Genomic DNA, 56,904 nt, shown 5'->3' with positions numbered 1-56,904 from the left:
AAGTTCAAGGACCTCGCCCGCGATCCTCGGTTCTGCCTGCACACCGCTACCGTGGACACGATGGTCGGCGACGGCGACGCGAAACTGTTCGGCTCCGTCACCGACCTGCCGGACCGCGAAACGCACGCGCGGTTCGCGCAGAACCTGTTCGAGGAGAGCGGCTTCGACATCCGGGGCCAGGAGTTCGACCACTTCTATGTCGCCGACATCACGGGGGCGTCGTGCGTGGAGATCACCGACGAGCAGCTCGCCATCACGATCTGGAAACCGGGCGAGGGCGAGCGCGTCGTCCGGAAATAGCGCGACGGCCCTGTCACCCGGGCGGGTGACAGGGCCGTCGAAGTCGGCGTTACGCTCAGAGGTAGGAGCCGCACACCGGCCAAGCGCCGGGGCCCTGCGTGGCGAGCACGTTCTCGGCGACGCGGATCTGCTCCTCGCGGCTCGCGTGCTCCGGGGCGCCGGAGCCACCGTTGGCGGCCCAGGTGCTGTCGGTGAACTGCAGGCCACCGGAGAAGCCGTTACCGGTGTCGGTGGACCAGTTGCCGCCGCTCTCGCACTGAGCGACAGCGTCCCAGTTGTGGCTGGAGGCGGAAGCGGTGGCCGTGGCCAGACCGAACGGGACGGCAACGAGGGCGCCGAGGGCGACGGTGAGGCCGGCGACACGGGTGCTGAACTTGCGGGTCTGAGACATATGGTTTTCCTGACTGCGCCCGCCGGCTCGACCAGCGATAGGTCGAGTCCCTGTCCCCAGTTGATGTCGGGGGTTCTCGAACCGCGGGACAGGGTTGCCGGTGTTCGGCGGTTCGAGCTCGAGCCCGTCGCGTTCGATCGGGCCGTCACCGACGATAACGAACAAATCTCGGCAGATCACGTGGCAATAACGTCCGAGTTGACAGATCGCTCGGTCGCTCGAGTCGGCATACGCGCAGTTGAGGCCGGGGAAATCGGTAATCACGCCGATGTGTTTTTCAAACGAAAATGTGGTTCGGATCACTGAATAAATGTGGTAACGGTCTCGTCGGGCGGAACGATTTGCGAGGTTTGGGGCCGTTGCCGGACCATCTGAGCCCCTGATCGGTGCGCCCGAATTGCGAAGAAACGCCAGGTAGAGGCGCATATACGCCTCGGCAACCCTGTTGGAGAGCTCGAATTCTTTCGAATGGGAGTGGCGTCACATTTTTATATGTACGTGCATCAGAATGGGCGTTCGACATCATTTCGGGTGATCGTGATCGCCGTGAGATGAGCGCGCCCGACTCCTTGGATCGGGCCGGCTTTCGCGGGCTGAATCGGCGCGAATCTCATGGCGCGAGCGGTATTTCGCCGTAGTCGGCTATTCGCGTTGACGAGTGCCGTTGGGGGAGTGAGGGTTTCGGTGCGGACCGCAGTGCGGCAGAAGTCGGCTTCGGCGCGATGCCGGACCGTGATGTTCGGGCGAAAACAACCCGCGACCGCCCGCGTCGGCTGGGTGCGGTTATGTCGGCCGACGGCGCCGATGGGAAGCAGGCTCATGGGAACGGGCGTGGACGCGCCGACTTTTCCGGCGGGTATCGACGCGAGCCGCGGCCATTGGGCCGCAGAGACTCTCGTAGAACAGCCCGCGGCGACCACAGGCCGCTTCCGGCCGGAATCTTACCCCGAGGTCGCGGCGCAGATGCTCGCGAAGCAGCGGTCCTCGGCGATCTGAGGCCGACCTCAGCGGGGGTTCCGGGCGGAGTCTGTCGCGGCGCGGTCGGGGGGTGTCGCGCGGAGTTTGTCGCCGCGCACGCATTCGCGTAGCTGCTGCCCTCAGCGATGACCCCGATCCCGGCCGGGGTGTGGTGCGGAGTCCGTAGTGGCACAGACATCGAAGGGGCGGTCCTCTCGGTGATCAGGCCGGTCCCGGCTGGGGTGCCGCGTGGAGTCCGTCGCGGTGCGATATTTGCGCGGCTGCGGCCTCGGCGATTAGGCCGGTTCCAGCCGGGGTTGCCGTGTGGAGTCTGCCGCGGCGCGGACGCTCGCGAAGCAGCGGCCCTGGGCGATCTCGGGCACGTCCCGGCTGAATTTCGCGACGAGTCCGTTACGGCCCGGATCACGCGGCGAAGGCGCCTTCGCCGACCAGAGCCCGCCCAGGGTCTCGCATCGAGTTCGGCGACTCGGCCAACCAGGCGAGCGCCGTCAGGGTTGGTCCGCGCCCCACTTCACGACAGCGAGCTCTTCTGGATATCGCGGTAGCTCGGGATGCCCGCGGCGACCGGTCGTCCCGCGCGCACCGCGTCCGCCACGTCGACGGCCGCCGCCAGAGCTGCCCGGTAGAGCAGGGACCCGGTGCTGATCCGTCGCACGCCGAGCGCCGCCAGCTCGGCGACCGTGGGGCCGCCGACGGAGTAGAGGATGTTTACCGGCAGCGGCACGGACTCGACCACACGCCGGATCGCGTCCGGCTCGGCGAGCCCGGGGACGAAGAGACCGTCGGCGCCCGCCCGCGCGTACCGGTCGGCCCGCTCCAGCGTGGATTCGGGGTCGATGCCGAGCCAGTGCGTGTCGACCCGCGCGTTGACGAACACCGCGGGTGTGCGCTCCTTGATCGCGGCGATCAGCGTCGCCTGCTGTTCGGGGTCGGCCAGCGCAGCATCGGCCCGCCCGTCCTCGATGTTGACCCCCGCGATGCCGAGCGCGTCCAGCTCGGCCACGAACTCCGCCACCTCGCCCGGCTCGTCGCTGAAGCCGCCCTCGATGTCGACGGTCACCGGCACGGCGAGCCGCGAGAGCCGCCGCGCCAGCGCCAGGGTCTCCGCGCCGGTGACGCCGGTGCCGTCGGGCACCCCAGCGGCGGCCGCGACGCCGAGACTGGTGGTGCCGATCGCCGGGAATCCCTCGGCGGCCAGCACGGCCGCCGACGCGAAGTCCCACGCGTTCGGCAGCACCAGCGGGATCGAGCGATGGTGCAGATCGTGGAATGCCGTCGCCTTGTCCATAGCGCCGACGGTATCCCTCGAACGCCGCTCCGGCCGGAACTCGCTGGTCGCCATCGCCCCGGCCCGGCACACTGCCGCTGCCGGGTAGGTCGGCCATCTCGGAGACTTCCGCGTGGTTCGAATCCTTTCGCGGCCGCGAACGCTCTTATGGTTGTGACAATCGAACCGAGACGAAGAACCGCGCAGGCCTGTGCTGTCCAACCCGCGGCGCAATCGCCGGACTGCCTGGGAGGTGGGTGGAATGGAACGCGGATGGGCTGGTGAACAGCTCGTGGCCGCGGCCCAGCGCGGTGACCGGGAAGCGATCTCCGCGATCGTGTACGGGGCGCATCCGCACGTGCGGCGCTTCGCGCACCATCTGTGCGCGTCCTCCGATGACGCCGAAGAGGCCGCCCAAGAGGCACTCATCACCCTGTACCGCAAGATCGGGACGCTGCGCGCCACCACAGCCCTCGCGTCGTGGATGTTCCGCATCGTTCGCAACGAATGCCTGCGCCGCGCCCGGCACCTGCTCGACAGCAGGCCGGAGACCGCTGTCACCGCCGAAGACGCCGTCGCCTCCGCCGAGGACGAAGTCCTGCGCATGCTCGACGCCGACGAGCTCGCCAACGCCATCGCCGCCTTGCCCGATCTCCAGCGCCGTGTCCTGATCATGCGCGATGTGCTCGGCTATCCCGGGCGGACGACGGCCGACGCGCTCGGCCTGAGCGTCGCGGCGATGAAATCGCAGCTGCACCGCGCACGCGCCGCGATCCGGCACAGCCTCGTCCACCACCCATGACCTCGGCCGCCGCCGGACCCTCCGCGGCCGCCACTCGAGATCAACTCAGCCCCCTGAATCGAAGGAAAGTCCCGTCATGCTCACTCCCGGATCCCCCGCCCCGGAACTGGAACTCGAAGACACCGCCGGGCAGGCTTGGCGCCTGTCCGACCACCGTGGCGCGCACGGCGCACTGCTGTATTTCATGCGGTCCACGTCGTGCCCGATCTGCAACCGGCATGTTCGTGATCTGGTCGCGCGCCGGAACGAGTTCGACGCCGCCGGCATCCGTGTCCTCATCGCGATACCCGAGGACCGTGTCGCCGGGCTCGCGTGGAAGACCGAGCACAGCATCCCGTTCCCCGTCCTGGTCGGCTCGGCCGGAACTCCGCACGAGTCGGTCGGCCTGACTCGGAAGGTCTTCGGTTCGATGCAGCAGAGCGGCAGCGTCCTCGTCGACCGCGAAGGCATCGTCCGCCACGCCCACGGCGCCACTCTGCCCACCGGCAGCTACGACAAGAAGGGCATTCTCGCGGCCATCGACGCCATGCGCAGTCGCACCCACTCCTGATACTCGGCCGAATCAGCCGGCAGACCCTTCGTCTCGCCGTCGACGCCTGCGCTCCGCGCGGCGCGGCGGCGAGTGGCGTCACGCGCACAGTTCACGGAGGGGCCCTCTTGCCTCGGCGCACGACCGGCATACCGGGCTACTGCCAGGGTTGTACGACCGGGAGGCGGGGCACAACACACTGGCCGTCTCCAGCTCGGCATCGAGCGGCTGAAACGAGGCGTGTGCGCCACCTGGAGGGCATCGGTATCGTGGTTTCGTCCGGTCGCTAGCGCAGCTGCGTGCCGTCCAGCAGCCGCACCGGCCGCCATCCCCAGATCGACTCCCGGAACCATCCGCTCCGGCGTTCTCGATCCGATCTTCTTCCGATTTCCGGAATCGGATCGATATTTCGAGCCCCGCCGGGTAACGCCACTCCTGTGGGTGTCGTTCGTGCCGGCCGTCGCGGTGGCGAGGGAGTCGGTCCCGCTGCGCACGCCGTCGATCGAGAGCTCGCCACCGCGAGTTCGAACGCTTGTCGCACCCCGTCCATGAATGGGATTGCATAGTCGTGCATAATCATTTCATGGCTGATTCGGATGCGCCCCTGTTGCGGGTTGCTGTTGCCGGTGCGAGCGGGTACGCGGGCGGCGAGGTGCTGCGCCTGCTGCTCGGGCATCCACGCTACCGAGCCGGGCGCCTCGAGATCGGGGCGCTGACCGCGGGTTCGAACGCCGGAACCACCCTCGGCGAGCACCAGCCGCATCTGCTGCCGCTGGCCGACCGGGTGCTCGCCCCGACCACCGCCGAGGAGCTGGCGGGCCACGACGTGGTCTTCCTCGGTCTGCCGCACGGTCAGTCCGCCGCCATCGCGCAGGCGTTGCCCGAATCCACCGTGATCATCGACTGCGGCGCCGACTACCGCCTGCGCGACGCCGCCGCCTGGGAGAAGTACTACCGCAGCGCGCACGCGGGCAGCTGGCCCTACGGTCTGCCGGAACTGCCCGGCGGCCGGGACGCGCTGCGCGGCGCGACCAGGATCGCGGTGCCGGGCTGCTACCCGACGGTCGCCAGCCTGGCCCTCGCGCCTGCCGTGGCCGCCGGGATCATCGAGCCGCAGGTGACGGTCGTCGCGGTGAGCGGCACCTCCGGCGCGGGCCGCAAACTGGACGTCGGCCTGCTCGGCTCGGAGGTGATGGGTTCGGCCCGCGCCTACAACATCGCGGGCGCGCACCGGCACACCCCGGAGATCGCGCAGAACCTGAAGGCCGCCGGTGGCGTCGACGTCGCGGTGTCGTTCACCCCGGTGCTCGCCCCGATGCCGCGCGGCATCCTGGCCACCTGCACCGCGCCGACAGCGGTGGACGCCGCGCAGGCCCGCGCCGTCTACGAAAAGGCCTACGCCGACGAGCCTTTCGTGCATCTGCTCCCCGAAGGCGTGCTCCCGCAGACCGGTTCGGTGCTCGGCTCCAACGCCGTCACCCTGCAGGTCGCGGTGGACACCGACGCGGGACAGCTCGTGGTGATCGGCGCGATCGACAACCTGACCAAGGGCACCGCGGGCGCCGCGGTCCAGTCCATGAACCTGGCCGTCGGATTCGACGAGACCGAGGGCCTCACCACCGTAGGAGTGGCACCGTGACGACAACCGCTGGTACCTCGACGGAGAGCGCGAACGGCAAGCTCGTCCGCAGCCAGGGCGTGACCGCGCCGCTCGGCTTCCGCGCCGCGGGCATCGCCGCGGGCATCAAGGCGAGCGGCAAGCCCGATCTCGCGCTGGTCTTCAACGAAGGCCCGGAATACGCCGCGGCGGGCGTGTTCACCCGTAACCAGGTGAAGGCCGCGCCGGTGCTGTGGTCCCAGCAGGTGCTGAAGTCCGGCAGGCTGCGCGCCGTGATCCTCAATTCCGGCGGTGCGAACGCCTGCACCGGTCCCGGCGGCTTCCAGGACACCCACCAGACCGCCGAGAAGCTCGCCGAGGCGCTGAGCAACTGGGGCACCGAGACCGGCGCGGGCGAAATCGCCGTCTGTTCGACCGGTTTGATCGGCGACCGGCTGCCGATGGAGAAGCTGCTGCCCGGCGTCACCGAGATCGTGCACGAGATGGGCGGCGGCATGTCCGGCGGCGCCGACGCGGCCCACGCCATCATGACCACCGACACCGTGCCCAAGGAAGCCGCTTTCCACCACCGCGACAAGTGGAACGTGGGCGGCATGGCCAAGGGTGCGGGCATGCTCGCCCCCTCGCTGGCCACCATGCTCGTCGTGCTGACCACCGACGCCGCGGTGAGCGCCGAACAGCTCGACAAGGCGCTGCGCGCCGCCACCCGGCTCACCTTCGACCGGCTCGACGTGGACGGCTCCTGCTCGACCAACGACACGGTGCTGCTGCTGGCCAACGGTGCCAGCGAGGTCTCGCCGTCGCAGGAGGAACTCGACGCCGCAGTGCTCGCGGTCTGCGACGACCTGGCCGCCCAGCTGATGGCCGACGCCGAGGGCGTCACCAAGCGGGTGACGATCACCGTCACCGGCGCGGTCGACGAGGAGCAGGCGCTGATCGCCGCCCGCGCGATCGCCCGCGACAGCCTGGTCAAGACCGCCCTGTTCGGCTCCGACCCGAACTGGGGCCGGGTGCTCGCCGCGGTCGGCATCGCGCCGATCACCTTGGACCCGAACCGGATCTCGGTGTCGTTCAACGGGAATCCGGTCTGCGTCGACAGCGTCGGCGCGCCGGGCGCCCGCCAGGTCGACCTGTCCGGCGCGGACATCGACGTGCTCGTCGAGCTGAACGTCGGCGACGGCACGGCCATGGTCCGCACCACCGACCTGTCGCACGGTTACGTCGAAGAGAATTCGGCATACAGCTCATGACGAGTCCGGCGATTCACCAGTTCTCCGCACTGGACAAGGCGCATGTCCTGGCCGACGCGCTGCCCTGGTTGCAGAAGTTCCGCGACAAGATCGTCGTGGTGAAGTACGGCGGCAACGCCATGATCGACGACGACCTCAAGCGCGCGTTCGCCGCGGACATGGCGTTCCTGCGCACCGTCGGCGTGCACCCCGTCGTGGTGCACGGCGGCGGCCCGCAGATCAGCGCCATGCTGAAAAGGCTCGGGCTGCAAGGGGAATTCCGCGGCGGCTTCCGCGTCACCACGCCCGAGGTGATGGACGTGGTGCGGATGGTGCTGTTCGGTCAGGTCGGCCGCGAGCTGGTCGGGCTGATCAACGCGCACGGGCCCTACGCCGTCGGCATCTCCGGCGAGGACGCCGGACTGTTCACCGCGACCCGGCGCACCGTCGACGTGGACGGCGAGGCGACCGACATCGGCTTGGTCGGCGACGTCACCGAGGTCAACCCCGATGCGGTGCTCGACCTGATCGGCGCCGGACGCATCCCGGTGGTCTCCACCATCGCCCCGGACGCCGATGGCGTGGTGCACAACATCAACGCCGACACCGCGGCCGCCGCGCTCGCCGAGGGCATCGGCGCGGAGAAACTCGTCGTGCTGACCGACGTGGAGGGCCTGTACACCGACTGGCCCGACCGCTCCTCGCTGACCAGCCACATCGACGCCGTCGAGCTGGCCGCCTTGCTGCCGAGCCTGGATGCGGGCATGGTGCCAAAGATGGAAGCCTGCTTGCGCGCCGTGCTCGGCGGCGTCCCGACCGCGCACGTGATCGACGGACGGGTCCCGCACTCGGTCCTGCTCGAGCTGTTCACCGGAGAAGGAATCGGAACGATGGTGACGCCCGCCCCGGCCGGGACCGGCGCACCGAACGGAACGAAATCATGAGTACTGTCGACGAATTGCAGCAGCGGTGGTCCGCCGCGATGATGAACAACTACGGCACGCCGAAGGTCGCGCTGGTGCGCGGCGCTGGCGCCGTGGTCTACGACGCGGACGGCAAGCGCTACGTCGATTTCCTCGGCGGTATCGCGGTCAACAGCCTCGGCCATGCGCACCCGGCGATCCTCGCCGCGGTCACCGAGCAGCTGGGCACCCTCGGGCACGTCTCCAATCTGTATGTCAGCGAACCGGTCGTCGAACTGGCCGAGCGGCTGCTCGCCCACTTCGGCGACGGCGAGGGCAAGGCGTTCTTCTGCAACTCGGGCACCGAGGCCAACGAGGCGGCGTTCAAGATCGCCCGGTTGACCGGGCGGACCAAGATCGTCGCCTGCGAGGAGGCGTTCCACGGTCGCACCATGGGCGCGCTCGCGCTCACCGGCCAGCCGTCCAAGCGGGCGCCGTTCGAGCCCATGCCGCCCGGCGTGGTGCACGTGCCCTACGGCGACGCGGCCGCGCTGGAAGCGGCGGTCGACGACGAGACCGCCGCGGTGTTCCTCGAACCCATGATGGGGGAGAGCGGCGTGGTGGTCCCGCCGATCGACTACCTGGTCAAGGCGCGCGAGATCACCGCGCGGCACGGCGCGCTGCTGGTGCTCGACGAGGTGCAGACCGGCATCGGCCGCACCGGAAAGTTCTACGCGCACCAGTCCGTCGGCATCGTGCCCGACGTGATCACCCTGGCCAAGGGCCTCGGCGGCGGTCTGCCGATCGGCGCGGTGCTGGCCAACGGCCGGGCGGCCGAGCTGCTCACCCCCGGCCTGCACGGCACCACCTTCGGCGGCAACCCGGTGTGCGCGGCGGCGGCGCTCGCGGTGCTGCGCACCATCGACGAGACCGATCTGCTCGCCCACGTCGAGTCGGTCGGCAAGCGGCTCAGCGACGGCATCGAACTGCTCCAGCATCCGCTGATCGATCACGTGCGCGGCGCCGGTCTGCTGCTGGGAATCGTCCTGACCCAGGACGTTTCGGCACACGTCGAGGCCCGGGCGCGAGAAGCGGGGTACCTCGTGAACGCACCCAAGCCGAATATCATCCGGCTGGCACCGCCGCTGGTGCTCACCGAGACCCAGTCGGACAACTTCGTCGCCGATCTGCCGGGAATTCTAGACGGCGCGGCGGCGGACGCGAAGGAGGCCCGGTAATGAGCGAACGAAGTGAGCGAATCATGTGCCAGCGCGCCCCGCGCATGCCGGAGCCGAGCGGCAGCGAGGCGCAGGCATGAGCGAGTTGCGGCACTTCCTACGCGACGACGACGTCTCGCCCGCCGAACAGGCCGAAATCCTCACGCTGGCGGCGGAACTCAAGAAGAACCCGTTCGCGCACCGCCCGCTGGACGGTCCGCGCGGTGTCGGGGTGATCTTCGAGAAGAACTCCACCCGCACGCGCTTCTCCTTCGAGATGGGCATCGCCCAGCTCGGCGGGCACGCCGTGGTGGTCGACGGCCGCGACACCCAGCTCGGGCGCGAGGAGACCCTCGCCGACACCGGACGGGTGCTCTCCCGTTACGTCGACGCCATCGTCTGGCGCACCTTCGAGCAGGTCCGTTTGGACGAAATGGCCTCGGCGGCAACGGTTCCGGTGGTGAACGCGCTGTCCAACGAGTTCCATCCCTGCCAGGTGCTCGCCGACCTGCTCACCCTGCGGGAACGCAAGGGCGACCTGACCGGGCGCAACCTCACGTACTTCGGCGACGGCGCGAACAACATGGCGCACTCGCTGCTGCTCGGCGGCGTCACCGCCGGGTTGAACGTGACCATCGCCGCGCCGGTGGGCTTCGAGCCGCTGCCGTGGATTCTGGAGGACGCGCGCAAGCGGGCCGCCGAGACCGGGGCGACGATCACCGTCACCGGAGACCCGGTGGCCGCCGCGGCGGGCGCCGACGCGCTGGTCACCGACACCTGGACCTCGATGGGCCAGGAGAACGACGGACTCGACCGGGTCGGCCCGTTCCGCCCGTTCCGCCTCGACGACGCGCTGCTGGCCAACGCCGAGCCGGATGCCGTTGTGCTGCACTGCCTTCCGGCGCATCGCGGCGAGGAGATCACCGACGAGGTGCTCGACGGACCGCACAGCGTGGTCTGGGACGAGGCGGAGAACCGGCTGCACGCGCAGAAGGCGCTGCTCGTGTGGCTACTGGCCAGACGTCAGGGCGGTGCGGCGTGATCGGGCGACAAACCGCGCCGGTGCTGGAGGGGCGACGATGAGTGAACGCGCTGAGCGAACCGTGTGTCGGTGCTTCGCGCATGTCGGAGCCGAGCGTCGGCGAGGTGTAGGCATGAGCGAACGTAGTGAGCGAATCATGTGCCAGCGCGCTTCGCGCATGTCGGAGCCGAGCGCCGGCGAGGTGGAGGCATGAGCATCGACGCGACGGTGCCCGGCAAGGGGCCGGCGATCGCCCGCACCCGCGCCGGGCGGCAGTCACGCATCATCGAGCTGCTCTCCGCGCACTCGGTGCGCAGTCAGACCGAACTGGCCGCGCTGCTGGCCGCCGAAGGCATCGAGACCACCCAAGCAACCCTGTCGCGTGATCTCGACGAGCTGGGCGCGGTGAAACTGCGCGCGGCCGACGGCGGCGCGGGCGTCTACGTGGTGCCCGAGGACGGCAGTCCCGTCCGCGGTGTGACCGGCGGCACCGACCGACTCTCCAAACTCCTCGGTGACCTGCTCGTCTCCACCGACGCCAGCGGCAACATTGCCGTCCTGCGCACACCCCCGGGCGCCGCCCACTACCTCGCCAGCGCCTTGGACCGCGCGGCCCTGCCCTACGTCGTCGGCACCATCGCGGGCGACGACACCATCGCCGTCATCGCCCGTGAACCCTTGACCGGCGCCGAACTCGCCGCCCGCATCGAACAACTCGCCTGACGAGCGAGGTCGGGACTCGGGCGGCACAGCGCAGGAGCGTCAGGGATCGGCCACGAACCAGGTCGACTTCACCGTCGCCGACATCTTCGACATCACCGGACGGGGAGCCTGCTCGTCGTCGGCTGACTCGACTCCGGCGAAATCACCACCGGTGACGTGCTGTACAGATCCACCAGCGGAGCATCCATCCATGTTGTCGGAGTCGAGTTTCGCGGCGGCCGCAATCCCGATGGATTCATCCTCGTAGTGGACCGCCGCGACACCGCCCACATCAGCATCGGCCAGCACATCGTCATCGCCCGGGCCCCAAACCGGCGACGATCTCGTCGCCCGCATGAATTACTCGCCCTCCTGCCGAGCTGTAAGATTGCGTGACGAGACGAGGAAAGGTGCGGTGGTGGAACGTCGTGCGGTGGCCAAAGCAACGGTGACCAAGGAAGCGGTAAAGCGGTCAGCCGTGCGGTCGACCAAGGCGTCGGCACGTCTGGAACGGCGCACAGTGCCTGCCGGTTACATTCGCTCCGAACGGGTCGCGCAGTTCTTGGCCGAACGCCGACGGAAAGCTTGATGCCCCTCGCGCCGGACTACGGGGAGACACCGGTATCCGACGACGAAGCGAGCATGCTGCTCCCCAATATCCGCGAGCTGCTCGAAGAGCCGGTCAGCAAAGCCGCTCTGTACGACCTCGAACAGGCCGTCCAGGCAGAGGCGACCGAGGAACTCATGACCGCGGTGATCGACGGCAGCCTGGTTCTCGATAATCTGCTCACCGATCACTTCCTGCGGGATCTGCACCGCCGCCTTTACGGCGACATTTGGCAGTGGGCGGGCGTATTCCGCAGACGGGAGCTCAATATCGGGGTCGCTCCCGAACAGATCGCGGTCGAACTTCGAGGCTCGTTGGAAACAATCCACTACCGCTGGCAGCATGCCGACGATTGGACGCCGCGCCAACTCGGTATCGCGGCCCACGCCGAGGCCGTCCGGATTCACCCGTTCACCGACGGTAACGGCCGGACCACCCGCCTGCTCGCGGATCTTGTGTTCACCGCAGCCCAGGACGAAGGGAGTTTAGAGCTGTACGACTGGGAGCTGGATAAGCGTCGGTACATCGAGCTCCTGAGACAGTACGACCGACACCGCGACCCGCGTGAACTCGCCGCCTTCATCGCGGTTAGGCCGCTAGGGGAGTAGACGCTGCTCGGGCCTTGATCGTGGCGAAGAACAGGCCTCGATCATCGCTACCCCCAAGCCCGGCGATTACGGCGGCCACCGTTCGCGCTGATCCCGAGCCCCGCGGTCTGAGCGGTGCCACCGATTGGACCGCGCCGCCCTGCCCTACGTCGTTCGGCACCATCGCGGGCGACGACACTATCGCCGTCATCGCTCGCGAACCTTGACCGGCGCCGAACTCGCCACCCGCATCGAACAACTCGCCTGACGGTCCCGCAGGTTCTCGCCCGGCCGAGCTCGCCGCGGGCACGTAGCATCGGGGCGTCGCGAAAACCGTTGGACGCCTTGTTCGATGGCGTGATCTGGAGGGTGGGCGAATGGTCGAGAATTGGGTGCGTGAGGCGGAGCTGCTCGTCGAGGAGGTCCTCGATCGCGCCGCGGGAGAGGTGGATCGCAGCGGGGTGATTCCGGCGAGCCATTTCGACGCGCTCGCGGAACGCGGGTTCTATGGCTTCCCGCTCTCGGCGGGAATGACGCCCGGCACTCTGATCGACACCGCGGCAACCCTTATCGGCGGTTGTCTGGCAACGGGTTTCGTGTGGGCGCAACATCTCGGAGCGCTGCGGGCGGTCGCGTTCGCCGACAATGCCGCGCTGCGTGAGCGCTATCTGGCGCGGATGACCGCGGGGACGTACCGGTGCGGTGTGTCGTACGCGGGCGCTCGCTCGGCGCCGACACTGTTCGCCGAAGCCGTCGAGGGTGGCATGGCGATCAGCGGCACCGCGCCGTTCGTCACCGGGTGGGAGTACGTCGACGCGGTGGTCGTGTCGGTGCGGATTACCCGCAACGGCTCGGAATCCATTGCGACGGTGCTTGTTCCGACACAGGACCTGGGCGGTGTCGAGGTCGAGCGGATCCCGCTGATCGCCGCCGACGCCAGCGCCACCGTACGGATCACCTTCGATCGGGCGTTCGTGGCCGACGAACACATCATCGGGGTGAAATCGCTCGGCGAGTTCCGTTCCGGGCGTGGCAGCCTCACCGACTGGATCAACGGCGCACTCGCTCTCGGCGTGCTGTCGCGATGCGTGCGCGAGCTGAACGGACTCGGGATCGATGCCTACGACGCGCGATACGCCTCGTTGCGGGAGCGATTCGCCACCGTGATGGGCGATGCCGAGGCTACCTACGCCCTGCGCGCCGACATCGCGCAAACGGCGGTGCTCGCTGCGGCCGCTGGCGTCGTCGCGACGGGCAGCCGTGCCACGCTCGCCCACACCACCGCCGAGCGACTGATGCGGCAGGCGAGCTTCGCGCTCGTCTGCACCACTCGCGAGCCGATCAAGGACGCCCTTCTCGACCGCCTGCGCCCAGCCGAACTCGGCCGAGAACACGGTCGCGAGGCTGTCGGGCGAACATGACACGCTCGCGAGGAACGCCGTAGATCTCCTGGTGACCGGTCGCATGAGTCGCGGTGCCGCGGTCGTCGGCATACGGGTTCGTGGCGGGGTCGGTGGTGGTAGGTGTGGTGGTCGAGGTGGTCGGGCAGGTTGTCGCGTGCCGGTAGCGGTGCAGCCGGTGTCGACGATTCCGAGGCCACTGGGTGCCCATACCCCCGGGTAGCCTTGTCCACGGCGCGACAACCGATGACGGTTGCTGACCGGGGCAGGGGTATGCGCCAGGTATGACGAGGCGAAATCGGATAGGGAGCCTTGAAGAGGCCGGACGCCAATCAGCACATCCGGGACCACCACGAAAGCCGGGTCCGTAGTCGCGTCCGGTTCGAACTGCAATGATGTCCGGTATGAGCGCTCCCGACGAGCAACAGGTACTGCGTGTGACGGCCGAGGAGTTCGCCGAAGGGGCGACTGCCGAGCTCGGTGACATCGAGATCGTCGATGGGCGCGTGGTCCGGCTGATGGCGCAGAGTCCGGTGCACAGCCGCGTGGTCCGGCGGCTGGCCGGGATGTTGGAGGCAGCCCGGCGCGACGGCGGGCCGTGCATGGTGGTGGACTCCGATGTTGCCGCACGATTCGCCGACGCGGAATCCGCCACAGCGGATCGGCGGTTGAATATCCGCTACCCCGATATCTGGATCCGGGACTGCGAACCCTACGACATCAACACCGTGCGTGAGCACATCCTGCTGGTGGTCGAGGTGACCTCCGAATCGACCATTGACGCCGATATCAACGACAAGCGAATTCAATACGCGACCGCGGGCATTCCCCGGTACCTGATAGTCCGGCTGGACCAGAAGGAAGAACGCATCGAAGAGATCGAGGAGTACCGTCTCGACTGGTCCGGTCGCCGCTACGCTGCCCACACGGTCCACCGACGTGTATTGCTCCTCGACGACCCGGTCGAGGCGACCATTCCATTCGACGTACTGGAACAACCGTAGCGACCAGCCGCTCAACCTCTGGGTACGGAAATCGCAGATCCGTCCGTTGGCTGCGATCTTGCCCTCGCGAGTCCGGTTGCCGCTCGTCACTTGCCTTTTCACATTCGACATCGGGTCGGTGAAGTACGGGCGATCTGCTACTCGCCTCCGGCGCAGGCCGTGCGTGACCCGTCAGGGTACGGGCCCACTCGGCAAGGTCGGCAACTGCCAGGTGGGCCGTCAGCGTGTACGCGTTCACCCAAGTCGCGGGCGAACGGCCAGGTCCGCATGTCAGCACGTATATCGGGTCGGCCGTTGCGGATTCGGCGTCGTGAACTCCGCCGAACCGGTCGTCGCTCGGGCGGTAATCCTTCGTGTGGCCATCGTGCTGATCCTCTGCGGCGCGAGCCTGATCTGACGCCGGTAGTGGTTCGGACCCCGCCTTGCCGCGGAATCCGCGGAGGTGAGGTTCGGGCCGTCGGGCTTGGGGGTGGTCGGCTGATAGAGTCGGGTGTCGGAGTCGGCGGTCGAAGGGGAGGGCATGGCGCGCAGGATCGTGGGGAGCGTTCTGGCGGCGGTGGTCGTAGCTGTTGTCGCGGCTTGTGGTGGGACGACCGAGGGGTCGCCATCGACCAGTTCCAGCGCTGCGGAGGCGCCATTGTTCAACCCGTGCACCGGGATTCCCGATGATGTGCTGCGGTCGGCGGGGGTTGATCCGGCGACGGAGGAGAGCGGAATCGCAGGGGTGCATCAGCACGGGTGGGAGATCTGTAGCTGGACGGGAAAGAAGTATGCGATTACGGTGTATTCGACTTGGCGGACCGTGGCGGAGTTCGAGAAGAAGTCGGGCAATGTCGATTTCCGGGACGTTACGGTTGCGGGGCGCAAGGGGCGGCAGTTCAAGGTAGAGGGATTCTCCAAGGATCTGGACTGTAGTGTCCTCTTCCCCTCGTCGCGGGGTGGGGTTCTGCAACTGCAGATCCAAGGCAGAATTTCGGACGACGACCGAGAAGATCCGTGTACAGTTCTGTATCGGGTTGGGGAGTCGATCGTTCCGGTTTTTCCGAACTGACCGGGGGACAAGTCAATGGCTGAGGAAACTCAATCGCCGTGGCGGCGCTTTGCTGAGCAGGCTCGAGCTGGGGAGTTGTACCTCGATGACGAGGCAGCGGCACGCCAAGTGATAGGTGCCTGCAAGCAACGTCTCGATGACCTCGAGGCGCTCCGGCAGCTTGCCGGACGGTGTGAGAATGTTTCTGGTTTCGGAGATTTCGATATGGCGGATGTGCTGGCCGGGAAGTTCCGCAAGCAAGCGACGGATACTGACAATTCGCTCGATTCGATCATCGCGAAAGACATCGAAGTCGTAAAAGACATGCGCGACATCATGGCAATCTCCATCGCGCGTCTCAACGGCCAGGACTACACGAATTCAGCGGCGATCACCGCGATCATCGATTCCGTGGGGGAGTAATCGTGACGGGCATGTTCGGCGGCATGTTCAGTTGGAGCGCAGGGGATATGGGCTCGGCCATGCTGGAGAGCCTGACCGACTGGATCGCCGGGGAAGAGCGGGATCCGGGCATCAAGCCGGGCGACATTCAGGGGCGATTCAACCAGCAGCGTGACGATGTCCGCGGCAAAGCCGGCGATGTCGGTTTCGAGGGCGCGTTCCATCCGCGGGAAGTGCTGAGACAAGACGAGTTCGAGAAAGACGATGTCGCCACACTGCGCACCAAGGTCGACGCGATCGATCTGACAGCCGTCGGCAACCTGATCACCGCCTGGCAAGCAGTCGGCACTCGTGCTAGCGAATCGCTCGGCACCTTCACCGCCGCTATCACGCGACTGACCGAGGAGGGAGTGTGGCAAGGCGCGTCGGCCGATGCCGCCGTCGCGGGTGTGCGCGATTACGCCACTCACGGCGCGCAGCTGCCCAACGCGGCGCTCCTCACCAGCAACAAACTCGCCGAACTCAAAACAGGATTGGAACCGACGAAGCTGCTGGTCCCGCACCCGCCGGACGATCGGTCCTTCACCGACAACGCGCGTTCGTGGATCGCGGGTCGCGGCTGGCGCAGCAACTCCGAAGCGCAGGACACCGCGAAGACCGAGGCACTGCGGGTGCTGAGGACGGTATTCGCTCCGGTCATTCGGGAATCCGACACGAATGTCCCGGTGCTTCCGCAGCCGTACAACCCGGTGCAGCCCGGTGATCAACCGCCGATAACCGGTCCCGGCCCTGGACCGGGCGGCCCTGGTCCAGGGCCCGGTGGCCCCGGCCCTGGCCCGGGCGGCACGCCGACGGAATCCAAACCGGAGACCCCCACCGCGGATCCGGACGACTCGAATGAGACGAATCCGAGCGGAACCAACTCGACCTCGACCGATCCGGCATCCACGAACCCGGCGTCGACCACCCCGGCTTCTACTCCCACGACGAATCCGGCGGGCTTGCCCGATCGCCCTGGGCCGGGACCGGGAACCCCGGGCCCACCGGGTCCGGGCGGGACGCCTGCGGTGCCCTCGCCCGGTCGGTCCATCCGCGGGGTGCCCGTCACGGCCACCACCGGCGTTCCGGCCTCGGCGGCGAGTCCGGCGACTCGCGCGGCGATGAGCGGTCTGGGCGGTCTCGGAGCTCCCGGCGCGCGCGGCGGGCGATCCGAGGACGAGTCGGGCAAGGGTGTGCCCGACTACCTGATCACCAAGGAACACGGCGAGGAATTGACCGGGCTGACGGACCTCCCGAAGACGGTGCCCCCGGTGATCGGGGAGTGACAGGAATCGCTGTTCGTCTGTGCACGAGCGTCTTTCGACAGGACGCACCGTCACCGGCGACGCGGCCGAATGGGGCGAGATCATGAAAACCGTGCGACAGTGGCGGTTCACCGCGCTCGAATTCCGGACGCTGTGGGAATCCACGGGGCGCGACGTGCTGCCTTATCCGTTGCGCCACTGGTTCACCACCCAGTACCGCTCGGACAGCCTGCGCTTGCGGCAGGCGGCCGCGCTGGCGGTGCGACCGCAGCTCGACGACGACCTGGTGCGGGCGGTGCACGTGCTGTTCGCACCCGAAGCGCGCATCGAGCTGGCGGGGTATCTCGGCGCAAGCCGGGACCGTGAGCTGCGAGCCCACGCCGGCGTGCACGACGAGCACGGCGCGCTGGCCGTGCAGGAGCACAGCGCCGACGGGTACGGCGACGTGACGCTGACGTTCCTGCCCGCCGCCCGGGTGGCCCGCGCGGTCGTCGATGTGCTGCCGGAATACCCTGCGGGACAGCGTGAACCGATGACGATTCCGGTCGAAGAACTGGAGGGTCCGCTTCCCGCGGTGCGCGACGCGTGGCGGCCGACACCGCGCGAGGAGTTCGCGAAGTTCTTCGCCAGGCCCGTCCGCGCGAGCGTGCACGTCGGCGTCTACCCGTTGGGCAGCGCCGACAACCGGCACATCAAGGGCCGCAAAGACTTCCAGATCACGGACTTCGAAGGCGACGGCCGCTACGTCACCTTCGGCTCCCGTATGGTCGTCGCCAAACCCACCACCCGCGAACGAATCACGGCGACGATGCACGAGATGATCGGCCGCACCGTCGAAGAAGTCCGCGCGGGTGACCACCTGCCCCGCTGATCTCCCAGCCGCGCGGTCGACGGCGCGCACCCGAAGGCGGCCGCCGTGCCCGTCCTGTCCCGAAGGATGGCCAGGGCGGGCACGGTCTCCCGCCGTTACTCGCGCGACAGCATGGCGACGGCTTCGCGCTCGAGGTCGACGTACGGTTCGCCGCTGACGTCGACTGCCACTCGATGCAGGGTGCCACCGGTGAACTCCCATGGGAAGGTTCCGGGGTAGTCGTCGGTGACGGCCTCGGCGCTGTCGCGGCCCGCGTGCAGGCCTTCCCCCGCGATGCTGAACTTGCCCGGCTGGGTCTTGATCCGGCCCTCGCCGACCTTGCGCTCGCCGTAGTAGAGGGTGAGGGTGCCTCGCGCCGTGCCGGGCGGATCCTCGCTCTCTTTGTCGAACGAGGCGGCGAGGATGAGGTTTTCACCGGTCGGCAGGTCCTCGTCGGCGCTGATCCGCTGCTCGTCGCTGCCGAGGAAGTTATAGACATAGTGCAGCCGGTTGTCCTTGACGTACATGGCATGTCCGCCGAACCGGCCGCCGTGGGAGAACAACACCCCGGCCGCGCCCGGTCCTGGCAGGTCGACGAGCGCGCCGATCGAATACGAGCGGTTGCGGATATTGACCGCGACCGACTCGGGCACTTCGGCGCCGCCGGGACGGTACACGTAGCGGTTGCGCGGGGGCGCGAGCTGCGGACGCGGGGTGGTGATGATCTCGATCCCGGAGCGGTCGTCGAGCGGGAACGCCTGGTTGGCGCCCGCCTCGTAGAACCACAAACCGATCAGTTCGGCGAGCTTGCCGGGTTCCTCGGCAGCGAGATCGTGCAGCTCGGCGCGGTCCCGGTCGGTGTGGTAGAGCTCCCAGGTGTCATCGGGGAAGTGGCTCCACCCGCTGAGGGTGGGGTGGGTGGTGACCGCTTTCCAGCCGTCGTGCCAGATGCCTCGGCCGCCGAGCATCGAGTAGAACTGGGTGTGTTTCGCCGTCGGGATGGTGGGCGAGTCGAAGCTGTAGCGCATGCTCACCCCCTGAATCGGCGTCTGGGTATGGCCCTTGACCGCTTCGGGTAGCTCGACGCCGAGACAGTCCAGCAAGGTGGGCACCAGGTCGACGGCGTGGTGGTACTGGTCGCGGGTCTCGCCACGCGCTTTGATCCCGGCGGGCCACGAGATGAGGCACGGGTCGCACGTGCCGCCGTTGAACGAATACCGCTTCCACATCTTGAACGGGGTGTTGAAGGCCATCGCCCACCCGTTCGAGTAGTGGTTGTACGTCGTGGGGCTGCCCAGCTCGTCCAGCTTGGCCAGGTTCTCGGCCAGGTCGTCGGGCACGTTGTTGGCGATCTTGTTCTCGTTGACCGAGCCGTCCGGGCCACCCTCGCCGCTGGCTCCGTTGTCGGAGACCAACACGATGACGGTGTTGTCCAACTGCTCGATCTTCTCCAGGTAGGCGAGCAGCCTGCCGATCTGGTCGTCGCAGTGGGAGAGGAAGCCCGCGTACACCTCGGCCATGCGGGTGAACAGGCGCTTCTGCTCGTCGGAAAGGCTGTCCCATGGACGGGTGTAGTCCAGCGGCGGGAACGGCTCGCCGCCGGGTCCGCTGCGGGTCTCGGGTGTGCCGATCGGGTTCAGCGGCGGCAGCTCGGTGTTCTGCGGGACGAGGCCCATCTCCTTCTGCCTGGCCAGGGTCTGCTCACGCATCACCTCGTATCCCGCGTCGAATCGGCCGCGGTAACGCTCGATCCATTCGCGTGGGACGTGGTGCGGAGCGTGCGCGCACCCCGGCGCGTAGTACAGGAAGACCGGCCGATCGGGTGCGATCGCCTTGACGTCATCGATGTACTCGATGGCCCGGTCGGTGATGTCGACGCTGAAGTGGTAGCCCTGCTCGGGCGTGGCAGGCTGCTCCACAGGATGGTTGTCGTGCACCAGGTCCGGATACCACTGGTTGGTCTCCGCGCCGAGGAAGCCGTAGAAGCGCTCGAAGCCCCGGCCGACCGGCCAGTTCCGTTTGGTGGACGCCAGGTTCATCTCGTCCTCGGCGCACAGGTGCCACTTGCCGACCATGGCCGTGCTGAAGCCTCGCTCGACGAGGATCTCGGCGAGGGTGGCGCATTCGGGCGGGATGTGGCCGTTGGCGCCGGGGAAGCCGACCGCGCACTCGCTGATGCAGGCCATGCCGTTGGTGGTGTGGTTGCGGCCGGTGAGCAGACAGGAGCGGGTCGGTGAGCACAGTGCGGTGGTGTGCCACTGGCTGTAGCGCAGCCCGTTCGCGGCGATCCGGTCGATGTTCGGTGTCTCGATCGGTCCGCCGTAACAACCCATGGCGCCGAAACCGACATCGTCGAGCACGATATACAGCACGTTGGGTGTGCCGGTCGGAGCCGTCGGCTGCGCGTAGGGGCCCCAGTCCGGGATCGAATCGCGGATGTCGAGGTTGATCACACCGCGGAAGGGAATTGCCATGGTGTTCTCCTCAGTCAGTGAGCCCCCGGCGCCAACTTAGGCAGCCGCGCAGTGGATCGCCTCACCCTCGACGGGTGATCGGCGCGTATTCCGCGATCGAGTCCGAACCGCCTTCCGGTACGACACTTCAGAGCGCTATCACCCGTGCCGGATGAGGAAAAACGCCGCCGCGCAGGTCACACTCCGAGCAGAGACCGGAGACCTCGTCGAGTTCGGCCCGTCGCGGCAAGCTCACGAACCGGCGAACGTTGCACACCGAGGAGGTCGCGTGGATTCCGTGGACCTCTCGACCATCGCGGTCTTGCTCATCGCCTTCGCGATCGGCTCCCGGAAATTCACCGTCACCATCACGCCAGCCATCTTCTTCACCACGGGCGGACTGATCGCCGGACCCGTCCTCGGACTCGTCGACCTCGCCGTCGGCTCGTCGACGCTGAAGCTGCTCGTCGAGGCCACGCTGACATTGGTGCTGTTCTCCGACGCGTCCCGGATCTCGCTGCCACGCCTTCGCGGCGAGCACACGGTGCCGCTGCGATTGCTGGGGATCGGCCTGCCGCTGACGATCGCGGCGGGCACGGTCAGCGGGTTCGCGGTGCTGCCGGGAGTCGGCGTCGCCGAAGCGCTGGTGCTCGCGGTGATGGTCGCGTGCACCGACGCCGCACTCGGACAAGCCGTGGTGACCGACGAGCGACTACCGTCCCGAATCGGGCAGGGACTCAATGTCGAGAGCGGGCTCAACGACGGGCTGTGCGTGCCACTGTTCTTCATCGCGCTCGGGTTGGCGCAAGCGGAAGAGGGCGCGCTCACCGAGCATGCCGCGGTTCGGATGATCCTCGAGGAGATCGGCTACGGGCTCGTCGGTGGCGCGGTCGCGGGATCGCTCGGCGCGTCCGCACTGCGGATCGGCGCGAAACGCGGCTGGATCGAGCCGTATTGGTTGCAGATCCTCACCGTCGCGACGGCACTGCTGAGCGCCGGAATCGCCGTCACACTGCACGGCAGCATGTTCATCGCCGCGTTCGTCGGCGGCCTGCTCTTCGGCACGCTGCGCGGCGGCGTCGGCGGGCCGGTCACAGATCTCGTCGACCAAAGCGGCGAACTGCTCGACGCGGTCACCTTCCTCGTCTTCGGCGCCGCGATCCTTGGCCCCGTCCTCGACGGGATGACCTGGCGGCTCGCGCTGTACGCGGTACTGAGCCTGACCGTCGTACGCATGTTGCCGGTGGCGTTGTCCCTGCTCGGAACCGGAGCTCGCCGGCAGACGACGGTATTCGTCGGTTGGTTCGGCCCGCGCGGCTTGGCCACCATCGTCTTCGGCGTGCTGCTGATCCAAGAATCGGACTTGCCGCACGAGCAGACGCTGCTGATCGCTGCCGCCGCCACGATCGGCCTGTCCGTCTACGCGCACGGCCTGACAGCGACCCCGCTGACCGACCGCTACATCCGGTGGTATCGGTCCCATCCGGACGAACAGCAACCGCCCATGGAAAGCGTGCCTGCTGCGGCGCACCGCTGGCGAACACCTCGCCGAGCAGCACGATAGGCACACTCTGGCCAACCCGCGTCCGTCGCGCGCTGGGACGGGCTGCCGATTTCCCGATCCACTCGAAGGGGTATCGACCGCCGCCCCATGACCGTGCCCGGGGTGGCGGTCGACAGCAGATCGGCGATGATATGACCACGGCATAGGCGCCGGGCCGCGGCCTGTGCGGTCGGCTCACCGAACGCACACCCCAGTTCTGAATGGGATTGCATCGTCGTGCATAATCATTTGTAGACGGGCGCGGGTCGCCTGACCTGCGCGCCGGCGCGACCGGCCGGGGGCGCCGAACGCGGCGCCCCGAGACACATCCGCACGAAACCGAGGAGCACACAGACATGTCCGAGCGCGTCGTACTCGCCTATTCCGGTGGGCTTGACACCTCCGTCGCGATCAGCTGGATCGGCAAGGAGACCGGCGCCGAGGTCGTGGCGGTCGCCATCGACCTGGGTCAGGGCGGCGAGGACATGAACGTGGTGCGTCAGCGCGCGCTCGACTGCGGCGCCGTCGAGGCGATCGTGGTCGACGCCCGCGACGAGTTCGCTGACGAGTACTGCCTGCCCACCATCCAGGCCAACGCCCTGTACATGGGCCAGTACCCGCTCGTCTCGGCCATCAGCCGCCCGCTGATCGTCAAGCACCTCGTGGAGGCGGCCAAGTTCCACGGCGCCACCACCGTCGCGCACGGCTGCACCGGCAAGGGCAACGACCAGGTGCGCTTCGAGGTCGGCATCGGCGCGCTGGCTCCCGACCTGAACGTGATCGCCCCGGTCCGCGACTACGCGTGGACCCGCGAGAAGGCCATCGCGTTCGCCGAGGAGAACAGCCTCCCGATCAACGTCACCAAGAAGTCGCCGTTCTCCATCGACCAGAACGTGTGGGGCCGCGCCGTCGAGACCGGCTTCCTCGAGGACTTGTGGAACGCGCCGACCAAGGACGTCTACGACTACACCGCGGACCCGACCGTCAACTTCGAGGCGCCCGACGAACTGATCGTCACCTTCGACAAGGGTGTGCCGGTGGCCATCGACGGCCGCCCGGTGAGCGTGCTCGAGGCGATCGTCGAGCTGAACCACCGCGCGGGCCGCCAGGGCGTCGGCCGCCTGGACATGGTCGAGGACCGTCTCGTCGGCATCAAGAGCCGCGAGATCTACGAGGCGCCCGGCGCTATCGCGCTGATCACCGCGCACCAGGCGCTGGAGAACGTCACCATCGAGCGCGAGCTGGGCCGGTACAAGCGCCAGGTCGAGCAGCGCTGGGGCGAGCTGGCCTACGACGGCCTGTGGTTCTCCCCGCTCAAGCGCGCCCTCGACGCGTTCGTGCAGGACACCCAGCAGCACGTCTCCGGCGAGATTCGGATGGTGCTGCACGGCGGTTCCGCCGTCGTCAACGGCCGCCGCTCCGAGCAGTCGCTCTACGACTTCAACCTGGCGACCTACGACGAGGGCGACACCTTCGACCAGTCGCTGGCCAAGGGCTTCGTGCAGATCCACGGCCTGTCCTCGAAGGTCGCCGCGCGGCGCGACCTGAACCAGAAGTAGGAATCCGACCCGGTCCCGGGTCGGTGCACTGCACCGATCCGGGATTCGGCGTGTGCCCGTAGGCGATCGCGCCGACGGCCGTGGTTACGGTAGTCATCGGCGGAACCCTGGCCGCGCGTCCCCGCAGTCAGGCGCGGCCCGAGCACACCTCACGCACCTTCGAACGAGGAGACGGCAGCACACGATGGAACAGGGCGGCAGCACGAACACCGGTGCCCTCTGGGGCGGACGTTTCGCGTCCGGACCCGCGGAGGCGATGGCGGCGCTGAGCAAGTCGACCCATTTCGACTGGGCGCTGGCTCCCTACGACATCCGCGCGTCCAAGGCGCACGCCCGGGTGCTGCACAAGGCGGGACTGCTGTCGGAGACCGACCTCGCCGGGATGCTGACCGGACTCGACCAGCTGGCCGCCGACGTCGCGTCCGGCGCCTTCGGCCCGGCGGAATCCGACGAGGACGTGCACGGCGCGCTCGAGCGTGGGCTGATCGAGCGGGTCGGCGCCGAACTCGGCGGGCGGCTGCGCGCGGGTCGCTCGCGCAACGACCAGGTGGCGACGCTGTTCCGGATGTGGCTGCGCGACGGTGTGCGCCGGATCGCGGCGGGCGTGCTGGACGTGGTCGACGCGCTGGTCGCGCAGGCCGCCGCGCATCCCGACGCGGTGATGCCGGGCAAGACCCACCTGCAGGCCGCGCAACCCGTGCTGCTCGCGCACCACCTGCTCGCGCACGCGCACCCGCTGCTGCGCGACATCGACCGGCTCCGCGATTTCGATCGCCGGGCGGCCGTGTCGCCGTACGGGTCCGGCGCGCTGGCCGGTTCCTCGCTCGGCCTCGATCCCGAGGCGATCGCCGCCGACCTGGATTTCACCGCGGCCGCGGCCAATTCGATCGACGCCACCTCCTCGCGCGATTTCGCCGCCGAGGCAGCCTTCGTGCTCGCCATGATCGGCGTCGACCTGAGCCGCATGGCCGAAGAGGTGATCATCTGGAGCACACCGGAATTCGGCTACATCACGCTGGCCGACGCGTGGTCCACCGGTTCGTCGATCATGCCGCAGAAGAAGAACCCGGACGTCTCCGAGCTCACCCGAGGTAAGGCGGGTCGCCTGATCGGCAACCTCACCGGCCTGCTCGCCACCCTGAAGGCCCAGCCGCTGGCCTACAACCGCGACCTGCAAGAGGACAAGGAGCCGCTGTTCGATTCGGTGGCCCAGCTCGAACTGCTGCTCCCCGCCATCGCCGGCCTGGTCTCCACCCTCACCTTCCACACCGACCGGATGGCCGAACTCGCCCCCGCCGGTTTCACTCTCGCCACCGACATTGCCGAATGGCTTGTGCGCCAGGGTGTTCCGTTCCGCGTCGCGCACGAGGCCGCGGGCGCCTGCGTCCGCGCCGCGGAAGCCCGCGGCGTCGGCCTCGACGAACTCACCGACGAGGAATTCGCCGCCATCGACCCCGCCCTCACCCCCAAGGTTCGCGAGGTCCTCACGGTCCAGGGCTCCATCGCCTCCCGCAATGCCCGCGGCGGCACCGCGGGCACCCAGGTCGCCATCCAGCTCGACGAGGTCCGCGCCGCGGCCGCGGCCGCCCGCACCTGGCTGCACTGAGCGCCCCGGCCCTGTTGTCGGGAGCGAGGCAGGCGGCGGGCGTCCTGCACGTCCCGCCGCCGTAGCTCACAGGAATTCCGGCGATTCGAACTCGAAATCGAACGATGCCGGAAGGTGTGGCGGCGCAACGAATTAGGCTGCGGCTTAGTTGGGCTCGCCCTTATCTGGTGTTCAGGAGATAACGCAAGCCAATCGACATGCAGACCAGTGACGACACGGCGGGCGACCTCAGTCGAACAGTTCGTCCGCCGTCGTGATGGTCGCTGCGCGCCGTGCCCAGTCCTCCAGTTGACCGAGGTCCCGGCAGTCCTCGATCCGGGATCGTTGGGCTTCGGACAGCGTCACGCCGCGCGCGTCGAGGACGGTGAGCACCACCCGGGCGACTTCCGCCAGCCCTTCTTCGCGCGCTTCTTGCCAGCCCTCTTCACGCCCCTGGGCAACGTACTTACGTGCGATCCGGCCCCGATACTCGTAAGTCATTGTCATCAGTTCCTCCAAACGTCGGCTGGCTGCCTCTGACAACACATCATCGACCAGGTCATGGTACATTCCCGCGCGCTCGTCATCGGTTTTCATCAGCCCGGCCAGGAACGATTGCAGCACTTCATCCATATGGGGTCCGCTGCCGTAGGCCATCGCCGACAGCACCGCGCGCTCGGGCGACCACTGTGCCTCGATCGGGTCGGTCACCAGCGGCATGTTGTTCGGGCCCAGCACCAGCGGCCTCAGCGTCAACCCGGGATGTCCGAGTTCGATCGGCGCACCTGCCCATTCCGCGACCTGCCGGTTCGGTGTGACCACCAGCAGCAGGACCGGGCACCGCAGCCGCGAACGCAGTGTCGCCAGGTACACCGGCCAGCTCCACGCCCGGTCCCGCTTGATCGCCAATTGGACCTCGACGCAGATCCCGAGAACATACCCCCCGCTGTCATCCCGCATCCCGAAAGCCAGATCGCCGCGATACTCCTTCGGCCCCATATCGGTGAAGTCGCACGCCTCTGCCTTGGCGCCCGAGAAGTCCGGCAGCGGCACACCGCATTCACGAGCGATCAGCGTCGCCGCCAGCGACGGATCCGCGCGGAACAACTCCAGAACACCTTCATGCAGGTAGCTGGGCATGGTCACGAAAGCTACTCCAGCCGAGGGACGTTCCGCGAATCGGACATCGACGAGGTCTTGGGCTGCTGTGACGACTGCCCGCGGCGGGCTGAACTGAAACCGCTCGTCGACTGAGCGACCGATCGGGCGAATAGGACCGATCGGTCAGGTCGCGTGGCGGTCCCGGGCGGTCGAGTGACGTGACCGGGGATCGGGCGGAGTGGTCACTCGGCCGCGGCGAATGCGCCGTCGATTCTCAGCGGGACGGCCGTGCCGGCATCGAGCTCACCGGCGACCGCGACATCGTCGGCGAAGCCGCCGGTGCGCAGTTCGCGACCGGACGAGCACTCGGCGAGCGTGGCGGCGAGATCGCCGGTGGTTTCGAAAGCGGTTCTGGCAATGGTGGATTCGGGAGACAGTGGACCTGCGCCCGCGGCGGCCAGCGCGGCGATGATCGCGCCGGCGCCGAGCAGGTCTTCGATGCTCGGTCGCAGCGCGTCGCGCCCCGGCCACCGCTCGCCCGCCGCGATCACGGCCACCGGCCGATCGGTGGTGCCCCAACCTTGCCTGCGGATCCAGCGGGCGACCGCGGTCGCGTTGCGTAGCGATCCGGCGAGCACCGGAATCCCGGTGACGGCCGAGGAGATCGCGGAGCCATTGGGGGACGGCAGCACCAGGCGTGACACCACCGGGGCGCGGCGCAGCGCGGCGGGCGACAGCGACCATGGCCGATCCGCGGTCACGGCGCGGCGGCCCACCGCGAGCACCGCGTTCCGCTCCTCGGCGAACGCGGCCGCCCGATCGTCGCGCCAGGGGAACGGATAGACCCGAGTGCCCGCGTCCACCGCGACGCTGACCGATGTGGTGAACGACAGCACGTCGACGACCACCACGCACGCACTCGTCGGCGCCAGCGCGACCGCCCCGGCCTCACCCCATTCGCATCGCACGCCGAAGTACTGCTGACCGAACCATTCCTCTCCCACCACCGAACGTTCGTATCAGAGATCCGCGTTGGGCGCTGTGCGGCCGCAGAATTTGCCGTCGCTCAGTGGTCTCGGCTCTCGATCAGGGAACCGAGGTCCAGCGGTGAGCGGCCAGATCGAGGATCGCATCGGTATCGCTGAAATGAACACAGGCCGGGCTGATCGACCCGATCGCGCGAAGCCCGCGACCGACTTGTCGCTCGACGGCGCGAATCCGGTCATGTCCGCAATCGCAGGTCCACCTTGCGCGCGTGCGGCCGCTGAGTTTGCCATCGGTCAGTGCGCTCGACTCTCGATCAGCGAGGCGAGGTGGAGCAGGGGAGCGGCTAGATCGGCGATCGCGTCGGGGTCGCCGAGCCGACCGGTTCGGTAGGTGAGCAGCTCGTGCCCCGCGAGGCTCCAGCGGGGGATGACGCCCGTGAGGTGGGCGGCGATCACCTGGGGGTCGACGAGGAGGCGGGCGTAATTCGGGTCGACGGCCATCACCCGGAAGCGGTGATCGAACTCGCGGTGGCCGGTGGTGACGGGCGAGTCGCAGAACAGGGCGCTGCCCGGCTGGGAGAGCGCCGCGACGTCGACGACGGCGACCGGCGGATACGGGCGTTCGAGCAACACCCCGACCACCACGTACCGGTGGGTGGTGGTGGAGACGATCTCGCCGGTCCAGGCGTTGGTGGTGAAGGAGTAGTCGGCGACCGTGACCCGGCGCCCACCGAGCTCACCGGTGAGCGTCACGCCGAGTCCCTCGGGATCGTGGCCGGGCAGCCGCGCCGTCCACGACTCGTGCGGTGCGTGCGCGAACCGCCAGCCGTGCCGCGCGGCCCACTGGCTGAACGTCTGACCAGTAGCCCGTCTGGTGCGCGTGCGCAGCGGCAGCAATACCCCGAAACCCGCCGTCAGCAGCACGGCGACGAACACGATGAGACCGATCCGGAACGCTTCCACCACAGGTCATCACATCCCTCGGCCGACGGATCTCCCCATTGTCCGCCGAATCACTAGGCTGCCGCCATGACCTTGCTGTTACTCGCCATGGCGATCGCCTCCGAAGTGACCGCGACCGTCTCCTTGAAGCTCTCCGATGGATTCACCAAGCTCGTCCCGTCCATCGTGGTCGTCATCGGGTACGGCTCGGCGTTCTTCTTCCTCTCCCAGGCGCTGAAGCGAGGCATGTCCATCGGCGTCGCCTACGGCATCTGGTCCGCGGTCGGGGTCGCTGCCATCGCGGTAATCGGCGTCCTCTTCCTGAACGAACGCCTCACCCTCATCCAAATCGGCGGCATCGCCCTGGTCATCCTCGGAGTCCTCGCCCTCGAACTCGGCGGCGCCCACTGACCCTGGCAGCCTCACAAACGTTTCCTACGCCTCGCAGCCCGTACACCCTCTGCGAAGCGTGCAAAGCCTCTGCGACTTGGGTCAGGGCGGGATGACGGCGGCGCGACGGTTCAATCCTGGACGCGCACTGCGTAATTCGCATCGGCGAGGGCGCCGAGGACGGCGTCGCGGTGGTCGGGCCCGCGAGTCTCCAGGGTGAGCGCGACCTCGACTTCGTCGACGGCGAGCCAGGTACCGGTGCGCGAGTGCACCACGTCCACCACGCTCGCGCCGGTGTCGCCGACCACGGTGAGCAGCCGGGAGAGTCCGCCGGGGCGATCCGAGATCGTCACGCGCAGAGCGAGATAGCGGCCCGCGGCGCTGAGACCGTGGTTGACGATCCGGGTCAGCAGCAGCGGATCGATGTTGCCGCCGGAGAGCACCGCGCAGACCGGGCCGCGCAGGTCGAGTTCGGTTGCGCCGTAACGCATCAGCGCGGCGACGGCGGCCGCGCCCGCCGGTTCCACGATCAGCTTCGCGCGCTCCAGGCAGAGCAGCAGCGCCTCGGACAGCGCCTCCTCGTCGACCGTGACGATGCGCGGCGCGTAGGCGGCGACGTGTGCGAACGGCACCTCGCCGGGCAGGCCCACCGCGATGCCGTCGGCCATGGTCGACATCCGTTCCGCCCGTACCGGTTTGCCCGCCGCCAGCGACTCCGGCCACGCCGCGGCCTCGGCCGCCTGCACCCCGATCACGCGCACCTCCGGCGCGAGCCGATGCAGGGCGATGGTGACCCCGGCGAGCAATCCGCCGCCGCCGGTCGGCACGAGCACCGTGCCCACCCGCGGCAGTTGCTCCAGAATCTCCAGTCCCACCGTCGCCTGCCCGGCCACGATGTCCGCGTGATCGAACGGATGGATCAAGGTGGCTCCGGTCCGGGCGGCGAAATCCAATGCGGCGTCCAGCGATTCGTCGATGGTGTCGCCGACCTGCCGCACCTGCGCGCCATAGGCCTTGGTGGCGGCCAGTTTCGGGAGCGAGGCTCCGATCGGCATGAACACCGTCGACTCGATGCCGAGTGTGGCGGCCGCCCAGGCGACGCCCTGCGCGTGATTGCCCGCGCTGGCCGCGACCACGCCGCGGGATCGATCCGCGGACGGCAGGTTCGCGATCCGGTTGTAGGCGCCGCGCGGCTTGAACGAGCCTGTCCGCTGCAGGTTCTCGCATTTGAGCCAGACTTCAGCGCCCGCCCGCTCGGAAAGCACCCGCGAGGCCACCACCGGCGTGCGCCGGATCACCGGAGCCAGCAGCGCCGCGGCCGACTCGATCCGCTCCAGCCCGATCAGATCCATGGGCTCATGCTGCCATCACGGGCGGATACGTCTCAGAACTTCGCGCGGCGACGGGCGAGGTGCGTTCAGTCGGCTTTCTTCGCGAGGTTGTGTGCCAGCGCGCCGAGCCGGGCCAGGCGCGCGTCACCGAGCGGGGTGAGTTTGCCGCCGAGCCGGTTGGTGACGAACCCGAGCGACATCCCGGTGGCCGGATCCGCGAAGGCGCCGGAACCGCCGAGCCCGAAATGCCCGAACGCCGAGATCGGCGCGGCTTTGGAGGGCATCATCGGCACGCCGTGGAAGCCGAGGCCCCACGGGATGCGGAAGGCGAGCACATAGTCGGGTGTGAAGACTTGGCGCTCCCGCATCCGGTCGATCGTCTCCGCGCCGAGCAGCCGGTAGCCGTCCAGGCTGCCGCCGATCGCCAGCGCGCCGTACAGCCTGGCGAGCGCCCGCGCCGAGAAGACCCCGTTGACGCCGGGCATCACCGAATCGTGCAGCCGCGGGTCTTCCATCAGCTCGGCGAAACCGCTCGGCGTCGTATCCGCGGCGGCGGCGAGCCGACGGCTGCGGCCCATGATCCGTGCGCCGCGCTCCCAGCTCATGCCGGCGACCGTGAGCCTCGGGAAGTTCACGGCGATGCGCGTCCGCTCGGCTTCCGGTACCCGGAACCAGAGTTCCTCGGCGCCGAGCGGTTCGGCGATCTCGGTGCGCAGCAGCTCGGTGAAATCCGCGCCCGCGACGCGCCGGACAAGCTCGGCGACCAGGTGTCCGAAGCTGATGCCGTGATAGCCGCTGGTCACCCGGTGCCGCGGATCGGGCGTGGCGGCGGCCAGCGCCGCGGTGACCGCGGCGTCGTCGAAGAAGCGCTCCGGCGGGCCTGGCAGCAGATTGCGCAGCCGGTGCAGTCCGGCGCGGTGGCTGAGCAGCGCGCGCACGGTGATGTGTTCCTTGCCGGCCGCGGCGAATTCCGGCCAATACTCGGCGACGGGATGGTCGTAGTCGAGCAGTCCGCGTTCGGCGAGACGGTGCAGCAGCGTGGCCGCGACGCCCTTGCCGGTGGAGTACGCCACGGCCAGGGTGTCGTGCTTCCACGGCACACCCGGTCGCGCGAACCCGGCCCAGACGTCGACCACCGGCTCGCCGTGCAGGTAGACCGTGAGCGCGCCGCCGCCGTCGCTCGGACGACGGAAGAGCCGGTCGAATTCGGCGACCAAGCCGACGAAGCGACGGTCCACGAACTGCGTTGTCGGTGTTGTCGTCATCGAAGGTTCCTTTTCTGTCCCTTCTCAGACTAGAGGCGGACAGATTCCACCCCCGGTTCCCGGCTCGGGAACCGGCGGGGGAGAGGGGAACGTCAGGCCGCGATCACGGCCCTGCGCAGCGCGCGGAGGGTGTCGGCGGGTTCGGCGACATCGATGACGAGCCGGGTGAACTCGGAGCCCCGCAACTCGACGCGCACGCCGCTGCCGTCGAAGCGGGTGTCCCAGAACTCCTTGCGGCCCTTGCCTCGGAAGGTGCCCGCGGCGATCACACCGGGGAAGAAGGTGCCCGGCGCCCGCACCCACGGCGGCCGCAGGTCGACCTCCGCCGGGGCAACCTCGATGACGTCGCGGAGGTCGAAGGTGAGCTGGTCGCGCAGCGCGAGCAGCCGATGTCCGCCCTGCACCCGGACCGTCACCGTCGTTCCCGTGACCTCGATCTCCACCATCGCGCACCTCGCAATCGCCCCCCGGACTTCCGTATGCCCCCAGCATGGAGGCCGCCCCTGGACTCAGGCTGTGCCGATCCTGTGATTTCCCCAAGCTTCCGGACGATTGCGAAAATGCCGCTACTTAGATATGCGCATTGAAACATGTATGCGCGATCCGCCGGTCGGCAACAACATGTCCAGCGCCTGAAAATCGGCAAGGACGGAGGGGCGGAGCCGAGTCTCGATCGACCGGGGCCGCCGCATTCGGGGTCTCGCATACCCGCGGCAGGCAAAGAAAGGCCCAGCCCCGCAAGATCACCGGGCTGGGCAAAACGGGAAATCAGCGCGCGGTCTCACGCCCCGCGTGACGTGCCGCGTCGGCGATCTCCAGCACATCCGCCAACCACGGCGTGTAACTCGCCGGATCATCCGCCAGCGCGTCGCGCAATTCCTCCGGTCGAATCCAGACGTACGCGGCCACCTCGGCGGGATCCGGCCGCGGTATTCCCGCGTCGAGGGTCCCGACGATCACGTGATCCCACTCGTGCTCGACGCGGCCGGTGGCGTTGTCCTGCGCCTGGTAGCGGAAGACGCCGACCTCGGTGAGCGTGGTCGCCAGCCCCAACTCCTCGGCGAGCCGGACCGCCGCCGCGGCCAGCACCGGCTCACCCGGCGCCGGATGCCCGCAGCAGGTGTTGGCCCACAGCAGGGGAAAGCGGGTCTTCACGGCGGCCCGCTGCTGGAGCAGGACGCGGCCGTCCTGGTCGAAGAGCAGCACGGAGAACGCGCGATGGAGTCGCCCTGGCGCCTGGTGCGCCTCCGAGACCGGGCACGCGCCGACCGCGCGGCCCGCCTCGTCCACGAGCTCGACGGGCAGTGCCTCGCGGTCGGTCAGCGGCTGGGCGAGGGTCTCGGTCACCTCCCCACCTTATCGGCGGCGATGAGCAGGTATTGGAAGCTGCCCTCCCGGTAGGAGGTGAGGAACGGCTTCTCGACACCCGTCGCGAGCTCGGATTTCGTGCGCAGCTCCCAGTACGGGATGGTGGCCGCCGTGAGGTCGACCACGTCGATGGGAACCAGGTCGTTCTCGGCCATCGCACGGAAGTACTCGCTACGCGGATGGATCATGCAGCCGTAGTGCGCGTCGATCCAGCTGACCGAGGACGAGCGCCCGCCGGTCACGTCGTTGGAGCAGCCGGTGATGCAGACGTAGCGCCCGCCGGACTCGAGCAATCGGGAGAACTCGCGGAACAGCTCGAACAGGTCGACGTACATGGTTGTCTCGTTGGTCCAGATCCCGCGCATCACGCCGCTGTCGAAGCCGGTGTCGAGCATGTTGCGGAAATGGAACCGCACCTTGTCCGCGACGCCGCGGTGCTGCGCCTGGTCGTTGGCGAAGCCGACCTGGTACTCGGAGATGGTCACCCCGTCCACCTGGCAGCCGAAGCGCTGGTTGGCCATGAAACTGGTGCCGCCGCGGCCGGATCCGCCGTCCATCAGCCGGTCGCCGGGGCGGACGTCGCCGAGGTGGTCGAGCAGCAGGTCGGCCTGCGCGGTCTCGAGCCGGTGCAGTTCCTCGACGATCCGTTCCTGACGGGTGTTCTCGGGGCCTTCCAGCACCGAGAGATCGGGTTCGCCGATGCCGTAGTGGTGGTGGTAGAGCCCGTCGACCTCGCCCAGTACGGTGTTGACCCGGTCGTCGTTGGGGTTGTTGTTCCAGTACGCCGCAACGGATTTCTGATAGTTGGTGCGCAGCACGGCCTCGGCCTTGGGGTTGAGCATGGTCATGCGTGATCATCCTCTCTCGTTGCGGTACCGCTATCGGGCGTCTTTGTAGCGACGGCTGTCGGCGTGCCAGGCGCGATTTCCGCCCATCCACGCCCACAGGCCGACGAGGAAGCGGCGCAATTCCGGCGAACCGCCGGCGGCCAGCGGCGCGGCCTCGCGTTCGAAACGGTGCACGAGCTCGTCGTGGACCGCGGCGGTGTGCAGCACCGCCTCCCTGCGGGAACACCGATCTTCGGCGGCGAGCACCGTGGGGAGGTTGAATTCCCTTCCGTTGGAAAGGTCTTCGCGTGCCATCGAGTACAGATCGTTGACCATCTGGGCGGCAAGCGCCGCGGTGGTCGTGACGCGCCGCACGGCGGGGTGGCTGTATTCCGCCGCGGGAACCTCGTAACCGCCGAGCGTGTCGATCGGCGCCATGCACGGCAGGAAGCTGTGCGGCTGGCGGTTGGCGAGGTATTCCCAGACCGGTGGCATCCGGCCCGCGCCTCGCCAGCCCGCCTCGGCGCCGAGTGCGATGAACCAGCCGCCGATCTCGGTGCGCAGCCTGGCCAGTTGCGCCGGGGTGGCGTACCGGGCCAGGTGCTCGAACGAGGTGCGGAAGGCCCGCAGGATCGGATCGGCCTGCAACGCCCGTTCCAGCTGCGGGGCGTAGCGTGTGGGCAGATGTGCGGGATCCATGACGGCCATGCACAGTTCGAGCCGCGGACCCAGCTCGGCTTCCGGACTGGACGGGGTGCCGTCCGGCGCGCGGTCGTCGGCGTCCGGCTCACAGTAGTAGTCGTCCACCGACCATTCCGAGACCGCGCATTTGGCCGCGGCAAGTAGCCGATCGGCGTCGGAACAGTCGGGGTGGGCGAGCATGAGGAGCCGTCCGAAGTCGGCCTTGCGTAGTTCGTCGAGCCTGCCTTCGTAGAGTCCGATGTCCTCGGCCCACGCCAGCAGTCCCTCGTTCACCGCCTCCGCCAGCGCGGGATCGTCGCGCAGCGGCGGCGGACAATACAGCGGCGGAATACGTGAGCCGCTGCCGATCTGTGTCGAGGCGGTGCCGAGCCCGGACGGGCCAGGCGGTGCTTCCATGACGGGCCGTACCGCCGTGGACGCGGTGCCCAAACCGGTTGGCCCCAAAGGAAAACGGGTGCGCGGCGAGCGCGTCACAGCCTCCGGTTCGGTGACGGCGGCATGCCCGTTGATCTCCGGTGCGGCGACGTGACCGTTGATCCGCCCGGCGACCGGCACCGCGGGGCCGGAAGGAATCGGCGGGCGTCGCGACTCCGCCGGGCCGCCCCCCTGCGCCGGGCCGACGGAGGTCGCGACGTTCCCATCCGGCCGTCCGGCCGGAGGATCTTCGACGCCGTCCGCTACCGCAGCGGCGCCGGGTTGCGACGGTCCGAGCGTGACGGCCTCCGGCACAACGTACGGCGTCGTCGGCCGGGCGTCGTGATCGGTCGGCGCGGGCAGCCGCAACGCGGTCGCCCCCAGACCCCGCGGGCCGAGCAGACGGACCGGCATCGGGCCGGCCGCTCGCGACGCAGTCGAATCATCGGGCGGCGCGGGCGATTCCGCTGCCGCTTCGGTGAACAGATCGGCGGGCGCCGGGCTGTCCGGGTTCGTGAGCAGCGCCGCGATGTCGGCCGCGAGGTCGTGCGTGGCGGCGGGCGCGGCGGCGCGGGAGAGCACCGACATCGGTCATCACCCCGGCTAGTCCGCCTGCCGGGCGACCAGGACATTGTCGAGCACCCCGAGGGCGTCCGGGACCAGCACGGCGGCCGAGTAGTAGCAGCTGACCAGGTACGAGATGATCGACTGGTCGTCGATGCCCTTGAAGCGCACGTTCAGACTGGGCTCGAATTCGTCCGGAATCCCGGTCTGGTGCAGTCCGATCACGCCCTGGTCCTTCTCGCCGAGGCGCATGGCGAGAATCGAGGTGGTTCCGTTCTCGCTGACGGGGATCTTGCCGCACGGGTAGATCGGCACCCCGCGCCACGCCGGCACCCGGTGTCCGTCGATGTCCACCGGATCGGGGTAGATCCCGCGCTTGGTGCATTCGCGGCCGAACGCGGCGATCGCTTTCGGATGCGCCAGAAACATTTTCGTGCTGCGTCGCATGCTCAGCAGCTCGTCCATGTCGTCGGGGGACGGCGGGCCGGACTCGGTGTAGATGCGCTGTTTGAGGTCGCAGTTGTGCAGCAGCCCGAAATCGGGATTGTTCACCAGATCGTGTTCCCGGCGTTCGTAGAGCGCCTCGATGGTCAGGCGCAACTGCTGCTCGACCTGATTCATCGGGTCGTTGAACAGATCGGCGACGCGGGAATGCACCCGCAGCACGCTCTGCGCGAGGCTGAGCTCGTATTCCCGTGGGCTGGCGTCGTAGTCGACGAAGGTGCCTTGCAGCAGCGGCTCGCCGGAATGACCCGAGGAGATCTCGATGTCGGCCTCGCCCTTGGAATTCTGCCGACGAGCGGGCGCGGCGGCCACGCGTTCGAGTTGCTCGCGCAAAGCGGGTGCGTTCTCGACCATTTCGTCGAGGGTTTGCCGGGGAAGTACCAGAATGGTTGTCTTGGTGACCGTCTTGACGGTCACCGGCCAGATAACGGAGGAATCGGTGAGGGTTTCCGAGCCGAAATAATCGCCGGCGCCGAGCATGCCGACCTTGGTTTGCTCACCGAACTCTCCCGCGCCGATCTTGGCCAGCTTGCCGTGCACGATCAGGATGACCTGATTCATCGGATTGCCGAATTCCGCTACGACAGTTCCTGGTTCTAGATCGCGCTGTTCGAAGCGCTGCGCGAGAACGGCCAGCGTTTCCTCGTCGTCGAATCCGTGCAGTGGCGGAAGTTCTTGCAGCTCCAGCGGAATCACCCTGGCATGGCCGCCGTCGATGATGAATTCGACCTCACCGTTGCCGACGGTGTGCGACAGGCGCCGGTTCACCCGGTAGATACCGCCGTTGACCTGTACCCAGGGCAGCGTTCGGGTGAGCCAGCGGGAGCTGATGCCCTGCATCTGCGGTTCGGATTTGGTGGTGTGGGCCAACTGGTGGGCGGCGCCCGTGCTCAGGCTCTTGCGGCCGTTGGTTTCCGTTTGGACTGGCATTTCTATGGTCATGCGTGGTCCTCACCTCGAGGGGTCACCGGGACAGATCGATGGTGTTTCTTGGGCACGGCAGATCGACAGACCGGAAAGGCCCGCGAGAAAACGAGTAGATCGGCTGGAAAGTGTTACGCGACAGTGCGTTCCAGACGGCATCGATGCTATGTGGCGGAAGTGTTGCGCCGCAGCAGAATTCGCAGAACGGTCACGATCCGATTCGGATGGTCACGACATGCGTTCGATCCAGATAACGGCAGGTAACGTCCTGGGATCAATCGCGGATTCGCCGAACTTTCGCCGGTGCCTGGCTATCTTGGTGTCCCATGTTCACCTGGGTCTACGGGTTGCCTATCTGGCTGGACTTCCTCATCATCACCGGCAGCGCAGTGCTGTTGACGGCCGCGGGCATCCTGCTGTCGCGAAGTTGTGTATTCCGGGTCTTCAGGCCCGAGCCGGGCAAGAACGACACCGTCACGATGGTGCTCACTGTCGGCGGCGTCTTCTATGGACTGCTACTGGGCCTGATCGCGGCCGCCACATACGAGTCCTATGACACGGCGCAGAGCCTGGTCGCCGACGAGGCCGCCTCGCTCGGCACGCTGTACCGCGAGGTGAGCGCCTATCCCGAACCGCAGCGCAGCCTGCTCCAGAAGGATCTGGTCGACTACGCCGACAATGTGCTCACCGAGGCCTGGCCCGCGCTGCGCGAGGGTCGTGAGCCGATGGGCGGCACGGCGCTGGTGACCCGGTTCCAGGTGAACCTGCTCGCCTTCGAGCCGAAGACCACCGCGCAGGAGATCGTGCACGCCGCCACCATCGAACAGTTCGCGCGCTTCGACTCCGATCGCAGGCACCGGATCAACGCCACTGCGGGCGGGCTGCCCGACGTGCTGTGGTGGGTCATCCTGGTCGGCGGCGCGATCAACGTGGTGCTGCTGTGCATGTTCAGCCTGAACCGCGACGCGCACCTGCTACTGGGCGGACTGTTCGCCTTCTTCCTCGGCGCGATGATCTTCCTGATCGCCGCCATGGACTATCCGTTCCGCGGTGATCTCAGTATCAGTCCAGACCCGTTCGAGAGCATGTATGTCAACGTCATGGGCCGATGACCGCGCTCACCTGCCATGGAACCTGTCACAGCGGGCACATGGGGGACGCCCGATGTGGGAAGCTCGTCTATACGCATAGACGGCATGCTTCTCGGGGGCCGGAAGGGTGTCTCTTCGCGCCGAGCCGGCGCGCGGAGGTCGTGTGGCACATTGCAGGGTAGGGCCAGGAGCGATGGTGAACTTCGGTAAGGAATTGGTGGGTTCGGTGCAGCGGTTGGTGGCGACCGCGCAGAACGGCCTGGAGGTGATCCGCTTCGGCGGTCTCACCCATGATGTCGAGTCGTCGCCCTTCGAGGTGGTCGAGCGTCGCAGGATGTACCGCCTGCGGCATTACTTCCCCGACGACGCGACGCCGGGCCGTCCCGTCGCGGTGCTGGTGCCGCCGCTCATGGTCAACGCCGACATCTGGGACGTGAACGCGGAAGGCGGTGCGGTCGGCATCCTGCATCGCGGCGGAATCGATTGCTGGGTGGTCGATTTCGGTTCCCCGGCGGTCGAGGAGGGCGGCTGGGAGCGCGATCTCGCCGACCATGTCCTCGCGGTGAGCAGCGCCATCGACACGGTGTGCGAGGCGACCGGCGCCGACGTGCACCTGATGGGCTACTCACAGGGCGGCATGTTCGCCTACCAGACCACCGCCTACCGCTACGGCAAGGGCGTGGCGAGCATCGTGACCTTCGGCAGCCCGGTCGACATCGTCGCGGGCATGCCGTTCGGCCTGCCGTACGGTCTGGTCTCGGATGTGGCCGACTTCCTGGCCGACCACGTGGTCACCCGGCTGCCCATCACCGACTCCATGGTGCGTCTCGGCTTCCAGATGCTCGACCCGGTCAAGACCGCGAAGTCCAGGATCGATTTCCTGCGCCAGCTGCACGACCGCGAGGCGTTGCTGCCCAAGGAGCGTCAGCGCCGCTTCCTGAACAGCGACGGCTGGGTCGCCTACGCGGGCCCCGCGGCCGCCGATCTGCTCAAGCAGTTCGTGGCGCACAACCGGATGATGCTCGGCGGCTTCGTGATCCGCGATCAGCCGATCTCGCTGGCCGAGCTGAAGTGCCCCATCCTCGCCTTCCTCGGCGAGGTGGACGACATCGGCCAGCCCGCGGCGGTGCGCGGCATCGTGCGCGCGGCGCCGAACGCGGAAGTGTTCGAGGCCAGCCTGGTCGCCGGCCACTTCGGTCTGGTGGCGGGCAGCATGGCCACCAAACACACCTGGCCGCTGGTGCGGCAGTGGGTGGAGTGGATGGACGGCGGCAGGCCGCTGCCCGCGGAGATCTTCCGGATGACCGAGCACGTGCCGAGCAACCGGCCGCGCTCGGCGGCCACCAGGGTGGTGCACACCGCGGGGACGCTGGCCGAGGCGGGCGCGGGAATGGGCAAGGCGCTGGAAGGCATCGCGGAGAACACCGTGCGCGGTTCGATCGAGCTCGCGGGCGAAGCGGCGCGGGCGCTGCCGAGGCTGACCCGGCTGGGCATGATCCAGTCCAACACCCGCATCTCGCTGGGCAAGCTGCTCGCCGAGCAGGCCAAGCGGGCGCCGCTGCGCGAGTGCTTCCTCTTCGACGATCGCGTGCACACCAACGCCGCGGTGCACGTCCGCATCGACAACGTGGTGCGCGGCCTGATCTCGGTCGGCATCCGGCCCGCGACCAGGGTCGGCGTGGTGATGGAGACCCGTCCGAGCGCCCTGGTGACGGTGGCGGCGCTGTCGCGTCTCGGCGCGGTGGCCGTGCTGCTCGCGCCGGGCAGCGAGCTGGGCAAGGCCATGGAACTGACCGGCGCCGAGACGGTGATCACCGATCCGGAGAACCTCCGCGGCGCGGCGGCGACCGGCGCGCGGGTGCTCGTGCTCGGTGGCGGCGACGCCCGCGGACTGGACATCCCGGTCAGCGACAACGTGATCGACCTCGAGCAGATCGATCCCACCCAGGTGCGGATGCCCGCCTGGTACCGCCCGGATCCCGGGCTGGCCCGCGAGCTCGCCTTCGTGCTGGTGACCGGCACCGGCGATCGGCTGGAGACCAAGTACATCACCAACCACCGCTGGGCGCTGTCCGCCTTCGGCACCGCGACCAGCGCCGACCTCGACCGCAAGGACACCGTGTATTGCCTTGCGCCGCTGCACCACTCGTCGGGTTTGCTGGTCAGCCTCGGCGGCGCCATCGCGGGCGGCAGCCGCATCGCGCTGGCGAGATCGCTCGACCCGGCCCAGTTCGCCGAGGAGGTGCACCGCTACGGCGTCACGGTGGTGACCTACACCTGGACGATGCTGCGCGACATCCTCGACGCGGGCGTGTTCCCGGCCGGGCATCGGCATCCGATCCGGCTGTTCATCGGCTCCGGCATGCCCGCCGGGTTGTGGCGGCGCACCACAGAACAGTTCGAGCCCGCCCGGGTGCTCGAATTCTACGCCTCCATCGAGGGCGACGTGGTGCTGGCCAACGTGACCGGCGCCAAGGCGGGCTGCAAGGGCCGCCCGGTCCCCGGCACCGCCAAAGTCGAACTGGTGGCCTACGACCCGATCGGTAATCGCATCCTGCTCGACGAGTCCGGTTTCGCCCGCCGCTGCGCGGACAACGAGGTCGGCCTGCTGATCGGCAAGGCCTCGGAGGGCCTCGACATCTCCGCGGGCGGCCTGCGTGGCGTGTTCGGCGCGGGAGACTCGTGGATGCCGACCGAGAATTTGTTCCGCCGCGACAGCGACGGCGACTTCTGGCTGGTCGACCGCAAGGACACGGTGATCCGCACGGCGCGCGGCCCGGTGTTCGGCCAGCCGATCGTGGACGTGCTCAACGACATCACCGCGGTCGACATGGAGGTCGCCTACGGTCTGCCGGTCGGCGCTCATTGCCTCGCGGCGGCGGCGGTGTCGGTGCGCAATGGCTTCACCCTGGAGCCGAAGGACGTCACCGAGGCGGTGCGGGCCCTCGATCCCGATCAGCGTCCTGACCTGGTGTATGTGGTCGACGAGATCCCGCGCAGCGCCAGCTACCGCCCGTCCACCCGCGCTGTGCAAGCGGCCGGACGACCGCAGCCGGGGCCGCTCACCTGGCGGTACGACCGGGAGACCGAGAACTACGAGGTGCTCACCGAGGCCGAGGCAGGCGACCTGTTCGGCGACTGAACCGGAACGTGTTGTGGATCCGTCGAATCGGCCCCGGCGCGCGCACCTGGAGAATTCGCGCACGGGCGTCGGCTGGCATAGTTTGTCCGGGGGTCAGCCCACGCGGCGCCGGAGGCCGCACCCGACGTCCGACAACCGTTCAGGGGTACTTGGTGAGTCAGAGCCTCATCTATCGCAACCGCGCAGTGTACGAGCTGCTGATGCGCGGGCTGTACGGCCGCCACTACGCGGCCAGGTACGGCGCGATCGCCGGGCTGGTGCCCGACGGGGCCGAGGTGGTCGACGTGTGCTGCGGTCCGGCGACGCTGTACACCCGCTATCTGCGCGGCAAGTCGGTCGCCTACACCGGGCTGGACCTGAACGAGCGTTTCGTAGCCGATGTCTCCCGCGCGGGCGGGCGCGGACTGGTCTGGAATATGCGCTCGGACACGCCGCTACCGGAGGCGGACTACGTGGTGATGCAGGCCAGCCTCTATCACTTCCTGCCCGAGCCCGCTCCCGTGCTGGACCGGATGCTCGCGGCGGCGCGCAAGTCGGTCATCGTCGCCGAACCGATCCGCAACCTGGCGACCAGCCGCAACCGGGTGCTCGCGACCGTCGGCCGTCGCTTCACCAACGCGGGAGACGGTCGCCAGGCGCACCGCTTCACCGAGGCCACCCTCGACCAATTCTTCCGCCGCTACGAGTCGCAGGTCGCGCAGCGAGCGCTGATCGCGGGCGGTCGCGAGAAGCTGTACGTGCTGTCCGCCTGAACGCCCGCCATCGTGACCGGGCGCGGATGACGCCCGGCCCGTGTCGCGTCGGGGTCAGACGGTGAAGGCGGTGACCGCCTCGATCACCCTGGCCACCTGGTCGTCGCGCAGATCCGGCCAGAGCGGAAGACGCACAACGGTTCCGGAGAACTCGGCGCTGCGCACGCAGGCCTGCGGCGTGCGGCCGAGCTTCAGGCCCGCGGGACTGGAGTCGAGCGGCACGTAGTGGAACGGGGCCGAGATGCCGAGGCCTGCGAGATGGCCGATCAGGTCGTCGCGACGCTGTTCGGTAGGCGTGCGCAGGTAGTAGAGGTGCGCGGTGTGCGCGCGATCGTCGGGCACCGTCATGAGCCGGACGTCGTTGCGCGCCGCCCAGTCGGCCAGCCCTGCGGCGTAGGCGTCCCAGACCCGGTGCCTGCCGGACTGGATCGCGTCGAACTCGTCGAGTTGCGCGTCGAGCACCGCCGCGTTGAGCTCGCTGGGCAGGTAGCTGGAACCGATGTCCTGCCAGGAGTACTTGTCCACCGCGCCGCGCAGGAAGCGGGCCCGGTCGGTGCCCTTCTCCCGGATGATCTCCGCGCGGGCCATCAGGATCTCGTCGGTGAGCAGCAGCGCGCCGCCCTCACCACAGTGCACGTTCTTGGTGTCGTGGAAGCTGAGCGTGCCCAGCGTGCCGATGGTGCCGAGCGGGCGTCCGCGATAGCTGCCGCCGAGCCCGTGCGCGTTGTCCTCGACGACGGCGAAACCGTGCTGAGCGGCGAGCGCGAGCAGCCGGTCCATGTCCGCGGCCACGCCGCCGTAGTGGATGACCACGACGGCCTTGGTGCGCTCGGTGACCGCCGTGGCCACCGATTCCGGGTCCAAATTGCCGGTGGCCGGGTCGATGTCGGCGAAGACGCAGGTCGCGCCGCGCAACGCCATCGACGTGGCCGTCGAGGTGAAGGCGAAGCTCGGCACGATCACCTCGTCTTCGGGGCCGAGCTCGAGCAGCAAGCCCGCCATCTCCAGCGCTGAGGTGCACGAGGTGGTCAGCAGCGCGTGCGGCGCCCCGGTGATGGTCTTCAGCTTCGCGGTGGCCGACGCGGTGAATTGCCCGTCGCCATGGCTGTGGTCGGAGGCCAGCACGGCCTCGAGGTTGGCCAGTTCCCGGCTCGCCCGGAACGGACGGCTGAAGATGACGCGGTCAGTGTTCAACCCGGTCGGTCCCCCTGCTCGTGGTCGTGGTCAGTTCCCTCGCCTCGGAGGCCCGCGCGGTCACACCCTCCGCGGGCGTCTGCGCCGGGCGCGGCGTCGGTGAGTCGACGGTGAGATACAGCGGCTTGCCCACCAGGATGTGCAGGGCGACCCCGAGGTACTCCGCGATCAGGCCCAGCGAGAACAGGATCGCCCCGGAACACAGCAGCAGCACCACGATGGTGGAGGCCCAGCCCTCCGGCGCCCAGCCGTCCATGGTGAGCGCCTCGTATACGACGATCGCGGCCATCACCACGCCCGCCAGCGCCAGCGTCACGCCGAGCATGCTGACCAGGCGCAGGCCGCGGGTCCCGCTGCACAGCACCATCTTCCAGAACAGCGAGAACAGCCTGCGGTAGTTGTAGCCGGATTCCTCGCGACCCTCGGCGCGCAGCACGACCGGCTCCTGCGCCACCGTGCCGACCACCCAGGTGAGCGCCACGTCGAGGTACACGCCGTTGGAGGCTACCTCGGCGAGCTGGCGGCCGATGTCGCCGCGGATCAGCCGGTAGCTCTCGAAACGGGTCGAGTCGGGAAAGGCGAACAGGGTCGCGAGCACGATCTTGGCTCCGCGCGAGGTCAGGTTGCGCAGGAAACCGTGCGGGCGGGTGTTGGTCGGCTTGGAGTAGACCAGGTCGGCGCGCTTGGTGAGCGCCGCGTCGAGGAACGCGCCGATGAAGCGGGGGTCGTGTTGACCGTCCTCGTCCATGGTGACGATCCAGTCGCCGCGCGCGGCCGACATTCCGGCGATGGTGGCGGCGTCCTGACCGAAATTGCGGCTCAACCAGACGGTGCGCACCGCGGGGTAGGTCTGTTCCAGTTCTTGGAGGACGACATCCGAGCGATCGGGCCCGTTGTCGTGCACCAGGATGATCTCCTCGACCCTGAACGCGGTGCCGCCGGGCGTCTCGGAGCCCGCAGTGAGCGCGTGCAGTTCGGCGGCCAATGCGCCGATGGTGTTCTCGCCTCGATACACCGGCACCACAACGGAAATGCCGTGCGGCCGGTCGACGCCGGGACGTCCGTTCGCGACGGCGTGGGAACGGAGCGGGCGAGCGGAGGAAATCGGCATCAGCTGGATCAACTTTCGATGACGGTGCGTGCCGGTACTGCCCGCTGGACAGCGGAGCCCGAGCCGCCGTGAACTCTAGCACGACGCGTATCGGGCCTTACGGTGCTGCTCCGTTCGCTCATGCCTGCGCCTCGCTGACGCTCGGCTTCGGCATGCGCGAAGCACGCTGGCACATGATTCGCTCGCTCCGCTCGCTCATCGGACCATCATCGACACCTCGGCGGCCGATGCCAAGCGCTGCGGGTGGCTGTAGGGTTTGGAACTCGTGACCGACAGTGCAGTACTCGACTCGCGGCCGCACGCGCGACGGGACGTATACCGGTGGGGCGCTATCACCGTGATCGGGGTGATCGCGGGGTACGTGGCGGTGCTGCTCGCCAACGTCCGGCACTACTTCACCGATGACACCGAATCGCAGTACACCGCGCTGTGGGTCGACCTCGGCAGGGCCCTGCGCGACGGCAAGTTCCCGGTGATGGTGCCCGAGCAATGGATGTCGGGCAACAACACCATGGACGACGCGGGCCTGTTCAATCCGCCGCAGCTGCTGATCGATCTGATCGCGCCCTCGGTGGACAACGTCGCGCTGTACGCGACCGTCGTCAAGCTGATCTTCTCCATCATCGCCGCGACGGGCGTCTACCGGATCTGCCTCGTGTACGGCGCGCGCCCGGCGTGGTCGGCGGTGGCGGGCGTGGCGTTCCCGCTCTCGGGCTTCTTCCTGTTCTTCGATCAGGCCAGCTGGATGACCGCGCTCACCGGCACCGCCTGGATGGTGCACGCGTGGGCGTCGGCGGTGCATTACACCCGCGGACCCGACGCGCCCGGCGCGCGTCGCGGCATCGTCGCGGGCGGCCCGATTCCGGTCTTCGTCTTCCTGTACCTGACGATCTCCACCCAGTACATCTTCCCGGCCGTCGAGGCCGCGCTGATGCTGCTCGCCGTGGCGGTCGGGGAGCTTGTGTACCAACGCAAGTGGCAGCCGGTCGCGCGGTTGACGGTCGTCTCGATGTGCGCGGGCCTCGCCGGTCTGCTGACCTTCCTGCCCAGCATGCTCTCGGCCAAGGTGACCTGGCGCGGCACGGCGCAGATCAACAACGATCAGTTCCTCACCGTGCCGTGGTCGGAGTCGCTCAACGCCAGCCTGCCGAGTTCGCTGCCCGCCTTCACCTCGTGGTGGGGCTACGTGCAGCCGATGCCGCTGACCTACATCGCCTGGTTCCTGATTCCCGCGCTGGCGTTCGTCGACTGGAAGCGGGCGCGCGAGTCGTGGCGCGAGCTCAGCGCGGTCGCGCTGTTCGCCGTCATCATGCTGATGTGGACCGCCGGGCCCGGTTCGATCGGTCCGCTGCGCTGGCCGGTGCGGGTGCTACCGATGCTGGCCATCGGCCTGCTGGTGCTGGTGTGCGTGCTGCTCGGCCGCTACGGCACGTTCCAGAACTGGAAAAACCGGGGGATCGCGGCCGGTGTCCTGATCCTGGCGCTGTGGGTGCGGTCCTTCTCGGCCGACCCGCACCACGCGATCTGGCACGTGGTCGCGGCGATCGGCATCGCGGCGGTGGGCGCCGGGGTGGTGTGGCTCGCGCGGGAGCGCGGCGTCGCCGCAGCGGCCGCGCTGACCATCGTCGCCATGTTCCCGATCGCCTACTTCCAGGTGAGCGCCGCGCAGCCGACGCCGATGCCGTGGAACCTGCCCGCCGACCGCGCGGAAGCGATGGCGAAGTTCCCCGACTTCACCGGCATCACCCTCCAGCTCGGCGAGCGCGGCCTGCTCCAGCCCGCCGACCGGGACATCGACGCCGCCTACGGTTCGCTGGTCTTCGGCAACTACGCCAGGACGCTGGAACTGAAGTACGTCAACGGGTACACGCCCACCGGCCACTTCTACTTCGGCGAGCTGCTGTGCATGCGCTGGGACAGCAGCGTCTGCCCGGACGCCTACCGCAGGATGTTCGCGCCGGAGCAGAGCACCGGACGCCCGCTGGTCGACCTGATGAAGCTCGATCGGGTGGTGTTGCAGCGCGCGCTGTTCCCCGACGCGCGCGGGCAGGCCGCGCCCGAAGGCTGGAAGTGGGTGGACTACCCGGGCCACGAGCGCTACATCGCGGTGCTGGAGCGGGTCGACGGGCCTGTCTCCACGGTGAACGGCCGGGTCTCGGACGCGAAGAACGTCACCGCCACCTCGATCTCGGAGACCGACACCACCAGCCGCGTGCGGGTGAGCTCCGAGCAGGGCGGCCGCGTCGTCTTCGCCCGCCTCGGCTGGCCGGGGTACCGGGTGACCTTGAACGGCAAGCAGATTCCGATCACCACCGTCGCCAAGTCGTTCGTCGCCGTCGACGTCCCCGCGGGCACCCAGAACGCCGAACTGGTGCTGACCTGGCGTCCGCCGGGCTGGAAGATCGGCATCGCGGCCATGGCGGCCGGGCTCGCCGGTCTCGGTCTGTTGCAGTGGATGTACGTGCGGTCCCGGCGGCGCGACGACGACGCAGGCATCCAGGAGCGACCCGCGGGCGAGCCGGAGCGCGAGCTGGCGAACGTGGTCTCGTGAGCGCGCGCGGCGAGGTGGGAGCGTGAGCACGGACCAGCGTGCGAACGGCGCGGCCGAGGTGACCGAACCGCCCGCGTCGGGACTGCTGCTGCGGCTGGTGCGCAGGCAAGAGGTCGCCTTCGCGCTGATCGGCGCGTTCAACACGCTTTTCGGCATGGCGCTGACGGTGGCCTGGCTGACCGTGCTGCCCGACGCGGGCTGGGCGCCGCTGGCCGCGGTGCCGCTGGCCTACGCGCTCGGCATCACCGTCGCGTTCGTGCTGCATCGCACCCTGGTGTTCCGGGTGCGCGGCCACGTGCTGCGCGATTTCGCCGGCTTCGTCGCGGTGAACTCGGGCGGTCTCGCGCTGAACACGGCGCTGCTCTACCTGGCCGTCACGGTGCTGCACCTGCCCGCGGAGCCGTCGGCGGTGGTCGTGATGGGCCTGGTCGCGGTGGCGAGCTTCTTCGGGCACCGGCACATCTCGTTCCGCCGTCGCCCGGTCGTCGAGGGCGACGGCACGGTCGGGTAGGTTCTCGATCATGCCGGAGGAAACCGCGTTGGATGCCACGCTGCTGAGCCTGCTCGCCTGCCCGCAGGACAAAGGCCCGCTGCTGCTGGTCCGCGACGCCGCGGGCGCCCCGCTGCTCTACAACCCGCGACTGCGCCGCGCGTACCCGATCGAGAACGGCATTCCCGTACTGCTGATCGACGAGGCGCGTGACGTCACCGACGCCGAGCACGAGGCGTTCACCGCCTGAGAGCACGGCGCGGCGCCTGAACGCACACCGCGCGAGTGCGGGCGACAGGTCAGTGCGCCGCGGGGATCGTTCCGGCGTTCGTCCCGGATTCGCTTGCGGCCGTCCCGATGTCACCGGTCAGATAACGCTGCAAGGTCGGCCCGACGGCGGCGACGAGTTCCTGGATCGGCATCGACGCCATCGGTTCGACGCCGATGATCTTGCGGGCCACCAGCACGCCCATCATCTGCGAGGCGGCCAGCGCGACCCTGGCGCGGCCGTCGTCCTCCGGGGTGGCGATGCGTTGACGGACCCGCTCGAGCACGACCTCCAGCACGAATGTCCTGGCCAGGGCCGGATCGCCGCCGGTGAGCATGCTGCGCACCACCGCGACGATGCCGGGCCCGGCAGGGGAGTCCCACACCCCGACCACCGCGGCGAGCATCGTCGCGCCCAGTCGGTCGAGCGGTGCGTTGTCCAGAATGCTCAGGGTCACGTCCGGATCGACCGGAAGCTCGACCACCGCCGCGAACAACTGCTGTTTGTTGCCGAAATAGTGGTGCACCAGCGCCGGATCGACGCCCGCGTCGGCCGCGACGGCACGGATCGAGGTCTTGTCGAAACCCGCCTCGGCGAATCGGGCGCGGGCGGCGGCGAGGATCGCCTCCCGCGCGCCGGATTTGCCGGGTCGCCGTCCCGCGCGCCCTTGCCGTTCGGCGACACCGTTTTTCGCGCGTTCGCCGGTGCTCATGCGGTCCGCCGCCGTAGGGTCGCCGCGCCGAGCACCAGCGAGACGACGGCGAAGGCGGCGACGATGGCGATATCGCGCCACATCTGCGCCGTCGCCTCCGGATGGATCGATACCTGTTGCAGCGCATCGACCGCGTAGCTCAGCGGCATCAGATCGCTGATCGGTTGCAGCCAGCCGGGCAGCTGGTCGCGCGGAACGAGCAAGCCGCACAGGAAGATCTGCGGCGCGACGACCACCGGCATGAACTGCACCGCCTGGAACTCGGTGCGCGCGAAGGCGCTTGCCAGCAGGCCGAGCGCGACGCCGCAGATGGCGTCGACGACCGCGATCAGCACCACCCATGCCGGATCGCCCGCGGCCTCGAGGTCGAGCAGCCCGAACGACACCAGACAGGCGACGGTCGCCTGCGCGGCGGCGGCCAGCGAGAACGCGGTGCCGTAGCCGCCGAGCAGGTCCAGTTTGGACAGCGGCGTGGTCAGCAGTCGTTCCAGGGTCCCCGAGGTGCGTTCGCGCTGCATGGCGATCGCGGTGATCAGGAACATCACGATGAACGGCAGGATGCCGAGCATGCTGATGCCAACCCGGTCGAACAAGGTCAGCGGTTGGTGCGGCGCGGTCGGCGTCTCGGCGTAGATGAAGTACAGCAGCGTCATGAGCAGCGCGGGCACCACCAGGATCATCGCGACGGTGCGGTGGTCGTTGCGCAGCTGGCGCAGGATGCGGGTGGTGGTCGCGGCGTAGGGGCGCAGCGTCCATCGGCGCGCGCTCGGGTGTGTGGCGGTGGTGGTCATGCCGCTTGTCCCATCGTGATGAGGGTGAGGAAGGCCTTCTCGAGGTTCTGCTCGCCGGTCTGTTCGCGCAGCTCGTCGGGGCTCAGCTGGGCGAGCACATTGCCCTCGCGCATGAGCAGCAGCCGGTCGCAGTGCTCGGCCTCGTCCATGACGTGGCTGGAGACGAGCAGCGTCGTTCCGTTGGCGGCCAATTCGTGGAACTGCTTCCACAGGTCGACCCGCAGCACCGGGTCGAGCCCGACGGTCGGTTCGTCGAGGACGAGCAGGTCCGGCTGAGCGACAAGCGCACAGGCCAGCGATGCCCTGGTCTGCTGACCGCCGGAGAGTTCGTCGCCGCGCTGGCCCGCGTGTTCGAGCAGGCCGACCGCGGCGATGGCGATGTCGGTGTCGTCCCGGTCGCGGCCGTACAGCGCGGCGTAGTAGGCGACGTTGTCGCGCACGCTGATATCGGGGTAGATGCTCGGCGACTGGGTGACGTAGCCGATGCGCCCGCGCAGCTCGGCCGCGCCCGCGGGCAGGCCGAGCGCGGTGATCTCGCCCGACGCCACGATCTGGGTGCCGACGATGCTGCGCATCAGAGTGGTCTTGCCGCAGCCGGACGGCCCGAGCAGCCCGGTGATCGAGCCGCGCGGGATGGTCAGCGAAATATCGTGCAGGACTCCGCGTTTGCCACGCCGGACGGTCAGATTCCGGACCTCGATCGCGGCGGACGGCGAGGGCTGAGACATGGACGGCCTCAATTCATCGAGTGTTGAATTCACTACGTGATGAATTTACCGCCGACTACCTCTCAGGGCAAGAGATGGCGTGTCAATGCCCGTGGCCGTGTGTCGGCCGCCCGGCCGCTCCGCCGGGCTCGACCACGACGAACTGGCCCATCATGCCGAGGTCCTCGTGCCAGAGCAGGTGACAGTGATACATGTACGGCGTATCCGGATCGGCGGGTCCGTCGAAGCGCACCGCGAGGCGCACTGTGTCGTCCGGTGCGAGGAAGACCGTGTCCTTCGGGCCGGACAGGTGCGGCCGCGGTGCGCTCTCGCCGACCGCGAGAATCCGGAATTGCACGTCGTGGATGTGGAAGTTGTGCGGCATGCCGTCGCGGTTGTGCACGATCCAGGTCTCCGTGGCGCCGCGGGTGACGGCGAAATCGATGCGGTCCATCGCCATCGGCGTTCCATTGATGCCGCTCAGGTCGAGCTCGAAGCGCCGCTCCGTCACCGAGCCTGCGCCGTCCGGAGTCGACGCGGGCGCGAGGGCGGCGGGCAGCCCGGGGGAGGGGCGAAGGGTCGTGGCCGCACGCAGTTGCAGGATGTCGAAGGTGTCGTCGCCCCCGCTGAAGCGCTGGGTCCAGAAGTCGAGACCGGCGGACAACTTGTTGCTGCGCAACACGGTTCGATCACCCGGACGCATCCGCACCACGATCTCCGCGCGCTCGCCGGGCGAGAGCGGCAGCTGGCGCAGCGTGGCCGGACGGTCGAGCAGGCCGCCGTCCGTGCCGACGAGCGCGAAGTCACGAGCGTCGTCGAAGCCGAATGTGTAGACGCGCGCGGTGGAGGCGTTGAGCAGCCGCAGCCGGATCAGTTCATCGCCCACCTCGCGGTACGGCGTCAGCGTGCCGTTGACCATCGTCTGCTCGCCGAGGAAACCGACATCGCGGAACATGCTGTGGGCGCCGTCAAGGGCGGCGCCGCGAAAGGTCACGTCCTGCACGATCACCGGAAGATCATCGACGCCGTAATTCCTTGGTAGCGAGAGGGTTTCGGACAGGTCGTCGTCGAGGAGGAACATCCCGGCCAGCCCGCGGCGTACGTGCTCCTCCGTCTCGCCGTGCGGATGCGGGTGATACCAGAGCGTCGCGGCGGGCTGATCCACCTTCCATTCGGGCGTCCACGTCGCGCCCGCCTCGACCATCTGGTGCGGGCCGCCGTCCATGGCCGCCGGGAGATGCATGCCGTGCCAGTGCACCGTCGACGGCTCGGGCAGACCGTTGCGGACGCGGACCCTGACCTGTTCGCCGCGCCGTGCGCGCAGTGTCGGCCCGAGGTAGTCGCCATTGAAACCCCAGGTCGGCGTCACCTGCCCGGGCCGGAACTCTTTGCTACCGGTGCGCATGTCGAGTTCGAACAGGCGCGTCCCGTCGGGTTCGACGCGGGACTCGGCCAGCGGCGGCACGGCCAGCTCGTTGCGAAACTCCGTCCGGCCGACGGTGGAGACCGCCGCGTCGACGTAAACCCACCCGACGCAGCCGCTCACCGCGACGAGCAGCACCGCGATCAGCGCGACGAGAAGGAGGAGAAGCCGCCGCAACCGGCGCGGACGGGAAGTCGAAGACATGCACCGACCGTAGGGATTTCGCGGTGTCGACCACATCCGGGACGGCCCCTATTTCGACCTCCGGGGCCGCCCTGACGACCCGGACGATACGGTGTGACTCAGGTCACGATTTCATCCGTCACGTTCGGCGCGGGTCGTCTGTCCCATGGTCGTCACCAACCAGCGACCCAGCGATCGGAGCAATCGCCATGAACACCGAACACCGCATCGTCATCCTCGGCGCGGGCTACACGGGCATGCTGGCCGCCGTGCGGCTGGCGCGGCGCACCCGCCGCCTACCCGTGCGCATCACTTTGGTCAATCCGTCCGCGCGGTTCACCGAGCGGCTGCGCATGCACCAGATCGCCGCAGGGCAGGAGCTGGCCGACTACCGAATCCCCGAGATCCTCGCCGGCACCGGCGTCGAATTCGTCCGCGGCTGGGCTACTTCCGTCGATCCGGAGGCGCGACTGGTCACCGTCGACGACGATCGCGTGCTGCCCTACGACGAACTCGTCTACGCCCTCGGCAGCGCCACCGAGACCGAGCGGGTTCCCGGCGTCGCCGAACACGCCTGGACACTGAACGATCCGCGCGCCGCGCACCGGTTCGCCGGACGTCTCGCCGAGGTCGCCGCACAGCATGGTGCGGTCGCTGTGTGCGGCGGCGGGCTCACCGGCATCGAGGCGGCAGCCGAGATCGCCGACCAGCACCCAGGTCTGCGCGTCACACTGATCAGCACCGGCGAGCCCGGCGCGATGATGGGTGAGCGGGCCCGCGCGTATCTGCACCGCGCGCTGGACCGGCTCGGCGTCACCCGGCACGTCGGCAACGCGGTCACCAAGGTGCTGCCCGACGCCGTCGAATTGGCCGACGGCACACTGGTTCCCGCGGATCTGACGCTGTGGACCGCCGGCGTCCGGGTCGCGCCGCTTGCCGCGCGGGCGGGGATCGCGACCGACGAGCTCGGGCGGATCGTCGTCGACCGGACGTTGAAGTCGGTGTCGCATCCGACCATTCGCGCCATCGGCGACGCCGCGGCGGTGCGGCAGCCATGGGGCATGATCCACGGCACTTGCCAGAGCGGTCTGCCCACGGCCGCCCACACTGCCGATGCGATCGCGAAAGAACTGCGCGGCAAGAAGATTCGCCCCTTCCGGTTTGGCTACTTTCACCAGCCGGTCAGCCTCGGCCGTCGCGACGGGGTCATCCAGTTCACCCGTGCCGACGACACCCCTGGCCGGTTCCACCTCACCGGACGCGCCGCGGCGTTCTACAAGGAGACCGTCAGCAGCACGCCGCCGAAGGCCTTCCGGCTCAGCAAGAAGATGACCGTTTCGGTCCAGCTTTCGCGTGGTGGCCGCGCCACCCGCGTCGCCGACTGACCGGTTTGCCGACCAGGTCTCTCATCGAGGAGCATGGACTGATGCCGGAATCCGATCCGTTCGTAGAACACCGGCGGCTGCTGTTCGCCACCGCCTATCGGATGCTCGGCACCGTCACCGACGCGGAGGACGTCCTGCAGGACGCCTGGCTGAAGTGGAACGAAGCCGATCGGGCCGCGGTGCGTCACCCGAAGTCCTACCTGGTGCGCACCGTCACCAACCTGTCACTGAACCGGCTCACTTCGGCCAGGGCCACCCGCGAGACCTATGTGGGACCCTGGCTGCCCGAACCCCTGCTCACCACACCCGATCTCGCGCAGGATGCCGAGCTGGCCGACACGGTCTCCACCGCGATGCTGGTGGTGCTGGAAACGCTCACCCCGGTCGAGCGCGCGGTGTTCCTGCTGCGCGAGGTGTTCGGCTACAGCCACGCCGAGATCGCCGACACCCTGGACCGGCCGGAGGCCACCATCCGTCAGATCGCGCACCGCGCCCGCGACCACGTGCGGTCCCGCCGCCCGCGCTTCGACACCGACACCGCCGAACGCGCCCGGGTCACCGAGCGGTTCATGGCGGCCTGCGCCGGCGGCGACCTGAACGCGTTGATGGACCTGCTCGCCCCCGAGGTGACGTGCTGGTCCGACGGCGGCGGCGTAGTCACCGCGGCCCGGCGACCGCTGCACGGGCCCGATCACGTCGCCCGCTGGATTCTCGGCGTGCTGGCCAAGCCCGAAACGGCGGGCATCGTGCTCGAGCACGCCCACATCAACGGCGAGCTCGGCACGCTCGCCCGGCTCGGCGAGATCCCGGTCGCGGCGTTCACCTACGACCTGGTCGACGGCCGCATCGAGAACCTGCGCTTCCAGGTGAATCCGGGGAAGTTGAAAGGCCTGTCCGCGGCTGAGTCGCTGCTGGGTTGATGGTCGCTGGGACGCGGCGGTCGGTTGTGCCTGAGCGTTGGATCCACGGTCGCTCCGGGGCAGGGTTGATGGTCGCCGCGGCGCGGCGTGGACGGTCGGTGATGCCGAAGCGTTGGGCCGACGGTCGCCTCGGTACTGGGCTGATCGTCGCCGCTGCGGGGCGTGGACGGTCGGTGACTCCGAAGGTCGAGCCGACGGTCGCCTCGGTGCTAGGTCGACGGGACCCTCAGCGCCACACTGACGGGCGCCCGGGTCGGTTTGATTGCACGTCAACGGTAGGTCCGACCACAGGCCGAGTGCGATCGGCGGGCGCGGCCGAGCGATTGTCGGCGCGGCCGGGGAGAATGGCCGCGTGTCTGTCGGTGATCTCGTGGTCGAACCGCCCGCCGCCGCCCGTCGCCTGCTCGGCGCGACGCTGCGGTCAGGGCCGGTGGCCGTCCGGATCGTCGAGGTCGAGGCGTACGGCGGCGACCCGGCAGGGCCGTGGCCGGACCCGGCTTCGCATTCCGGACGCGGACGGACCGCGCGCAACGCTGTGATGTTCGGTCCCGCCGGTTTCCTCTACGTGTACCTCAGCTACGGCATGCATACCTGCATCAATGTGACCAGCGGGCCCGACGGCACGGCGAGCGCGGTGCTGGTACGGGCCGGTGAGGTCATCGACGGACTCGCAGTCGCGCGTGGGCGTCGGCCTGCGGCGCGCTCCGACGCCGACCTCGGCAGGGGCCCGGGGAATTTGGGGACCGTCCTCGGCATCACCCTGGACGACTACGGCACCCCGCTCTTCGATCCGTCCTCGCCGATCCGGCTGGAGCTGAACGGTGCCATCGATCCCGCCCAGATCGCCAGCGGCCCGCGGGTCGGCGTGAGCACGGCCGCCGACCGGCCGTGGCGGTTCTGGTTGCCGTCCTCGGCCGCGGTCTCGACGTACCGGCGGAGTCCGCGCGCGCCGCTCGCAGCCGCCCCCGGCGCGGGTGGGCGCGTTCGGCGAAACAGTCGCGGCGGTGCGATGAATTAGGCGCGCGTCCGCCGTCTTATCGGGAGAACACGCCGCATCCGGCGTGACGACCGAAGGAGACGGACATGACCGCCATCACCGCCCCGACCACCGCCACCCGTCCCGGCGCGATCCGCAATCGCATCCTGTGGACTGTGCAAATCCTGCTCGGCCTCTTCTTCGTCATCGCCTCGGGAATCCCGAAGTTCGTCGGCCAGGAGGACGCCGTTCGGATCTTCGACGCCGTCGGCTTCGGTGACTGGTTCATGTACTTCACCGGCCTGGTCGAGGTGGCGGGCGGCATCGGCCTGCTGATCAGGCGGCTGGCGGGCGCCGCCGCGGCCGGACTGTCGATCACCATGGTCTTCGCGGCGGCCACCCAGGCCTTCGTCCTCGACGCCCCCTCCTACTCCGTCTTCCCGCTGGTGCTGGCCGCGGTGTTCGCCTGGCTCGCCTGGGAGCTCCGCGACGGCCTCGTCGCGCTCCGGGACGGCTTGTCGCGCTGAATGATTCGACACCGGCCCGGCGATCGGCAGGCACGTCCTGGCGGTCGCCGGGCTGTCATGTGTGCGGTTCCCTGGACGACCGAGCGCGAGGCGGTGGCGGTTCTCGCCCGCTCAGCACGTCCGCGGGCTCGCCGCAGGCAGCGCATGTCGGCTCGACTAGTCGATGTCTCGGCGACTCGACGAAGCGAGCCTGTTCGCATGCGCGGGCGCGGTGTTCCGGCGGCCTCGTACTGAGGGCATGGGAGTCGACCAGGTTGCGTCGGACCGGATCCTGCCCACCCTCGGTCGGGTAACGGGGCTTGTGGGAAGCGGGGCGAACGAGTTACCGCGATTCCGATCCGGCAGGCGGTACGGGACCCGCGCCGCGGAAATTTCCTGGCCCGGCGGGTGCGCCTCACGGAGAATCGCCCCCGGTACCTGCGCATCGGCGCAGGACAGCGGTGCGGAAAGATGGGACGGCGTGAGCGGCGACATCATCGACGAACTGACCTGGCGCGGACTGATCGCGCAGTCCACCGACCTCGACGCCCTGCGCGCGGCGCTGGCCGACGGGCCGCTGACGCTGTATGCCGGTTTCGACCCCACCGCGGCCAGCCTGCACGCCGGACACCTGGTCCCCCTGCTGGCACTGAAGCGTTTCCAGCGTGCCGGTCACCGGCCTATCGTCCTGGCCGGCGGCGCGACCGGCCTGATCGGCGATCCGCGCGACGTCGGCGAACGCGCCATGAACTCGACCGACACGGTGGCCGACTGGGCGCAGCGGATCCGGTCGCAGCTGGAGCGGTTCGTCGACCTGGACGACTCGCCCACCGGCGCGGTCATCGCCAACAACATGGACTGGACCGGACAACTCACCGCCGTCGACTTCCTGCGCGACATCGGCAAGCACTTCTCGGTCAACGTCATGCTGGCCCGCGACACCATCAAGCGCCGCCTCGACGGCGAGGGCATCTCGTACACCGAGTTCAGCTACATGCTGCTGCAGGCCAACGACTACTTGCAGCTGCGGCGCACCCACGGGTGCCGGTTGCAGGTCGGCGGCTCGGATCAGTGGGGCAACATCATCGCGGGCGTCGAACTGAACCGCAGGGTGGACGGCGAGTCGGTGCACGCGCTCACCGTGCCGCTGGTGACCTCAGCCGACGGCAAGAAGTTCGGCAAGTCCACCGGCGGCGGCAGCCTCTGGCTGGATCCGGAGATGACCAGCCCGTACGCCTGGTACCAGTACTTCGTCAACACCGCCGACGCCGACGTCATCCGGTACCTGCGCTGGTTCACCTTCCTCAGTCGTGAGGAACTGGCCGAGCTGGAGCAGGCGACCGAGGAACGTCCGCACGCGCGGGAAGCGCAGCGCAGGCTGGCCGCCGAGATGACCGACCTGGTGCACGGCGAGGAGCACACCCGCGCCGTCCAGCTGGCGAGCCAAGCCCTGTTCGGTCGCGGTGAACTGCGCGAGCTGGACGAGGCGACGCTCGCCTCCGCGCTCCAAGAAGCCGCGATCGACGGGGCGGTGGCCGAGGTAGCGCCCGGTCAGCCGGACACGATCGTCGACCTGCTGGTCGCCACCGGCCTGTCGGAAAGCCGTGGCGCGGCCCGTCGCGCGGTCAACGAGGGCGGCGCTTCGGTCAACAACCAGAAGATCTCCGACCTCGAATGGACCCCCGGCGAGGGCGACTACCTGCACGGACGCTGGCTGGTGGTGCGCCGAGGCAAGCGCAATATCGCGGGCGTCCGGCGGGCCGCCACAAGTTGATCTTGGTGTCTTGGGTCACATTCGTGTGGCCCAAGCCCGTTTTCGGCCCGATCGCAAGCTTCTGACCTGCGGAATTACATCCGTGTAGTGCGGATTTGACGCCGCGTTCCCCGCCGCGTAACTTATTCAACGTCAGAGCGACACGGACACCGACCCGGAGCCGAGACGCCAAGCCGAGAGGCTGGGCGAGGACCGGGACACGAGGTAGTACGAGGAGCGCCTGATGGCCCGCAAGGACCAGGACAATCGAGCAGACTTGACTCTGTGAGAGAGGCCGGTTAGGCTGGGAAAGTTGCCTCTCAGAAGCACCGGGTAGACCGGCGCGGATGG

52 protein-coding genes (1 of these 52 only partly in view) are annotated in these 56,904 nt (G+C 68.6%); 32 read left to right on the top strand and 20 right to left on the bottom strand.

What is annotated here, in order from left to right; translation table 11 throughout:
* Positions 1–300: the 3' portion of a pyridoxamine 5'-phosphate oxidase family protein gene (locus tag NX1_RS27425; protein ID WP_068065284.1), read on the top strand. Its footprint begins 189 nt before the window's first position; only the last 300 of its 489 coding nucleotides appear in the window; its start codon lies beyond the left edge, outside the window; the stop codon is at positions 298–300.
* Between the two features lie 55 nt (positions 301–355).
* Here NX1_RS27425 and NX1_RS27420 read toward each other — a convergent pair whose 3' ends face one another.
* On the bottom strand, positions 356–691 hold the full coding sequence (locus NX1_RS27420) for a transglycosylase family protein (protein WP_068065281.1): 336 nt from the start codon (positions 689–691) through the stop codon (positions 356–358).
* A gap of 819 nt (positions 692–1,510) precedes the next feature.
* On the opposite strand from NX1_RS27420, the gene NX1_RS36580 reads away from it, so the two are divergent.
* On the top strand, positions 1,511–1,687 hold the full coding sequence (locus tag NX1_RS36580) for a hypothetical protein (RefSeq protein WP_157120113.1): 177 nt from the start codon (positions 1,511–1,513) through the stop codon (positions 1,685–1,687).
* A 493-nt stretch (positions 1,688–2,180) separates the two neighbouring features.
* Here NX1_RS36580 and NX1_RS27415 read toward each other — a convergent pair whose 3' ends face one another.
* The gene (locus NX1_RS27415; RefSeq protein ID WP_068065278.1) at positions 2,181–2,957 is read right to left on the bottom strand and encodes an isocitrate lyase/PEP mutase family protein; all 777 of its coding nucleotides are present in this window, start codon (positions 2,955–2,957) and stop codon (positions 2,181–2,183) included.
* Positions 2,958–3,198: 241 nt separating this feature from the next.
* On the opposite strand from NX1_RS27415, the gene NX1_RS27410 reads away from it, so the two are divergent.
* From NX1_RS27410 to NX1_RS27375, 8 genes are all read left to right on the top strand, one after another.
* Complete coding sequence (locus NX1_RS27410) at positions 3,199–3,738, top strand: RNA polymerase sigma factor (protein ID WP_068065335.1); 540 nt, start codon at positions 3,199–3,201, stop codon at positions 3,736–3,738.
* A gap of 76 nt (positions 3,739–3,814) precedes the next feature.
* Positions 3,815–4,288 carry a peroxiredoxin family protein gene (locus NX1_RS27405; protein ID WP_068065275.1) on the top strand — a complete coding sequence of 158 codons (474 nt, stop codon included), beginning with the start codon at positions 3,815–3,817 and terminating at the stop codon, positions 4,286–4,288.
* A gap of 562 nt (positions 4,289–4,850) precedes the next feature.
* Positions 4,851–5,906, top strand: coding sequence for an N-acetyl-gamma-glutamyl-phosphate reductase (gene argC / locus NX1_RS27400; RefSeq protein ID WP_068065272.1), 1,056 nt, complete (start codon positions 4,851–4,853; stop codon positions 5,904–5,906).
* Positions 5,903–7,135, top strand: coding sequence for a bifunctional glutamate N-acetyltransferase/amino-acid acetyltransferase ArgJ (argJ, locus tag NX1_RS27395; protein ID WP_068065270.1), 1,233 nt, complete (start codon positions 5,903–5,905; stop codon positions 7,133–7,135). The genes argC and argJ overlap by 4 nt, the downstream gene beginning before the upstream one ends.
* On the top strand, positions 7,132–8,058 hold the full coding sequence (gene argB / locus NX1_RS27390; protein WP_068065267.1) for an acetylglutamate kinase: 927 nt from the start codon (positions 7,132–7,134) through the stop codon (positions 8,056–8,058). Before argJ ends, argB begins: the two co-directional genes overlap by 4 nt.
* A complete protein-coding gene (locus tag NX1_RS27385; RefSeq protein WP_068065264.1) occupies positions 8,055–9,254 on the top strand; it encodes an acetylornithine transaminase in 1,200 nt (399 codons plus the stop codon). Before argB ends, NX1_RS27385 begins: the two co-directional genes overlap by 4 nt.
* A gap of 76 nt (positions 9,255–9,330) precedes the next feature.
* Entirely contained in the window at positions 9,331–10,275 is a 945-nt protein-coding gene (gene argF, locus NX1_RS27380; protein WP_068065261.1) for an ornithine carbamoyltransferase, read from the top strand.
* Positions 10,276–10,464: 189 nt separating this feature from the next.
* Positions 10,465–10,977 (top strand): arginine repressor, encoded by a 513-nt coding sequence (locus tag NX1_RS27375; RefSeq protein WP_068065258.1) that lies wholly within the window; start codon positions 10,465–10,467, stop codon positions 10,975–10,977.
* Between the two features lie 39 nt (positions 10,978–11,016).
* Here NX1_RS27375 and NX1_RS27370 read toward each other — a convergent pair whose 3' ends face one another.
* A complete protein-coding gene (locus NX1_RS27370; RefSeq protein WP_157120111.1) occupies positions 11,017–11,313 on the bottom strand; it encodes a hypothetical protein in 297 nt (98 codons plus the stop codon).
* A gap of 231 nt (positions 11,314–11,544) precedes the next feature.
* Here NX1_RS27370 and NX1_RS27365 point away from each other — a divergent pair, with 231 nt between their 5' ends.
* The 7 genes from NX1_RS27365 to NX1_RS27335 all read left to right on the top strand — a co-directional run bounded on the left by NX1_RS27365 (position 11,545) and on the right by NX1_RS27335 (position 18,161).
* Entirely contained in the window at positions 11,545–12,171 is a 627-nt protein-coding gene (locus tag NX1_RS27365; protein ID WP_068065252.1) for a Fic family protein, read from the top strand.
* A 356-nt stretch (positions 12,172–12,527) separates the two neighbouring features.
* Entirely contained in the window at positions 12,528–13,571 is a 1,044-nt protein-coding gene (locus tag NX1_RS27360; protein WP_068065249.1) for an acyl-CoA dehydrogenase family protein, read from the top strand.
* A 383-nt stretch (positions 13,572–13,954) separates the two neighbouring features.
* Positions 13,955–14,554, top strand: coding sequence for a Uma2 family endonuclease (locus NX1_RS27355; RefSeq protein WP_068065246.1), 600 nt, complete (start codon positions 13,955–13,957; stop codon positions 14,552–14,554).
* 520 nt (positions 14,555–15,074) lie between these two features.
* Positions 15,075–15,605, top strand: a complete 531-nt coding sequence (locus NX1_RS27350; protein WP_084501805.1) for a DUF3558 domain-containing protein — start codon at positions 15,075–15,077, stop codon at positions 15,603–15,605.
* Positions 15,606–15,620: 15 nt separating this feature from the next.
* On the top strand, positions 15,621–16,007 hold the full coding sequence (locus NX1_RS36575; protein WP_157120109.1) for a hypothetical protein: 387 nt from the start codon (positions 15,621–15,623) through the stop codon (positions 16,005–16,007).
* Positions 16,008–16,009: 2 nt separating this feature from the next.
* A complete protein-coding gene (locus NX1_RS27340; protein WP_068065235.1) occupies positions 16,010–17,311 on the top strand; it encodes a hypothetical protein in 1,302 nt (433 codons plus the stop codon).
* Positions 17,312–17,330: 19 nt separating this feature from the next.
* A complete protein-coding gene (locus NX1_RS27335; protein WP_245668703.1) occupies positions 17,331–18,161 on the top strand; it encodes an ESX secretion-associated protein EspG in 831 nt (276 codons plus the stop codon).
* Between the two features lie 95 nt (positions 18,162–18,256).
* Here the strand turns inward: NX1_RS27335 and NX1_RS27330 are convergent, their stop codons facing one another.
* Entirely contained in the window at positions 18,257–20,614 is a 2,358-nt protein-coding gene (locus tag NX1_RS27330) for an arylsulfatase (RefSeq protein ID WP_068065232.1), read from the bottom strand.
* A gap of 268 nt (positions 20,615–20,882) precedes the next feature.
* Here NX1_RS27330 and NX1_RS27325 point away from each other — a divergent pair, with 268 nt between their 5' ends.
* The 3 genes from NX1_RS27325 to argH all read left to right on the top strand — a co-directional run bounded on the left by NX1_RS27325 (position 20,883) and on the right by argH (position 25,301).
* Positions 20,883–22,157 carry a cation:proton antiporter gene (locus NX1_RS27325; protein ID WP_245668702.1) on the top strand — a complete coding sequence of 425 codons (1,275 nt, stop codon included), beginning with the start codon at positions 20,883–20,885 and terminating at the stop codon, positions 22,155–22,157.
* Between the two features lie 335 nt (positions 22,158–22,492).
* Positions 22,493–23,695, top strand: a complete 1,203-nt coding sequence (locus tag NX1_RS27320) for an argininosuccinate synthase (protein ID WP_068065225.1) — start codon at positions 22,493–22,495, stop codon at positions 23,693–23,695.
* Between the two features lie 184 nt (positions 23,696–23,879).
* Positions 23,880–25,301, top strand: a complete 1,422-nt coding sequence (gene argH / locus NX1_RS27315) for an argininosuccinate lyase (protein ID WP_068065223.1) — start codon at positions 23,880–23,882, stop codon at positions 25,299–25,301.
* A gap of 228 nt (positions 25,302–25,529) precedes the next feature.
* Here argH and NX1_RS27310 read toward each other — a convergent pair whose 3' ends face one another.
* The 3 genes from NX1_RS27310 to NX1_RS27300 form a co-directional block, all read right to left on the bottom strand.
* On the bottom strand, positions 25,530–26,420 hold the full coding sequence (locus NX1_RS27310) for an RpnC/YadD family protein (protein ID WP_068065326.1): 891 nt from the start codon (positions 26,418–26,420) through the stop codon (positions 25,530–25,532).
* A gap of 203 nt (positions 26,421–26,623) precedes the next feature.
* Positions 26,624–27,388 carry a 2-phosphosulfolactate phosphatase gene (locus NX1_RS27305; RefSeq protein ID WP_307651507.1) on the bottom strand — a complete coding sequence of 255 codons (765 nt, stop codon included), beginning with the start codon at positions 27,386–27,388 and terminating at the stop codon, positions 26,624–26,626.
* A 273-nt stretch (positions 27,389–27,661) separates the two neighbouring features.
* A complete protein-coding gene (locus NX1_RS27300; RefSeq protein WP_068065216.1) occupies positions 27,662–28,333 on the bottom strand; it encodes a hypothetical protein in 672 nt (223 codons plus the stop codon).
* Between the two features lie 63 nt (positions 28,334–28,396).
* Between NX1_RS27300 and NX1_RS27295 the strand changes: the two genes are divergently transcribed.
* Positions 28,397–28,720 carry a DMT family transporter gene (locus NX1_RS27295; RefSeq protein ID WP_068065212.1) on the top strand — a complete coding sequence of 108 codons (324 nt, stop codon included), beginning with the start codon at positions 28,397–28,399 and terminating at the stop codon, positions 28,718–28,720.
* Between the two features lie 110 nt (positions 28,721–28,830).
* Here NX1_RS27295 and ilvA read toward each other — a convergent pair whose 3' ends face one another.
* From ilvA to NX1_RS27260, 7 genes are all read right to left on the bottom strand, one after another.
* The gene (gene ilvA, locus NX1_RS27290) at positions 28,831–30,051 is read right to left on the bottom strand and encodes a threonine ammonia-lyase (RefSeq protein ID WP_068065202.1); all 1,221 of its coding nucleotides are present in this window, start codon (positions 30,049–30,051) and stop codon (positions 28,831–28,833) included.
* Between the two features lie 65 nt (positions 30,052–30,116).
* Positions 30,117–31,295 (bottom strand): serine hydrolase domain-containing protein, encoded by a 1,179-nt coding sequence (locus tag NX1_RS27285; protein WP_068065199.1) that lies wholly within the window; start codon positions 31,293–31,295, stop codon positions 30,117–30,119.
* Between the two features lie 92 nt (positions 31,296–31,387).
* Entirely contained in the window at positions 31,388–31,741 is a 354-nt protein-coding gene (locus NX1_RS27280) for a hypothetical protein (protein ID WP_068065196.1), read from the bottom strand.
* Between the two features lie 322 nt (positions 31,742–32,063).
* Positions 32,064–32,642: an isopentenyl-diphosphate Delta-isomerase gene (gene idi, locus NX1_RS27275; protein WP_068065193.1), complete on the bottom strand. Its 579-nt coding sequence runs from the start codon at positions 32,640–32,642 to the stop codon at positions 32,064–32,066.
* Positions 32,639–33,511 carry a geranyl diphosphate 2-C-methyltransferase gene (locus tag NX1_RS27270; protein ID WP_068065191.1) on the bottom strand — a complete coding sequence of 291 codons (873 nt, stop codon included), beginning with the start codon at positions 33,509–33,511 and terminating at the stop codon, positions 32,639–32,641. Before NX1_RS27270 ends, idi begins: the two co-directional genes overlap by 4 nt.
* A gap of 30 nt (positions 33,512–33,541) precedes the next feature.
* Entirely contained in the window at positions 33,542–35,194 is a 1,653-nt protein-coding gene (locus tag NX1_RS38175; RefSeq protein WP_245668701.1) for a family 2 encapsulin nanocompartment cargo protein terpene cyclase, read from the bottom strand.
* A gap of 15 nt (positions 35,195–35,209) precedes the next feature.
* The gene (locus NX1_RS27260; protein ID WP_068065187.1) at positions 35,210–36,616 is read right to left on the bottom strand and encodes a family 2B encapsulin nanocompartment shell protein; all 1,407 of its coding nucleotides are present in this window, start codon (positions 36,614–36,616) and stop codon (positions 35,210–35,212) included.
* A 308-nt stretch (positions 36,617–36,924) separates the two neighbouring features.
* Between NX1_RS27260 and NX1_RS27255 the strand changes: the two genes are divergently transcribed.
* From NX1_RS27255 to NX1_RS27245, 3 genes are all read left to right on the top strand, one after another.
* A complete protein-coding gene (locus NX1_RS27255; RefSeq protein WP_068065182.1) occupies positions 36,925–37,710 on the top strand; it encodes a bestrophin-like domain in 786 nt (261 codons plus the stop codon).
* A gap of 172 nt (positions 37,711–37,882) precedes the next feature.
* Positions 37,883–40,831, top strand: a complete 2,949-nt coding sequence (locus NX1_RS27250; protein ID WP_068065179.1) for an acyl-CoA synthetase — start codon at positions 37,883–37,885, stop codon at positions 40,829–40,831.
* A gap of 152 nt (positions 40,832–40,983) precedes the next feature.
* The gene (locus NX1_RS27245; protein ID WP_157120107.1) at positions 40,984–41,583 is read left to right on the top strand and encodes a class I SAM-dependent methyltransferase; all 600 of its coding nucleotides are present in this window, start codon (positions 40,984–40,986) and stop codon (positions 41,581–41,583) included.
* Positions 41,584–41,637: 54 nt separating this feature from the next.
* On the opposite strand, the gene rffA is transcribed toward NX1_RS27245, so the two are convergent.
* Both rffA and NX1_RS27235 read right to left on the bottom strand, forming a co-directional pair.
* A complete protein-coding gene (gene rffA, locus NX1_RS27240; protein WP_068065176.1) occupies positions 41,638–42,777 on the bottom strand; it encodes a dTDP-4-amino-4,6-dideoxygalactose transaminase in 1,140 nt (379 codons plus the stop codon).
* Positions 42,767–43,888, bottom strand: coding sequence for a glycosyltransferase family 2 protein (locus NX1_RS27235; protein ID WP_068065317.1), 1,122 nt, complete (start codon positions 43,886–43,888; stop codon positions 42,767–42,769). Before NX1_RS27235 ends, rffA begins: the two co-directional genes overlap by 11 nt.
* Positions 43,889–44,153: 265 nt before the next feature.
* Between NX1_RS27235 and NX1_RS27230 the strand changes: the two genes are divergently transcribed.
* Genes NX1_RS27230 through NX1_RS27220 form a run of 3 tightly spaced genes read left to right on the top strand, consistent with a single transcriptional unit; the run spans position 44,154 to position 47,179 of the window.
* Positions 44,154–46,439, top strand: a complete 2,286-nt coding sequence (locus NX1_RS27230; protein WP_169812297.1) for a hypothetical protein — start codon at positions 44,154–44,156, stop codon at positions 46,437–46,439.
* 22 nt (positions 46,440–46,461) lie between these two features.
* Positions 46,462–46,950, top strand: coding sequence for a GtrA family protein (locus tag NX1_RS27225; RefSeq protein WP_245668699.1), 489 nt, complete (start codon positions 46,462–46,464; stop codon positions 46,948–46,950).
* A gap of 10 nt (positions 46,951–46,960) precedes the next feature.
* Complete coding sequence (locus tag NX1_RS27220; RefSeq protein WP_068065174.1) at positions 46,961–47,179, top strand: Trm112 family protein; 219 nt, start codon at positions 46,961–46,963, stop codon at positions 47,177–47,179.
* A gap of 49 nt (positions 47,180–47,228) precedes the next feature.
* Here NX1_RS27220 and NX1_RS27215 read toward each other — a convergent pair whose 3' ends face one another.
* From NX1_RS27215 to NX1_RS27200, 4 genes are all read right to left on the bottom strand, one after another.
* Complete coding sequence (locus tag NX1_RS27215) at positions 47,229–47,909, bottom strand: TetR/AcrR family transcriptional regulator (protein ID WP_068065171.1); 681 nt, start codon at positions 47,907–47,909, stop codon at positions 47,229–47,231.
* Positions 47,906–48,700 carry an ABC transporter permease gene (locus NX1_RS27210; RefSeq protein ID WP_068065168.1) on the bottom strand — a complete coding sequence of 265 codons (795 nt, stop codon included), beginning with the start codon at positions 48,698–48,700 and terminating at the stop codon, positions 47,906–47,908. The genes NX1_RS27215 and NX1_RS27210 overlap by 4 nt, the downstream gene beginning before the upstream one ends.
* Positions 48,697–49,428 carry an ABC transporter ATP-binding protein gene (locus NX1_RS27205; RefSeq protein ID WP_068065166.1) on the bottom strand — a complete coding sequence of 244 codons (732 nt, stop codon included), beginning with the start codon at positions 49,426–49,428 and terminating at the stop codon, positions 48,697–48,699. Before NX1_RS27205 ends, NX1_RS27210 begins: the two co-directional genes overlap by 4 nt.
* A gap of 82 nt (positions 49,429–49,510) precedes the next feature.
* A complete protein-coding gene (locus tag NX1_RS27200) occupies positions 49,511–51,034 on the bottom strand; it encodes a multicopper oxidase family protein (protein WP_174555532.1) in 1,524 nt (507 codons plus the stop codon).
* Positions 51,035–51,222: 188 nt separating this feature from the next.
* Here NX1_RS27200 and NX1_RS27195 point away from each other — a divergent pair, with 188 nt between their 5' ends.
* The 5 genes from NX1_RS27195 (at position 51,223) to tyrS (ending at position 56,574) form a co-directional block, all read left to right on the top strand.
* Positions 51,223–52,398, top strand: coding sequence for an NAD(P)/FAD-dependent oxidoreductase (locus NX1_RS27195; protein ID WP_068065164.1), 1,176 nt, complete (start codon positions 51,223–51,225; stop codon positions 52,396–52,398).
* A 41-nt stretch (positions 52,399–52,439) separates the two neighbouring features.
* Positions 52,440–53,318, top strand: a complete 879-nt coding sequence (locus NX1_RS27190; protein ID WP_068065163.1) for an RNA polymerase sigma-70 factor — start codon at positions 52,440–52,442, stop codon at positions 53,316–53,318.
* A gap of 352 nt (positions 53,319–53,670) precedes the next feature.
* Positions 53,671–54,336: a DNA-3-methyladenine glycosylase gene (locus tag NX1_RS27185; RefSeq protein ID WP_068065160.1), complete on the top strand. Its 666-nt coding sequence runs from the start codon at positions 53,671–53,673 to the stop codon at positions 54,334–54,336.
* Positions 54,337–54,401: 65 nt separating this feature from the next.
* Positions 54,402–54,821: a DoxX family protein gene (locus NX1_RS27180; protein ID WP_068065156.1), complete on the top strand. Its 420-nt coding sequence runs from the start codon at positions 54,402–54,404 to the stop codon at positions 54,819–54,821.
* Positions 54,822–55,281: 460 nt separating this feature from the next.
* The gene (tyrS, locus tag NX1_RS27175; protein WP_068065153.1) at positions 55,282–56,574 is read left to right on the top strand and encodes a tyrosine--tRNA ligase; all 1,293 of its coding nucleotides are present in this window, start codon (positions 55,282–55,284) and stop codon (positions 56,572–56,574) included.
* The last annotated feature ends 330 nt before the right edge of the window (positions 56,575–56,904 follow it).

The organism is Nocardia xishanensis NBRC 101358 (assembly GCF_001613365.1).
Taxonomy (GTDB): domain Bacteria; phylum Actinomycetota; class Actinomycetes; order Mycobacteriales; family Mycobacteriaceae; genus Nocardia; species Nocardia xishanensis.
Note: the sequence above shows the minus strand (reverse complement) of the source record. Positions and strands in the feature narration are given on the sequence as shown.

Excerpts from the sequence above, each read along its gene's own strand:
- NX1_RS27420 (WP_068065281.1), bottom strand. The coding sequence starts at position 691 with ATGTCTCAGACCCGCAAGTTCAGCACCCGTGTCGCCGGCCTCACCGTC.
- NX1_RS36580 (WP_157120113.1), top strand. The coding sequence starts at position 1,511 with ATGGGAACGGGCGTGGACGCGCCGACTTTTCCGGCGGGTATCGACGCG.
- NX1_RS27415 (WP_068065278.1), bottom strand. The coding sequence starts at position 2,957 with ATGGACAAGGCGACGGCATTCCACGATCTGCACCATCGCTCGATCCCG.
- NX1_RS27410 (WP_068065335.1), top strand. The coding sequence starts at position 3,199 with ATGGAACGCGGATGGGCTGGTGAACAGCTCGTGGCCGCGGCCCAGCGC.
- NX1_RS27405 (WP_068065275.1), top strand. The coding sequence starts at position 3,815 with ATGCTCACTCCCGGATCCCCCGCCCCGGAACTGGAACTCGAAGACACC.
- argC (WP_068065272.1), top strand. The coding sequence starts at position 4,851 with ATGGCTGATTCGGATGCGCCCCTGTTGCGGGTTGCTGTTGCCGGTGCG.
- argB (WP_068065267.1), top strand. The coding sequence starts at position 7,132 with ATGACGAGTCCGGCGATTCACCAGTTCTCCGCACTGGACAAGGCGCAT.
- NX1_RS27385 (WP_068065264.1), top strand. The coding sequence starts at position 8,055 with ATGAGTACTGTCGACGAATTGCAGCAGCGGTGGTCCGCCGCGATGATG.
- argF (WP_068065261.1), top strand. The coding sequence starts at position 9,331 with ATGAGCGAGTTGCGGCACTTCCTACGCGACGACGACGTCTCGCCCGCC.
- NX1_RS27375 (WP_068065258.1), top strand. The coding sequence starts at position 10,465 with ATGAGCATCGACGCGACGGTGCCCGGCAAGGGGCCGGCGATCGCCCGC.
- NX1_RS27370 (WP_157120111.1), bottom strand. The coding sequence starts at position 11,313 with ATGCGGGCGACGAGATCGTCGCCGGTTTGGGGCCCGGGCGATGACGAT.
- NX1_RS27365 (WP_068065252.1), top strand. The coding sequence starts at position 11,545 with ATGCCCCTCGCGCCGGACTACGGGGAGACACCGGTATCCGACGACGAA.
- NX1_RS27360 (WP_068065249.1), top strand. The coding sequence starts at position 12,528 with ATGGTCGAGAATTGGGTGCGTGAGGCGGAGCTGCTCGTCGAGGAGGTC.
- NX1_RS27355 (WP_068065246.1), top strand. The coding sequence starts at position 13,955 with ATGAGCGCTCCCGACGAGCAACAGGTACTGCGTGTGACGGCCGAGGAG.
- NX1_RS27350 (WP_084501805.1), top strand. The coding sequence starts at position 15,075 with ATGGCGCGCAGGATCGTGGGGAGCGTTCTGGCGGCGGTGGTCGTAGCT.
- NX1_RS36575 (WP_157120109.1), top strand. The coding sequence starts at position 15,621 with ATGGCTGAGGAAACTCAATCGCCGTGGCGGCGCTTTGCTGAGCAGGCT.
- NX1_RS27330 (WP_068065232.1), bottom strand. The coding sequence starts at position 20,614 with ATGGCAATTCCCTTCCGCGGTGTGATCAACCTCGACATCCGCGATTCG.
- NX1_RS27320 (WP_068065225.1), top strand. The coding sequence starts at position 22,493 with ATGTCCGAGCGCGTCGTACTCGCCTATTCCGGTGGGCTTGACACCTCC.
- argH (WP_068065223.1), top strand. The coding sequence starts at position 23,880 with ATGGAACAGGGCGGCAGCACGAACACCGGTGCCCTCTGGGGCGGACGT.
- NX1_RS27310 (WP_068065326.1), bottom strand. The coding sequence starts at position 26,420 with ATGCCCAGCTACCTGCATGAAGGTGTTCTGGAGTTGTTCCGCGCGGAT.
- NX1_RS27295 (WP_068065212.1), top strand. The coding sequence starts at position 28,397 with ATGACCTTGCTGTTACTCGCCATGGCGATCGCCTCCGAAGTGACCGCG.
- ilvA (WP_068065202.1), bottom strand. The coding sequence starts at position 30,051 with ATGGATCTGATCGGGCTGGAGCGGATCGAGTCGGCCGCGGCGCTGCTG.
- NX1_RS27285 (WP_068065199.1), bottom strand. The coding sequence starts at position 31,295 with ATGACGACAACACCGACAACGCAGTTCGTGGACCGTCGCTTCGTCGGC.
- NX1_RS27280 (WP_068065196.1), bottom strand. The coding sequence starts at position 31,741 with ATGGTGGAGATCGAGGTCACGGGAACGACGGTGACGGTCCGGGTGCAG.
- NX1_RS27270 (WP_068065191.1), bottom strand. The coding sequence starts at position 33,511 with ATGACCATGCTCAACCCCAAGGCCGAGGCCGTGCTGCGCACCAACTAT.
- NX1_RS38175 (WP_245668701.1), bottom strand. The coding sequence starts at position 35,194 with ATGTCGGTGCTCTCCCGCGCCGCCGCGCCCGCCGCCACGCACGACCTC.
- NX1_RS27260 (WP_068065187.1), bottom strand. The coding sequence starts at position 36,616 with ATGACCATAGAAATGCCAGTCCAAACGGAAACCAACGGCCGCAAGAGC.
- NX1_RS27255 (WP_068065182.1), top strand. The coding sequence starts at position 36,925 with ATGTTCACCTGGGTCTACGGGTTGCCTATCTGGCTGGACTTCCTCATC.
- NX1_RS27250 (WP_068065179.1), top strand. The coding sequence starts at position 37,883 with ATGGTGAACTTCGGTAAGGAATTGGTGGGTTCGGTGCAGCGGTTGGTG.
- NX1_RS27235 (WP_068065317.1), bottom strand. The coding sequence starts at position 43,888 with ATGCCGATTTCCTCCGCTCGCCCGCTCCGTTCCCACGCCGTCGCGAAC.
- NX1_RS27220 (WP_068065174.1), top strand. The coding sequence starts at position 46,961 with ATGCCGGAGGAAACCGCGTTGGATGCCACGCTGCTGAGCCTGCTCGCC.
- NX1_RS27215 (WP_068065171.1), bottom strand. The coding sequence starts at position 47,909 with ATGAGCACCGGCGAACGCGCGAAAAACGGTGTCGCCGAACGGCAAGGG.
- NX1_RS27210 (WP_068065168.1), bottom strand. The coding sequence starts at position 48,700 with ATGACCACCACCGCCACACACCCGAGCGCGCGCCGATGGACGCTGCGC.
- NX1_RS27205 (WP_068065166.1), bottom strand. The coding sequence starts at position 49,428 with ATGTCTCAGCCCTCGCCGTCCGCCGCGATCGAGGTCCGGAATCTGACC.
- NX1_RS27200 (WP_174555532.1), bottom strand. The coding sequence starts at position 51,034 with ATGTCTTCGACTTCCCGTCCGCGCCGGTTGCGGCGGCTTCTCCTCCTT.
- NX1_RS27195 (WP_068065164.1), top strand. The coding sequence starts at position 51,223 with ATGAACACCGAACACCGCATCGTCATCCTCGGCGCGGGCTACACGGGC.
- NX1_RS27190 (WP_068065163.1), top strand. The coding sequence starts at position 52,440 with ATGCCGGAATCCGATCCGTTCGTAGAACACCGGCGGCTGCTGTTCGCC.
- NX1_RS27180 (WP_068065156.1), top strand. The coding sequence starts at position 54,402 with ATGACCGCCATCACCGCCCCGACCACCGCCACCCGTCCCGGCGCGATC.